Genomic DNA, 55,314 nt, shown 5'->3' with positions numbered 1-55,314 from the left:
AGGTCCTTGAGGCCGACAAGGTGCTCCAGGCCATCGGTTTCCAGCCGAACATCGAGGGTTACGGCCTGGACAAGACCGGCGTCACCGTCACCGAACGCGGCGCGATCGACATCGACGGCCGCTGCCGTACGTCCGTCCCGCACCTCTTCGCCATCGGCGACGTGACGGCGAAGCTGATGCTGGCGCACGCCGCCGAGGCGATGGGCATCGTCGCCGCCGAGACCATCGCGGACGCCGAGACGATGGAGCTCGACTACGTGATGATCCCGCGCGCCACCTACTGTCAGCCGCAGATCGCCAGCTTCGGCTGGACCGAGGCGCAGGCCCGCGAGCGGGGCTTCGACGTGCAGGTGGCGAAGTTCCCGTTCACCGCGAACGGCAAGTCGCACGGCCTCGGTGACGCGACCGGCTTCGTGAAGCTGATCAGCGACGCCAAGTACGGCGAACTGCTCGGCGGTCACCTCATCGGTCCCGACGTGACCGAGCTGCTGCCCGAACTGACCCTGGCCCAGCAGTGGGACCTCACCGTCCACGAGGTCGCCCGCAACGTCCACGCCCACCCCACCCTCGGCGAGGCGGTCAAGGAAGCGGTGCACGGGCTCGCCGGACACATGATCAACTTCTGACGGTGGACGGGGAGTTCGGCGGTCAGCCGTCGAGCAGGTAGCGGGGCGCCGCCCAGGCCAGCGCGTAGCTGAGGCTGTTCACCGACCAGTGCAGGGCCATCGGGGCCAACAGGCTGCCGGAGCGGCGGCGCAGTTCGCACAGGACCACCCCGGCGAGGGCCGTGGCGGCGATCGCCACGGCCACGGTGGGCGCCACGCCCGCCGGGCCGTCGCCGAAGACCGAGCCGACCGCGGCGTTGGAGCGGTTGATGCCCCGCGAGGGCATCAGATGCCACACCCCGAACAGCAGCGACGACAGGCCGGTGGCCCACGCCGTGCCGTGCCGGCGCCGGATCATGGCCCACAGCACACCGCGGAACGCGGTCTCCTCCAGCAGCACGGTCCCGAAGGGCACCCGCACCAGCGCTCCGAACAGCATCCGCTCCAGGGACAGATCCGTGGCCCGCGCGTCCCGGAACGCGTCCCGTCCGGCCGGCAGGGCGAGGAGGACCAGCAGGACCAGCAGGACGATCGCCACCAGGACGGGAGCCCACCGCAGCCCCCGGCGCACCCCCTCGGGGTCCAGCCCCAGATCGGCCCGGGTCAGACCGTCCCAGCGGGCGATCATCAGCAGGACGGCCGTCGCGGTCACGCAGATGAGCACGTACATGGCGGGGCTCCGCGCGAGCCAGTTGTTCAACAGGTTCGCGGCGGCGAGCACGGCGACAGCACAGGTGATCCGCATCCGGGTTCCAGCATCTCCCGGCGCGATCGTCCTGGCTCCCCGGTCCGGGGCCGTCCGTGGGCGTGTCGGCCCGTTCCGGGCGTTCAGCCCAGCTTTCGGCAGTAGAGCGCGTCGGGCGTCCGCGACGACCCCACCCGGCCGGTGTAGGCGATCCCGGCCGCGTACTCGTCCTCCGCGCACTGCCCCTTGTAGCGGCCGTACGCGAAGTCGCCGCCCTTGGCGGCCGTCCCCCGGTTGTCGCCCCGGTCGAACCAGACCGTGCGGCCGCTCGTGCCGAGCCTTCCGGCCGGTGCGGCGGCGCACAGGGCGGCCGAGACGGCCGCGCCGCGGACGCTGTAACCGATGAGGAACTGCCCCTCGGCGCACTGGAGTTTGGTGTATCCGGACGCCCAGTCGCCACCGGGACGGACGTGCCGTTCGTCGGTGACGACCTCGTGTCCGCCGCCCGGCGCCCACAGGGCACCGGCGGTCACGTCCGAGCACAGCCCCCGGTTGCCGGTGTGGGCGAGGCCGAGCAGCCGCTGCCCGTCGGGGCAGACGGACTTGCGGGCGCCGGAGTCCCAGTCGGGCAGGGCGCGCATCCGCCGCGACTGCACGAAGTCGCCGTGGTCGGGGCTGAGCATGGACCACTCGGCGACCGGCGCCACCGGTCCGGTGCGCCCGTCGGCCCGGATCAGCCGCGTCCAGGCCGCGGCGCGCCAGTCGTCACCGTCGTACAGGCCCATGCGTCGGCCCTGGGCGTCCCAGTGCAGCAGCGCCCAGCCGTTGCCCTGACGGTCGTCGTGCCAGCCGACGAGCGGCCAGTAGGCGAAGTCGGCGTCGGCGCGGATGAGTCGGTCCACGAAGTTCTCGAACCAGGCGCGCGGCTTCTCACCGGTCTCGGCGCGGCCGCCGACGCCGAACTCGCTGATCCAGACGGGTGCGGTGAAGTGCTGGTCCTGCTCGCCGGAGACGAAGAACGCCTGACGGTCGAGCACGGCGATCAGGTCGGCGGGGCTCAGGTCGCGGTAACGGGGGTCGCTGGTCTCGCCGGTGCCGGTGGCTCCGCTGTGGTTCGGGCCCGTGTAGTCGTAGAAGTGGGCCGAGTAGACGAGTTTGCCGGAGTCGACGAGCGTGTGCGACAGACGCCGGGCGGGCTCCAGGGTGGGGCGCTCGTGGGGGAAGCCGTCGACGGGGATGCCCGTCCAGTTGATGCCCTCGACGACGATCAGCAGATCCGGGTTGGCCTCGGTCAGGATGCGGTCGCCGACGCGCTGCGAGGCGGCGAACCAGTCGTGGTCGTCGCCGAGGCCCCAGTTGGGGTCGTCCCAGATGTTGCGGCGCACCTCGTTGTACAGGTCGGCGCCGACGACGCGCGGGTTGTCCCGGTAGCGGCGCGCCATGAACAGCCAGTCGTTCTCCCAGGCCGACGCGGACTGGCTCGCGTTCCAGCGCTCGTTGCCGTCGACCCCGCAGCACCAACGAGTGGTGTTCGTGTGGTTGTTGAGGATCACCGCGAGACCGGCCGCCGTGAGCTCGCGGACCACGGTGTCGTACACCTCGAGCGGGGTCTTTCCGCGCAGGGCGGGGTTGGCGGCGACGGAGTCGTCCGTGACGGGCCGGCTGTCACGGATCATCTCGTTGGAGAACGGCAGCCGGATGCTGTTGATCCCGATCTCCCGGAAACCCGCGATGATCTCGGCCATCGGGGCACGGTCCAGGCCGAGCGGCATCCGGCCGGAGTTCTCGCCGGCGTGGTGGGCGGCGTCGTCCTCGGGGTCGCCCGAGCCGCTCCAGGTCCCGCTGGCGCCGTGCCAGTTGCCCGAGCGCAGCTTGAAGCGGTCGCCGTGCGCGTCCACGATCCAGCGGCCACGGGTGCTCAGGGGCGGCGTCCAGTCCTCCGCGGCGAGGGCCGGGGCGGTCGTGGCGGGCGGCTCGGACGCCGCCCGCGCTTCGGCCGCCGCCTCGGGAAGGGACGTCAGGGGGACCAGGAGGAGTACGGCGGCGAGGGTGGCTCTCACCAAGGATCCGCGCACGGTCACCATCCCTGTGGCGTTGTCATGGCTGCGTCATGTGACGCGGGCTACTCCACGGTAATGCACGAACCGCCGCCTGACACCGGGATGTTCGACAGGTCGAAGGCGACACTTCCACCGGGCCGCGCGACGACCGCTCCGCGACTCCCGCTCCGTGACTCCCGCTCCGTCGCCCCGCCCCTGTGGCGCCCCGCCACGCCCGTGCGCATCCTCGTAGGTACCGCGTCCCCAGGGAGGCACGATCACCATGCCGGCCAAGAACCTCACCGCGAACCGCGCGGCCCTCGGCCATCGCCTGGCCTACGTCCTGCGGCACCCCGACCGTGTGCCCCGCCATCTGGCCCGCTCGGCCCGCGACATGTGGCTGCGCCGTCGCCACCCGGACCATGTCTCCTACTACCGCGCCGTGATGCGCTTCGACACCCGGGCCGACCCGGACGCGGCCGTCGGCAGCCACATCCGGGAGCGGTGGCTGGCGCTCGGGCAGCTGCAGTTCGACTACCTCGTCGGCCACGGCCTGCGCCCCGCGCACCGGATGCTGGAGATCGGCTGCGGCAACCTGCGCGGCGGCTGGCGTTTCATCCGCCACCTGGAGCCCGGCCACTACTACGGCATCGACATCTCGCCCGACATCCTCTTCGCCGCGCAGGACACCGTCGTGAGGATGGGCCTCCAGCAGCGGCTGCCCACGCTCACCCCCGTGCGCGACCTGACGCTGGAGTTCCTGCCCGAGGCCCACTTCGACGTCGTGCACGCGCACAGTGTCTTCTCGCACTCCCCGCTGCCGGTCATCGAGGAGTGCCTGGCCAACGTCGGCCGGGTGCTGGCTCCGGGCGGCTGGTTCGACTTCACCTTCGACCGCACCGAGGGCGAGGAGCACCAGGTCCTGCGGGAGGACTTCTACTACCGCACCGAGACCCTCGTGGCGCTGGCCGAGCAGCACGGGCTGCGGGCCCGCTTCATGGCGGACTGGGAGGCGCTCCCGCACGGCCAGTCGAAGATCCGCGTCACGCGCCCGGGGTGAACCGACGCTCCGTCAGCAGCGCACAGGTGACCGGCCAGTAGGTCATTTGTCCCGGACTCTTGACTCGTCATGCGCCAGTGGCCATCCTCGTCGCACATATTGCGAGGTCATGACAATCCGGCCTCGTTCTCCGTCGACCGAGGGACGTGGGCTGTGACCACTGCCGGACGCCCGTACCGCAGACGCAAGAACGTCACCGTGGTGTCGCTCCTCCTGCTCGTGCTGTCCATCGCGCTCGGACCCACCCCGAGTTCGGCGGCCGGCGCCAACTGGTGGGACCCGGCATCGCGGCCCGCGCCGGACTCCCAGATCAACGTCACGGGGGAGCCCTTCACCGGGACCGACGCCAAGGGCGAGGTCCGCGGCTTCGTCGACGCGCACGACCACATCTTCTCCAACGAGGCCTTCGGCGGCCGTCTGATCTGCGGTAAGCCGTTCTCCGAGCAAGGTGTCGCGGATGCCCTCAAGGACTGTCCCGAGCACTACCCCGACGGGTCGCTCGCCATCTTCGACTTCATCACCAACGGCGGCGACGGCAAGCACGACCCGGTCGGCTGGCCCACCTTCAAGGACTGGCCCGCCCACGACTCGCTGACCCACCAGCAGAACTACTACGCCTGGGTCGAGCGGGCCTGGCGCGGCGGCCAGCGCGTCCTGGTCAACGACCTCGTCACCAACGGTGTGATCTGCTCGGTCTACTTCTTCAAGGACCGCAGCTGCGACGAGATGACGTCGATCCGGCTCCAGGCCAAGCTGACGTACGACATGCAGGCCTTCATCGACAAGATGTACGGCGGCACCGGAAAGGGCTGGTTCCGGATCGTCACCGACAGCGCACAGGCCCGCCAGGTCATCGAGCAGGGCAAGCTGGCGGTCATCCTCGGCGTCGAGACCTCCGAGCCCTTCGGCTGCAAGCAGATCCTCGACATCGCGCAGTGCAGCAAGGAGGACATCGACAAGGGCCTCGACGAACTGCACGCGCTGGGCGTGCGCAGCATGTTCCTGTGCCACAAGTTCGACAACGCCCTGTGCGGCGTCCGGTTCGACTCGGGCGGGCTCGGCACGGCCATCAACGTCGGCCAGTTCCTGTCGACCGGCACCTTCTGGAAGACCGAGACCTGCAAGGGTCCCCAGCACGACAACCCGATCGGCAACGCCACGGCGGCCGAGGCCGAGAAGGAACTTCCGGCCGGCGTCGACGTCCCCTCGTACAACGCGGACGCGCAGTGCAACGTCCGAGGGCTCACCGATCTCGGTGAGTACGCCGTACGGGGCATGATGAAACGCAAGATGATGCTGGAGATCGACCACATGAGCGTCAAGGCCACCGGCCGGGTGCTCGACATCTTCGAGTCCGCGTCCTACCCCGGCGTCCTGTCCTCGCACAGCTGGATGGACATGGACTGGACCGAGCGGGTCTACGGCCTCGGCGGCTTCATCGCCCAGTACATGCACGGCTCCGAGGGCTTCATCTCGGAGGCGAAGCGCACCGAGGCCCTGCGCGACAAGTACGGGGTGGGCTACGGCTACGGCACCGACATGAACGGCGTCGGCGGCTGGCCAGGCCCGCGCGGCGCGGACGCCCCGAACAAGGTCACGTACCCGTTCAAGAGCACCGACGGCGGCTCGGTCATCGACCGGCAGACCACCGGGCAGCGCACCTGGGACCTCAACACCGACGGCGCGGCCCACTACGGCCTCGTCCCGGACTGGATCGAGGACATCCGCCGCGTCGGCGGCCAGGACGTGGTCGACGACCTCTTCCGGGGCGCCGAGTCCTACCTCGACACCTGGGCGGCCTCCGAGGGCCACGAGGCGGGCGTGAACCTCGCCCGCGGCGCCGGCACCGCGGCCAGCTCCTCCGAGTGGAGCCTGTTCACGAGCTACCAGCCGGGCCGGGCCGTCGACGGCGACGGCGGCACCCGCTGGGCCAGCGACTGGAGCGACGACCAGTGGTTCCAGGTCGACCTCGGCTCCACCCGCCTGGTCAAACGGGTGACCCTCGACTGGGAGCGCGCGTACGGTAAGGCCTACCGCATCGAGCTCTCCACGGACGGCGTGAACTGGCGGACCGCCTGGTCCACGACCGCCGGTGACGGCGGCCTGGACACGGCCAGGTTCACCGGCACCCCCGCCAGATACGTACGCGTCCACGGCCAGCAGCGCGGCACCGAATGGGGCTACTCCCTCTACGAGGTCGGCGTCCACAGCAGCTGACACCCACGAGAGGGACTCCATGGCACGGTTGCCGTCCGCCGAGCGGCGGCGACAGCTCACCGAAGCGGCGATCAGGGCGATGGCCCGGGACGGCGTCCCCAGGACGACCACCCGGTCCATCGCCGCCGAGGCGGGCGTCTCGCTGAGCGTCTTCCACTACTGCTTCGACTCCAAGCAGGAGCTGATCGAGTCCGTCATCACCACCATCACCGGGCACTACGTGACCCTGGTGAAGGACGCGCTGCGGCCCCGGAGCACCCTCGAGGAGACCGTCCGGGCGGGATTCCAGGCGTACTGGGACCACGTCCGGGCCCACCCGGACGAGCACATGCTCACCTATGAGCTGGCGCAGTACGCCCTGCGCCAGCCCGGATTCGAACACCTGGCGCGCCGGCAGTACGAGCTGTACGCCGAGACCTACGCCGACCTCATCGACCAACTGGGCCGGACGATGGGCCTGCGCCTGCGCGTCCCCGCCCCCGTGCTGGCCCGCTACCTCGCCGCGATGACCGACGGGCTGACCCTGAACTATCTGGTGCTGGGCGACGAGGGGGCCTGGAACGACATCCTCGACACGGTGACCTCGCACATCACGGGACTGGTGAGCGAGCCCTGACAGGCGTCAGGCCCCGCGCGACAGAGGTCAGGCCCATGCGACAGGCTTCAGGCCCGGGCGGCAGCGGTCCGATCCCTGTCCGGTATATCCGTCTTGTCCGGCTTATTCGTCTCGTTCGGCTTGTTCGGGTCGGTGCGGAACAGCCACCGCATCTCCGGCTCCAGCACGCCGCGCAGGGCCCGCCGGACGAGCGGGGTGCACAGCACCGTCACGACCGCCGCCGCCACGAGGGTGACGGCGACCGCGCCGAGCGGCCGGTGGATCCAGGCGGGGTCGTACCAGCCGCCGTACTTGGAGTACTGCGCGACGAAGCCGTGCAGCAGATAGCCGTACAGCGTGCCCGTGCCGAGCACCGTGCACCACATCCGCCGCCCGGGCACCCAGGAGAGGAAGCAGGCCACCAGCGCCAGCGAGCAGACGAACAGGACCGGCGTCATCACCACCCCGTACCACTGCGGCGCGCCCAGCTCCTCCGCGCTGTCGCGGTGGTAGAACCAGCCGCCGGTCATCCGCGGCACCGCCCAGTACGCCACCACGAAGGCGCCGGCGAACACGGGTACGGCAGCGATCCGCACCGCGCGGCGCCGGACCAGCCGGAAGTGCTCCGGCTTCAGATACAGCCCCAGCACGAAGTACGGCAGGAACTGAAGGGCGCGCTGGAGGTCCAGGTCGTTGCCGATGGAGGGCGAGAGCGTGGCCAGCATCGCCACGATCAGCGCGAGTGGCAGCGCCAGGCGCACCCGCTTCCACAGCGGAGTCGTCAGCCGCCACACGAACAGCGCCACCAGGAACCACGTCAGATACAGCGGATCCAGCAGGCTGATCGGGCGGTCCGGCTCCTGATCCGTCCACCGGGTGAACAGGGTGTAGGCGGTCTCGAAGACCACGTACGGCACGATCAAGCCGGTGACCAGGCGTTTCAGCTGGTTCGGACGGGCGTCGAAGCTCCGCGAGAAGTAGCCCGAGATGATGATGAACGCCGGCATGTGAAAGGCGTACACCAGCATGTACGCGGCGGAGACGGTGCGGCTGCCGTCGCGCAGCGGTTCCCACGCGTGTCCCACGGCCACGAGGACGATCGCCGCGTACTTGGCGTTGTCGAAGAACGCGTCCCGGCGCTGCGAAGGCGCAGGTGACGGCCCTGCGGGGCGATCGAGGGCGGCGGCTGTGGCGACGGGATACGACATCCCACGCGTCTCACCGCTTCGGCGCGGGGCAAACCTCCGCGGGTGAAGCCGGTGCCCCGAGCGGCGTGGCGGGTGGACATAGGGCCGTCAGGGTGTGGTCGTAACCCGTGTGATCGCTTCGAATGGTGCGTCCGAAAGACATGACTGACGGTGGATCACGTCAAGGTCTGGCTCCAGTGGTGATGAAGCGTCAGCCGCCCAGGCCGTGACGGAAGGATTTACCTATGCGCTCTGTTCGCATGCTGCTCGCCACCGCGACGGCCACGGCCGCGCTGGCGATCGCGCCCGCCGCCTACGCCGTCACCATGGGTGACTGGGACCCGGAGGAGAGCTCCCACAGCAAGTCCGAGGACCACAGCAAGTCCGAGGACCACACCAAGTCCGAAGAGCACGGAAAGTCCGAGGACCACACCAAGTCGGAAGAGCACGGCAAGTCGGAAGAGCACGGAAAGTCCGAGGACCACGACAAGTCCTACAGCAAGGAGCACGAGGAGGAGAGCGACCACGACGGACCGCGTGGCGCGATCCACACGGGTGGCGGAGCCCTTGCCGCCGTGACCAACGGTGACGACTGGGGCGGTGACAAGGACCCGAAGCACGACCCGGACAGCTACCGCAGCAAGGAGGGCGGCCCCGAGAAGAGCTGGGGCGGTGGCGAGGAGGACCACGGGAAGGACTCGTGGAAGGGCGACGAGGAGGACTCGTGGGGCGGTGACAACGACGAGGAGTCCTGGCGCTCCGGGCACGACAAGCCGCACGGCGGGATGCACACGGGCGGCGGCGGCCTCGCCTCGTCGGGTGTGACCGCCGGTGGGCTGGCCGCGCTCGCGGTCGCCGGTACCGGTATGTACGTCGTGCGCCGCAAGAAGGCCTCCGGAACCACGGCCTGACCATGCCCGATGACATAGCCGCTGTGGCCGCCGCGCGTGCGCCGCGCGTCGCGGCGGCCCCGTCGGTTGTTCCCCCGAATGTGTTCGCTGCCGTGCCCGAGTGAGGTGGTTGCCCGATGCCCGCCGGCCGTCCCCCTTCCCCCGACACCGATCCGGCCCCGCCCGACGCCGCTGGTTCCGCCACTTCGCGGCGGATAAGACGGGTGGCCATGGCGACGTTCTGGAGCGCGGTCGCCGTGACGGTCCTGGCGGTCACCCTGAGCGGCGGCGACGACTCGGCGTCCGAAGGGAACGGCGTCCCGCGCGCCTCCTCGCACGAACGGCAGGCCCCCGGCGCGAACGAGTCGCACGCCCCCTCGCGGGAGAGGGCGACGTCCCCCGACTCACGCCCCGTGGGCAAGCACCTGCCCCGCGCCCGGCCGCTCAGGCTGCTCATCCCCAAGATCTCGGTCAACGCGCCCTTCACCGACCTCGCCATCGGCCGGGCCGGCCGGCTCGAACCCCCGCCGGCCGACAACACCAACCTCGTCGGCTGGTACGCGGGCGGGGCTTCCCCCGGTGAGCCGGGCACGTCGATCATCGCCGGGCACGTCGACACGGCGACGTCGGCCGCCGTCTTCGCCAACCTCAGCGGGCTGGCGAAGGGCGACCGCTTCCAGGTGGTCCGCTCCGACGGACGCAGCGCGTCCTTCGAGGTCGACAGCGTGGAGACCTTCGACAAGGACACCTTCCCCAGCGCCCGCGTCTACGCCGACAGCCCGCGGGCCCAGGTCCGCCTCATCACCTGCGCGGGCGACTACGACCGAGAGGTCAAGGACTACACCGCGAACCTGGTGGTGTTCGCCCACCTCGTGTGACCCACGGGCCGCGACTCAGCACTGCGGAAGCTGCGACTTCCAGGTGCCCGGGCCGCCGGTGTCCAGGTACCAGTCGTTGACGTAGCCCCAGGACCTGGGTGTGGAGACCTGCATCCAGTAGCGGTAGCCGTGGCCGTCGGCGTCCGGGTCGCCCGTGGTCCAGCAGGACAGCTCCAGCCACTGCCCGTTGCCGTAGCGGGCCACCTCCCCCGCGCCGTAGCGCGGTTCGGTGCGCATGACCAGGGCCGAGCCCGGGGCGATGCCGATCACCCGGGCGCAGCGCGCCGGGTCGCCGGGTCCGGCGCCGGGGCAGGGGCGCGGGGCGGCCTGGGCGGGCGCGGCGGTGAACAGCCCGGCTCCGGCGAGCAGGACGGCGGCCGCCCCCGTGACGGCCGCCGTCCTGTGCCGGGTCGGGAGCAGGCGTGAAGTGGGCATCGGCTCCTCCGTTCGATCGTGCCGATCGTCGATGCCCCTCGACCTTGGCAGCGAACGGGGCGGGAGACAGCCTGTGTTGTCTCAGGGTGACGGGGGGCCGGGCGGGCGGGGGCTCTGCCCCGATCGCCGCACTCCGCGCTGACCTCGTGTCTTACAGTGACTGCGACCAGTTCCGGAGTCGACCTGTGAGGTAGTCGCGAACCATGCCGACCGAGACGTTTGAGTTTCAGGTAGAGGCCCGTCAGTTGCTCCAGCTGATGATCCACTCGGTGTACTCGAACAAGGATGTCTTCCTGCGCGAGCTCGTCTCCAACGCCTCCGACGCGCTGGACAAGCTGCGTCTGGAGAAGCTGCGGGACGACACGTTGGACGCCGATGTGTCCGACCTGCACATCGAGATCGACATCGACAAGGAGGAACGGACCCTCACGGTCCGGGACAACGGCATCGGGATGTCGTACGAGGAGGTCGGCCGGCTCATCGGCACCATCGCCAACTCGGGCACCGCCACCTTCCTCCAGGAGCTGAAGGAGGCCAAGGACGAGGGCGGGGCCGAGGGCCTCATCGGCCAGTTCGGGGTCGGCTTCTACTCCGGCTTCATGGCGGCGGACGAGATGACCCTGGTGACCCGGCGCGCCGGCGAGAGCCAGGGCACCCGCTGGACGTCGCGCGGCGAGGCCACGTACACGCTGGAGACCGTCGACGACGTGCCGCAGGGCACCTCGGTCACGCTCCACCTCAAGCCCGCCGACCCGGAGAACCAGCTCCACGACTACACCTCGCCCTGGAAGATCAGGGAGATCGTCAAGAAGTACTCCGACTTCATCACCTGGCCGATCCGGATGGACCAGGAGACGGGCGAGAGCGACGGCGACGGTGCCGAGGCGCCCGGTCCCGAGACGCTGAACTCCATGAAGGCCCTGTGGGCGCGCTCGCGCGAGGAGGTGTCCGACGACGAGTACCACGAGCTGTACAAGCACATCAGCCACGACTGGCGCGAGCCGCTGGAGACGATCCGCCTCCAGGCGGAGGGCACCTTCGAGTACCAGGCCCTGCTCTTCGTGCCCTCGCACGCCCCGCACGACCTGTTCACGCGGGAGTACAAGCGCGGTGTCCAGCTCTATGTGAAGCGCGTCTTCATCATGGACGACTGCGAGGCGCTGCTGCCGCCGTACCTGCGCTTCGTCAAGGGCGTCGTCGACGCGGCCGACCTCTCGCTCAACGTCTCCCGCGAGATCCTCCAGCAGGACCGGCACATCCGGATGATGCAGCGCCGGCTGACCAAGAAGGTCCTGTCCACGGTCAAGGAGATGATGACGAAGGAGGCGGAGCGCTACGGCACGTTCTGGCGGGAGTTCGGCACGGTCCTGAAGGAGGGCCTGGTCACCGACTCCGAGAACAGCGACGCCATCCTCGCCGTCGCCTCCTTCGCGACCACGCACTCCGACGACGAGCCGACCACGCTCGCGCAGTACGTCGAGCGGATGAAGGACGGCCAGGACGACGTCTTCTACATCACCGGCGAGTCCCGGCAGAGCATCGAGAACTCCCCGCACATGGAGGCGTTCCGGGACAAGGGCATCGAGGTCCTGCTGCTGACCGACCCGGTCGACGAGGTGTGGGTCGACACGGTGGGCGAGTACCAGGGCAAGCGGCTGCGGTCCGTCGCCAAGGGCGAGATCGACCTCGACGCCGAGGGCGACGAGAAGGCCGAGGGCGAGCGCGCGAAGCAGGCCGAGGAGTACGCCGGACTGCTCGGCTGGATGGGGGAGCAGCTGGGCGAGGACATCAAGGAAGTGCGTCTGTCCACGCGGCTCACCGTCTCCCCGGCCTGTGTCGTCTCGGACGCGCACGACCTGACGCCCGCCCTGGAGAACATGTACCGGGCGATGGGCCAGGAGGTGCCGGCGACCAAGCGCATCCTGGAGCTCAACCCCGAGCACCTGCTGGTGAAGGGCCTGAACCAGGCGTACAAGGAGCGTGCGGACCGCTCGGCGCTCGTCGAGTCCGCCGAGCTGCTGCACACCCTGGCCGTGCTCGCCGAGGGCGGCCAGCCGAAGGATCCGGCGCGCTTCGTGAAGCTGGTGGCGGACCGTCTGGAGCGCACGCTCTAGCCGGTGCCGGGGACCGTCCGGAGCGCACGCTCCGGACGGGTCCGTGCCCCATGTGGCCGTGAGCGCGGGCCGTTGTCAGTGGCCCGCGCTACTTTCCTTGCAGTCGGCTTCCGGCCCTACGCATGGAGGATCCATGGCCTCGCGTCTCAACCCGTACATCACCTTCGCCGGCGACGCCCGTCAGGCGCTGGAGTTCTACAAGGAGGTCTTCGGCGGCACGCTGAACCTCAACACCTACGCAGAGTTCGGCCAGAAGGACAGCCCGCTGGCCGACAAGATCATGCACGGCATGCTCGAAGCCCCCAACGGCTTCACGCTGATGTGCGCCGACACCCCGACGGACGACCACCGGCCCGGCAACAACATCTCGGTCAGCCTGAGCGGCGACGACGACGCCGAACTGCGCGGCTACTGGGACAAGCTGTCCGCCGGCGCCTCGGTGACCGTACCGCTGGAGAAGCAGATGTGGGGCGACGTCTTCGGGATGTGCACGGACCGCTTCGGCATCACCTGGATGGTCAACATCGCCGGACAGGGCGGCTGAGCGGACCGAGGGCCGCTCACTTCGGCAGCCAGGCGCTCAGGGCGTGGACCAGGCGGTCGAGGGCGGGCTCCTCGGCCGACAGGTCCGTCCTGACGGTACGTCCGCCGAAGCGGAGCGTGTACTGGAACAGGTCCGCGGCCTGCATGTTCTTCGTGAAGTCGGAGACGTCGTCCAGCGCCGGATCGCCGAGCAGCGTGCGCAGCTCGGTGAACTGCGCCGCGCTGGTGCGGTGCACCGCCCGCTCGCCCTTGTCGGTGGTGTGCACGGTGCCGTCGCCGCGCAGGGCGACCTCCTTCTGCACGCCCGCGAAGCCGCCGGTGACCTCCATGGTCACCAGCAGCTGATCCGGTCCGGTGACGGGGACCGGCGATGGATCGGGGGACCCCGAAGGGGGCGTCGAGGCGACCGCCGAGAGGGACGGCGAGGCGGACGTGGCGGTCGGAGCGCCGGCCGGCCCGTCCGTCCGCTCGGCCCCGGCCGCGCCCCGCTCGGAAGCGCAGCCGGCCAGTCCCAGCAGCCCGGCCACCATCACCACCGCCATCCGCCTACCGAACACAGCAACCCCGTCCGTGGATCGTGCCGACTGGAGTGTCCCTATCACGGAACGGGCCGTTCCGGGTCGAGCCGGCATCCGCGCGCCGGGCACCGGTGATTTTCGGCCCACCTGTTGACGTACCGCCCAGCAGTGCAGGTACGGGGCGTAAACCACCGGCCGCCGGGAAAGGAGCTATACGGCAAACCGCGGGGAGTGGTCGTCAGCGCCCGGAGTGTCGGGCCCGTAGCGCTGGGGAGGGCCGGGCATGGGCGGGCAGCCCTTGTATCTCGAACCGCGGCTGGAGTCGCGGCTGCGCTCCTTGGTGAACTCGCCGGAGCTGCTGCACACCCTCACGGACGCCCTCGGCTCACCCCTGAACGTGCTCGTGCCCGACCAACTCGCCGACAACCTGGAGCGGTTCCGCTCGGTGTACGGCAACCACCACCTCTCCGGCCAGGTGTTCCTCGCCCACAAGGCCAACCGCTCCAGCGCCCTGCTGCGCAGGCTCGCCGCCACGGACGCCGGTGTGGACGTCGCCTCGCTGGGGGAGTTGCAGCACGCCCTGGGCGCCGGACTCACCCCCGACCGGATCACGGCGACCGGCCCGAAGAACCCGGAGTTCCTGTGGCTGGCCGCCCGCACCTCGGTCACCGTCAGCCTCGACACGCGAGGCGAACTGGAACAACTCGCCACGCTGGTACGCACACACGCCCTGCCCCGCACTCGCGTGCTGCTGCGGCTGTCGGGGTTCGAGGGCTCCGGTGTGCGGGTGCTGACCCGACCCAGCCGATTCGGCACGGCCGTACGGGAGACGGCCCCGCTGCTGGACGCCGTCGAACGGCACGCCGACGTGCTCGACCTGGTCGGCGTGGCGTACCACCTGGACACGACCGGCCTGACCGAGAAGGCGCTGGCACTGGAGGGCTGTCTGCGGGTCCTGGAGGAGTGCCGCAGCCGTGGGCTCAGGCCGCGGGCCGTCGACATCGGCGGCGGTTTCGGCGTGAACTACCTTGCCGACGGCGGCCAGTGGGAGCGGTACACGACCGCGCTCACCGAGGCCGTCATGGGCATCCGCCCGCCCCTGACCTACGGCGGCCACGGCTACGGACTGCGCAACGAAGCGGGCACTCTGCGAGGCGCGCTCGGCCTCTACCCCGCCCACCGCCCCGTCGCGGCGGCCGGCTACCTCGACGAACTGCTCTCCCAGCCGGCCGCCTCCCTCGGCGGCCGCCCCCTGGCCGCCCTGCTCCTGGAGCACCTCTACGACCTGCACACCGAACCGGGCCGCGCCCTGCTCGACCAGTGCGGGCTGACCCTGGCGAAGGTGCTGGAAGTGCGCGACCAGGAGGCCGGCGGACCTCTGCACATCCGGCTGGCGGCGAAGGCCGACGACGTGGCGCTGGAGGACCACGGGGTGCTGATGGACCCCGTCGTCGTCCCCCGGGACCCGGCGAACGGCGGCGGCACGGCAATCGACGGCGGGCCCGGAACGCGGATCGCCACCGGGACGGCCTCCGGCATCGCCTCCGGGAGCGGTACGGGAATCGGGACCGGCACCGAAGTCCACGCCGTCACCCCGGCCGACTCCGCATCCGCAACCGCATCCGAGCCGATCGCCGCGTATCTCTTCGGCAACCTCTGTCTGGAGTCCGACCTGATCACCCGCCGCACGGTCTTCCTGCCCCGCCGCCCCGCTCCCGGCGACCTCTTGGCCTTCGCCAACACGGCCGGCTACTGCATGGACTTCCACACCACCCGTGCCCAGCACCAGCCCGTCGCGCGCAAGGTCGCCGCCTGGCAGGAGGGCGGCAGATGGCGCTGGTGCCTGGACGACCAGTACTGGCCGACCACACCCGTGGGGGGAGCTCAGTGAGGTACGACAGCATCACCGACGCCATCGGCAACACACCGCTGGTGCGCATCGACCCGGCCGTGCACGGCCTGAGCAACATCGACCTGTACGCCAAGCTGGAACTGCTCAATCCCTTCGGGTCGGTGAAGGACCGGGCCGCCTGGAACATGGCACGACCGCACCTGACAGCCGCCGTGCCCGAAGAGGGCGGCCAGGTCGTGGAGCTGTCGAGCGGGAACACCGCCAAGGCCCTCGCCGTCCTCGCGGGCATGCACGGCCTGACCTTCAAGAGCGTCACCAACCGGATGCGCATCCCGGAGATCAAGGACCTGCTCCTGCTGCTGGGCGCGGAGATCGAGGAACTGCCCGGCCAGAGCGAGTGCCTGGACCCGACCGCCACCGACGACCCGCTCACCCAGTTCCACCGCGCGCTCTCCGAGCCCGGCAGCACCTTTGTGCACACGGACCAGTACTTCAACCCGCGCAACACCGAGGCCCACTTCACCGGCACCGGGCCGGAGATCGTCAAGGACCTCGACGGCCGGGCGCCGGACTGGTTCATCGCCTGCGTGGGCACCGCCGGCTCGTCGACCGGGGTCGCCCGCGCCCTGCGCGAACACGACCCCGCCGTACGGGTCGTCGGTCTGGTCGCCGCCAAGTCGGACTTCGTCCCCGGTATCCGCACCATCGACGAGGCGCACGAGGTCGGCCTGTTCGACCCCGGCACCTACGACACCATCGAGTCGGTCAGCGCCGACGAGGCCATCGAGGGCATGCTGACCCTCAACCGCCGCTGCGGCATCCTCGCCGGACCCACCGGAGGCGCCGCCTACTTCGGTGCGGTACGTCAACTCAAGGACTTCGACGCCGAACTGACGGAGCGGCAGTCCGCCGTGTTCATCGTCTGCGACCGCGTCGAGAGCTATCTGAGCTACGTCCGCCACCGGCGCCCCGACCTCTTCGGCCGTCCGCGCCGCGGCAACTCCCCGGCCGACCTGACCGACACCGAGGTGCGCACGGCGCCCGTCATCGGTGTCAGCGACGCCCGGGCGTGGATCGCCACCGGCGAACCCCTCGTCGTGGACCTGCGGGGCCCGCACGCCTACGCCGCCCTGCACATCGACGGCTCGGTCAACATCGTCGACGAGCTCTTCGAGGAACTCCTGCACGGCGGGCTGCCGTTCAGCCACAACCGCCCGGTCCTGCTGGCCTGCCCGGTCGGTGAGAAGTCCGCCCGCTACGCCGCCCTGCTGACCCGGATGGGACACCCGGACGTGCGCAGCCTGACCGGCGGCATCATCGCCTGGCGCGACGCGGGCGCACCCCTGGTACGGGACTGAGCCCATGACCATGTCCAGGACAGACAGCCAGGTCCCCGCCACCGTCGAGGAGCTGGCCGAGTGGCAGCGCGCCCTGCGCGCCCAGTTCCCGATCATCACCGCACACCCGGAGCTGGTCTATCTGGACAGCGCGGCCACCGCCCAGAAACCGCAGGCGGTGCTGGACGCCGTCCACACCTACCTCACCACGACCAACGCCAACGCCGGACGCGGCACCTACACCTGGGCCAACCGGACCACCGCCCTGGTCGAGGAGGCCCGCGACCGCGTCAAGCTGTTCCTCGACGACCCCGCGCCCGAGCGCTCGGCGGTGCACTTCACCAGTGGGACCACCGCGGGCCTGCGCGGCATCGCCCGCGACTGGCTGCCGCGGCTGCTCACCGACGGGGACGAGATCGTCGTCCCCGTCGCCGACCACGAGGCGAACATCGCCCCCTGGCTGGAGGCCCAGCGGGAACTGGCCGGGCAGGGCGTGCACATCGGCGTGCGGCCGATGCCGTACCAGCTCGGGTCCGGCGACTACGACCACAGCGCGCTCGCCGAACTGGCCGGGCCGCGCACCCGCTTCGTCGCCGTCAGCCACGTCCACCACGTGTACGGCGCCAACATGAACGTGCACCGCATCCGCCGCGCGGTCGGCCCCGACGCGGTCATCTGTCTGGACGCCGCCCAGAGCGTCGGCCATCTGCCGGTGTCGGTGGCGGATCTGGACGTCGACTTCGTCGTCTTCTCCGGCCACAAGGCCATGGCCCTGCCCGGCACCGGCGTCGTCTGGGCCCGCGGGGCCCGCGGGCCGGAGTTCGCTCCGGGCGGCTGGGCGGGCACCCCCAACACCGTCGGTATCGCCTCCCTGACCGCCGCACTGGACTGGCTCGACACCGCGGGCACCGACCGGATCGAACGCTGGACCGTCGCCCTCGCCGCCCGGCTCACCGAGGGCCTGCGCCACCTCGACGCCTACGAGATCCTCGGCTGCCAGGCCAGCCTGGCCGCCGGCTCACCCGTGCAGCGGCGCCAGGGCATCGTCACCCTGCGCCATGACGCCATCGACTCCTCCGACCTCGGCTTCATCCTCTTCAGCCACGGCTTCATGGTCCGCTCCGACCAGCACTGCCAGGGCGGCGCGGGGGAGCGGACGGGATCCGTCCGGGTGAGCCTGCACATCCACAACACCGTCGAGGAGGTGGACCGGCTGCTGACCGTGCTTGCCTCCCTCGGGTGACGCGACCCCGTCCGGCGTAATGGGAACCGTTTCCACCTGTAAGGTCGCGCCGACAGGGTGAGTCGGGTGCGAGACGGCGAGGTGGCACGACCGGATGGGGCTGAGCCTGGCGACGGCGGAGCGATGGGTGCACCGCTGGGAACTCCAGCAACAGCGGTACGCCGTGGACCGCGAGGAGCGTTTCACGGTGATCGCCGATGTCGTCGAGCAGACCGTGGCGGGGCATACCACCAGGCCGCTCGTCGTCGACCTCGGCTGCGGACCCGGCTCGCTGGCGGCCCGGCTGGCGCGCCGGCTGCCGTTCGCGGACATCATGGGCGTCGACAGGGACCCGCTGCTGCTGGAGCTCGCCCGCACCCACCACGCGGACGCCGCCCGCTACGTCGACGCGGTCATCGGTGAGGAGGGCTGGACGCGCGCCCTGAACCTGGAGCGCCCGCTGGACGCCGCCGTGTCGACGACGGCTCTGCACTACCTCGGCCCGGACGCCCTGCACCGCCTCTACCGGCAGCTCGCGGCCCTGCTGCGGCCCGGCGGCGTCCTCGTCAACGGCGACCACTTCCCGCACGACGACACCGCGCTCGCCGCGCTCGCCGGATGCGTCGGCCGCCGGCACGCCGAACGCGGGCGGGTCCTGGCGCACGAGGACTGGGACTCCTGGTGGACGGCCGTGGCGGAGGACCCCGAACTGACCGACCTGCTCACGGAGCGCCGGCGCCGGCAGCCGGCCTCCGGCACCGGCTGCGCGGCGCACCTGCCGGTGTCCGCGCATGAACGACTGCTGCGCCGGGCGGGGTTCCGGCATGTCGGCGCGGTGTGGCAGTACGGCGACAGCCACGTGCTCGTCGCGATCCGCTGACCGGTCGGCGCCCCCCGGTCACCAAAGCACTGCTAAAGGATTCATCAGGCACCTTGACAGCGTGCGTACTGTTTCGCGACGTTTGAGCCTCGCCACAAAGTTCGACATGGGGGACACTGTGGCGACGCGCTGAAAAGCGCGACTTGGGGGGCATTGGGGGGAGCGGTCGCCATGCGGTCCACGAGCGCCATCACGATTCACAGACCCGAGGAGCTGAACGAGCAGCTGCGCCGGGCGTGGCACCGGGCGATGGAGGAATCGCCCGACTACGCCAACCCGTTCCTGGCACCGGAGTTCGCGCTGGGGGTCGGCAGGTACCGCAAAGGGGCGCGCGTGGCGGTCCTGCACGAGGGCGGGGAGGCCGTCGGCTTCTTCCCGTACGAGCGCAACGCCTACGGCGTCGGCCGGGCCATCGGCCTCGGACTGTCCGACTGCCAGGCCCTCGTGCACCGGCCCGGGGTCACCTGGGACACCCGCGAACTGCTGAAGGTGTGCGGGCTGTCCGTCTTCGAGTTCGATCACCTCGTCGAGGAACAGCAGCCGTTCGGCCCGTACGTCACGGGCACGTTCGCCTCACCCGTCCTCGACCTGAAGCCCGGCGAGGACGGCTATCCCGAGTGGCTGCGCGCCACGTACCCGGGGCTGGCCAAGACGACGCTGAAGAAGGAGCGGCGCCTCGGGCGGGACGCGGGCGAGGTGCGCTTCGTGTACGACGAGCGCGACCCGCGGGTGCTGCGTACCCTGATGCGCTGGAAGTCCGCCCAGTACCGCAGGACCGGACGGATGGACCGGTTCTCCAGACCCTGGATCGTCGACCTCGTCGAGCACCTCTTCCAGGTCCGCGAGGAGCACTTCACCGGCATCCTGTCCGTCGTGTACGCCGGTGACCGGCCCGTCGCCGCGCACTTCGGGCCGAGGTCGCGCTCGGTGTTCGCGGCCTGGTTCACCGCGTACGACCCCGAGTTCGGCTACTACTCGCCCGGACTGATGATGCACCTGAGGCTGGCTCAGGCCGCGGGCCGGGACGGCGTGACGCTCATGGACTTCGGGCGCGGCGAGAAGGAGTACAAGGACTGGCTGAAGACCCGTGAGCTGCGGGTGGCGGAGGGGTTCGCGGTGCGTCCGCACCCGGTGGCGGCGGCCCACCGGATGTGGCGCAGACCGGTGCGCGGACTGCGCAACACCGTCCTGGCCCACCCCCGGCTGCGGGAGCCCGCCGACCGGCTGCTGAAGACCGTCGGCACGCTGCGCACCTCCGGCCCGGCCCAGCCGCCGGGCGCGGGAGCCCGCGCCCGCTGAACCCACCCCGCCGCACGTCACGCGCGCCCGTCGGCGTCGTACCCGTGGCTCCGTGCGTTCCCGTACCCCTCGCGCGGCGGCCTCGAACGACGTTCGGGAGTGCGCACGGCCCGCTCCGGGCGACCCTTCGTCGGACCCTTCCACGGAAGAGGTGACCATGCCGTACGGATCGCGGCTCGCCGCGATGATGACACGGCGCATCGGACGCGAATGCGTCTACACGCCCTCGGCCCGACTGGCCCTGTACCTGGCGCTGCGGCGCTGGTGCCGGCCGGGCGGACGGGTGCTGATGTCCCCGGTGAACGACGACGTGATCCTCTTCGTCGTCCTCGCCGCCGGACTGCGCCCGGTACAAGCCCCCGTGTCCCAGTGGGACGGCAACATCGACCCGGCCGCCGTACCGGAGTCCACCTGGCGCGGCATCGACGCGGTCCTGACCACCAACCTGTACGGCCTGCCCGACCGCGTCGTCGAACTGCGGCGCCGCTGCGACCAGTTGGGCATCCCCCTGATCGAGGACGTGGCGCACGCGATCGGCACGCACGTGGACGGGCAGCCGATCGGCACCTTCGGGACGGCCGCGGCGTTCAGCCTGTCCAAGCACGTCGCGGCGATGGCGGGCGGCTTCCTCGCCGTCGACGACGCCCGCGCCCGCCGCGAGCTGGAGTTGCTGCGCGACGACCTGCTCGCCCCGCGCCGGCTGCGCGAGGACCTCGCCACCACGCTGCGCCCGCTGGCACGGTCCGCCGTCCGCACCTTCCGCCTGGTGCGCCCCGTGTGGCGCACCATGCAGCGCCTCGGCCTGCTGGAACGCGACGACTTCCGCATGGCGCTGCACGCGCCCCGCCTCGCCGGCAGCGCCCGCCACGCACCCAGCCTGAGCGCGTACGAACCCTGGGTCCGCGTCGACCTGCACGGCTTCCGCTCCCGCCACGGGGCCCTGGTGCGCGGACAGCTGGAACTGCGGATGGCGCTGCTCGACGGCGACCTGGCCCGCCGCAGGGCCGGTGTCTCGGTGCTGTCCGGCACCACCTGGGCCACGCCGGCGCTGCGCGAGGGGACCGCGCAGGAGGGCCCGCCCTCCCTCTTCCGGGTCCCGCTCCTGGTGCACGACCGCGACGCCCTCGTGGAGCGCCTGGTGAGCCACGGCGTGGTCGCGGGCTACATCTACGACCCGCCGCTCGACGACTACGCCGGAGCCGAGTTCGTCGAACCGTCCCCGTCGCCCGCCGCCGCCCGCTGGTTCGCCTCCCACACCCTGCCGGCCGACCCCCTGGCGGCCCGCAGGATCATCAACGCGCTGACGAAGGAGCGGGCGACCCCGGCCCACCCGCCGATGGCGGCCCAGCTGCCCGAACCCGACTCCACGGCCACTCCGCCCACGCCCCTGGGCCAGTAGCGCGGCGACACGGTCGGCCCGGCCGGGCTCGTCCGGCCGGCCCTCCCGTGCCTACCCTGGAGGCGTGGCACGGTCCAACGACGAGGTCGCCGCACTGCTCCAGGAGTACGCGGACCTGATCTCGATCACCGGCGGAGACGCGTTCAAGGTGCGCGTCTACGAGAAGGCCGCCCGGGCGATCGGCGGTCACCACGCCGATGTCTCCACGCTCGACGTGAAGGGCCTCAAGGAGATCCCCAACGTCGGCAAGTCGATCGCCGAGAAGGTCGTCGAGTACTTCGCCGAAGGCAGCGTGTCCGCCGTCGAGGAACTGCGTTCGAAGATCCCGGCAGGCGTCCGGCAGCTCACCGCGATCCCCACGCTCGGCCCGAAGAAGGCCCTCGTCCTCTACGAGGAACTCGGCATCTCCACCACCGAGGAACTCGCCGACGCCATCCACGAGGAGCGGCTGCGCGACCTGAAGGGCTTCGGGCCGAAGACCGAGGAGAACATCCTGCACGGCATCGGGCTGCTCCGGTCGTCCGGCGACCGGGTCCTGATCGACGTCGCGATGAGCCTCGCCGAGGACATCGTGGCCGAGATGTCGCAGGTGACGGGCTGTGAGCGGTGCGCCTACGCCGGATCGCTGCGCCGCGCCCGCGAGACGATCGGCGACATCGACATCCTGGTCGCGGCGAAGAAGGCGGCGCCCGTCATGCGGGCCTTCACCGAACTGCCGTACGTCTCGGAGGTCATCGCGCACGGGGAGAAGAAGACGTCGGTGCGCACCACCAAGGGACTCCAGGTCGACCTGCGTGTCGTACCGCCGGATTCGTGGGGCGCGGCCATGCAGTACTTCACCGGGTCGAAGGCGCACAACATCCGCACCCGGGAGATGGCCGTCCACCAGAAGCTCAAGCTGTCCGAGTACGGACTCTTCGACACCGAGACCGGAGAGAAGATCGTCTCCAGGACCGAGGAGGACGTCTACGCCCGCCTCGGTCTGCCGTGGATCCCGCCCACGCTGCGTGAGGACCGCGGCGAGATCGACGCCGGGCTGCGCGGGGAGCTGCCCGAGCTGATCCAGGAGAAGGACATCCGCGGCGACCTGCACACCCACACCGACCTCACCGACGGGCTCGCTCCGCTGGAGGAGATGGTCGCCGCGGCCGCCGAACGCGGCTACTCCTACTACGCGGTCACCGACCACGGCCCCGACATGGCCATGCAGCGGATGACCGACGAACGGATCCTCGCCCAGCGCGAACGTGTCCGCGCACTCGACCGGGAGTACGGCAGACGGGGCGGGCGCGGCGGTATGCGCGTGCTGCACGGCGCGGAGCTGAACATCGGCCCCGACGGCGAGGTGGACTGGCCGGCCGACTTCCTCGCCGGCTTCGACCTGTGCGTGGCGTCGGTGCACTCGCACTTCAACCAGGACCGCGAGGCGCTGACCCGGCGCATCGTCAGGGCCTGCGAGAACCCGCACGTGCACATCATCGGCCACCCCACGACCCGCCTCATCGGCAAGCGCCCCGCCATCGACGTCGACCTCGACGCGGTGTTCGCGGCCTGCGCCCGCACCGGCACCGCCCTGGAGATCAACTCCCACCCGGACCGGCTCGACCTGCGCGACGAGGACATCCTGCGGGCCCGTCGGCACGGCGTGAAGTTCGCCGTGGACAGCGACGCCCACGCCGTCGTCCACCTGGCCAACCTGCGCTACGGCGTGGGCACGGCGCAGCGCGGCTGGCTCACCAAGGACGACGTGATCAACGCCTGGCCACTGACCCGGCTGCGGCGCTTCCTCGCCAAGGGCTGACCGCGCCGGCGCACTACACGAAGGGCGTGCCCGGGTCGAGCCCGGACAGGACCCGGCCGTGTATCTCCAGACTGGTGGCGGGATTGACGAACGAGTGCAGGCTCAGCGCGTGCGCGTCCCGCACGGTCCGCTGGATGGGCACGTCCCGGTGCAGCGACGACGCCCCGGAGGCCGAGGCGAGCAGGTCCACCGCCTCCTTGCACAGCCGCGCCGCATAGCCGCTCTGCGCCCGGATCCTGGTCCGCTCCTCGGGCGTGTACGGCTCACCGGACGTCGCCCGTGACTCGATGACGGAGACGAATTCGGCGGTGAGCAGTTCGGCGCAGGAGATCTTCATGGCCGCCTCGGCCGCCTGGAGATGGGTGACCGTCGCCTCGTTCTGCCGCCGGTGGAAGGTGTAGGTGATGCCCCGTCGATGGCTGCGTTCGGTGAACTCCGCCAGGGCCGAGCGGGCCAGACCGAGCGCGTTGGGCGCCGTCCAGACGCAGAACAGCAGCAGGACGGGCATCCGGTAGAAGGGATCGTCGGCGTTGGACTTCGACGGGAACACGCCCGCGAGCAACGGCCCGATGGGCAGCACCCGGTGGGCCGGGACGAAAACATCCCGGGCGAGCACGCTGTCGCTGCCGGTGCCGGCCAGCCCCGACACGTACCAGTCGTCGAGGATCTCCAGCTCGGCCATCGGTACCGCGGTCCACAGCGTCTCGGGCGGTCCCTCGCCGGACTCCGGCTCCACCCGGACCGTCAGCAGATGCCAGTCGGCGTCGTGGCAGCCCGTCGCGAAGCCCGAAGTGCCGTTGACGAGGTAGCCGCCGTCCGTGCGGACCGCCGTCGCGTCGGGGACGAGGGTGCCGCCGACCTTCACGTCGGGGCCGGTGAAGATCTCGTCCTGCGCCTCGTCGGGGAAGAGCGCGGCGATGTAGGAGCAGCCGGCCTGGATCACGGTCTTGAACGCGGTCGAGCCGCACGACTCGGCGATCGCGGCCACCGCGTCGACCTGGGTGCGCAGCCCGCTCTGGTAACCGCCGTACCGCCGGGGGACGTTCATCCGGTGGATCCCGGCGCCCGTCAGCGCCGCGGCGACCTCGGGCACCACCCGCCGCTCCCGCTCGGTGCGCGGCGCCTGCTCACGCAGGAGCGGCCCGAGCGCTCGTACACGTGCGACCAGATCGGTGTCGGTGCCGGCTGCTGCCATGGGTGACCTCCCGGGCGCGACGAGTCATCACGGTGACGCGGATGCCGCACCCTGTCAACGCCGCCTGCCCGAAGCCGAGTTGAAGCGCCACGTGAGGCCCGGCCCTCGACGATCTTCGCCCGTTTGAGTGAGGGTCGGACAGGGGAGCGTGCGGAGCGTGGGCCGCGCCGAACGGGTTCGGCTTCACTCCCGTCGCCGCAGAGGGGTTGTCCTTACATTCCGTCCCTGCCTAGGGTCGCCCTCGAAGTGCAAGCGCTTTCTGAAGCGGGCTGTCCGCCGGCCGTCCGAGGAGATACCGCATGTCCCCAAGCTCCGCCCGCCGCCGCGTCGCCGTGATCGGCACCGGCGCCATCGTCAGCGGCAGTCACCTGCCCGCGCTGAGATCCCATGCCGACCGGGCGGAGCTGGTCGCCGCCGTCGACGTGGACCCGGCGCGGCTGGCCGCCTTCCGGGAGCTCGCGGGCGAGCAGGTCGCCGGGTACACCTCGACCGACGCCATGCTGGACGCCGTACGGCCCGACCTCGTCCTGATCGGCACCCCGCCCTCCCTGCACCGGGAACAGACGATCGCCGCGCTGGAGGCGGGCGCCTGGGTGCTGTGCGAGAAGCCGCTGTGCCTGTCGCTGGCCGAGTACGACGCCATCGCGGCGGCCGAGGAGGCGTCGGGCGCGTACGCGTCGGTGGTGTTCCAGCACCGCTACGGCTCCGGCGCCGTGCACGCACGGGAGCTGATCGCGAGCGGTGAGCTGGGCGCCCCGCTGGTCGCGCACTGCCAGACGACCTGGCACCGCGACGCCGCGTACTACGCGGTGCCGTGGCGCGGACGCTGGGGCAGCGAGGGCGGCGGGCCGACGATGGGGCACGGCATCCACCAGTTCGACCTGCTGCTGCACCTGCTCGGACCCTGGGCGGAGATGCGCGCCATGGCCACGCGCCTGGTCCACGACACCGAGAGCGAGGACGTCTCCACGGCCCTCGTGCGGTTCGAGAACGGCGCCCTCGCCACCGTCGTCAACAGCGTGCTGTCCCCGCACGAGGTCAGCCGCATCCGCATCGACTGCGCGGACGCGACGGTCGAGCTCACCCACCTGTACGGCCACCGCAACGACGACTGGGTCTACACCCCGGCCCCGCACGTGCCCGCCGAGCGGGCCACCGCCTGGCGCACCCCGGCCGCGGACGTGCCCAGTTCGCACACCGCACAGCTCGGCGCCGTCCTCGACGCCCGCGACAACGGTGTCCGGCCGCCCGGCAGCGGTCCGGACGCCCGGGCCACCCTCGACTTCGCCGCCGCCCTCTACAAGGCCGCGTTCACCGGGCACCCGGTGCACGCGGGCGAGATCGCACCCGGCGACCCGTTCTACCCGGCCATGCACGGAGACCACCCCCACTGGGCCCCCAAGGAGCGCGCATGAGCATCCGCGTCACCCACGCGCACGGCGACCACATCGCGGTGACGGCACCGAACGGCACCGAGATCCTCCGCTACGTCTACCGCCCCGACCCGGAGGCCTTCGAGTCCCGCAAGCCCTACGCCCACCCCGTACGGACTCTCGCCGGACACACGGTGACCGGCTACCGGCCGAGCGACCACCGCTGGCACAAGGGCCTGCAGATGACGGCGAGCCATCTGTCCGGCCAGAACTTCTGGGGCGGCAACTGCTATGTGCACGGCGAGGGTTACCTGCGGCTGCCCGAGCGGGTCGGCTCGATGCGCCACGACGGCTTCCCGGTGTTCGCCGTCGAGGACGACCGGCTGACCGTCGCCGAGGAACTCACCTGGGTCGAGCACGGCGGCGAGGAATGGGCGCGCGAGCTGCGCGGGCTGACCGTGCACTCGGTGGACGAGGAGGCCGGCGCCTGGGCCCTGGACTGGTCGATCCGGCTCACCAACACCCGTGCCGAGCCCCTGCGGTTCGGGTCCCCGACCACCGAGGGCCGGGAGCTGGCCGGATACACCGGGCTCCAGTGGCGCGGCCCGCGCGACTTCACCGGCGGGACCGCATTCGCGCCGGAATCCGACGCGGACGCCGACAAACTGATGGGCAGCCAGGGTCCGTGGCTCGCCTTCACCACCGAGCACGACGACGTCGACGGACACTCCACGCTGGTGTTCGCGCACGCTCCGGAGAACCTTCGGGCCCGGCACGAGTCGCACTGGTTCGTGCGCTCCGAACCGATCCCCACGGTCGCGTTCTCCTGGGCGTTCTTCGAGGAGTTCGAGCTGCCACCGGGCGAGTCCTTCGCGTACCGGTACCGGGTGGTGTTCGCCGACGGGGCCTGGGACCGGGAACGGGTGGCCGCACACCTGGAGGGAATGCCGTGGTGAAGCCGCACCTGCCGCATCCACTGCCGGGCGCCGTCGGTCTGTCCCACCTCAGCGCCTACGACTGGGAGGCCGCCGACGGCGTGTGCGGCGGCAGTCCGCATCTGCATCTGGTGTGCACCGAGGCGTACGTCGTCACCGGCGGCCGGGGTGCCGTCCAGACCCTGAGCCCCGACGGCTACCGGGACATCCCCCTGGAGCCGGGCTCGGTCGCCTGGTTCACGCCCGGGACCGTCCACCGTATGGTCCAGGGCGGCGATCTGCGGATCACCGTGCTGATGCAGAACAGCGGCCTGCCCGAGGCCGGGGACGCCGTCTTCACCTTCCCGCCCGAGGTGCTCGCCGACCCCGGGAAGTACGCGGCCGCCGCCGTACTGCCGCCCGGCACGGGCCCGGAGACCGCCGAGGCCGCCCGGCGCCGCAGAGACCTCGCCGTCGAGGGCTACCTGGTCCTGCGCGAGGCGCTCACCGCCGGGGACAACGGCCCGTACCTGGAGTTCCAGCGCTCCGCGGCCCGCCTGGTGCGGGCGAAGGCGGCCGACTGGCGCGAGCTGTGGAAAGCCGGAGCGCGGGCGGCGGCCGAGCGCACCGGCGCCCAGCTCGACGCGCTGGAGGCGGGCGAGCCGGCCTATCTCGGGGACGCCACCGCGCACGAGGCAGGGCCCACCAGGCTCGGCGGGTTCGGGATGTGCGGCCGCCGCGACGAGTACAACCTGCCGGGGACGACGCTGCCGTACCGCGGCGCCTAGCACCACTCGCTCAGGGGGGCAGAGTGGGGCCGTCAAGAAGAGCCCGAGGAGAAGAGAGGTGACCTCGGCATGCCCGGACACAGGACAAAGGGGTTCTGCGCTTCGGCCGCGGCACTGGCGCTCTGCGCCATGCCGGTGGGCTGCTCAGGATCCGGGGAGTCGGTCGGCGGCGGCAAGGTCGTGCTGCGCTACACGTGGTGGGGCAACCCCGACCGCGCGGAGCGCACCGAACAGGCCCTCGCCCTGTTCGAGAAACAGCACCCCGACATCCAGGTGCAGACGTCGTTCTCGGCCTACGACGCCTACAAACAGAAACTCGCCACCCAGGCCGCGGGCGGCGACGCCCCCGACGTGATGCAGCTCGACTACCGGCAGATCGACCAGTACGCCTCCGGCGGCGTCCTGCTCGACCTCGGTGAGCAGAAGGCCGTACTGCGCACCGGCGACATCGACGCGGGCCTCCTCGCCACCGGCCGGCTCGACGGCACGCAGTACGCCGTCCCGCAGGGCCGCGGCACCGAGACGATCGCCTACGACGTCAAGGCGTGGAAGGAGACCGGCGTACCGCTCCCGGACGGGAGCTGGACCTGGAGCGAATGGGCCGACACCATGCGGGCCCTGGCCGAGCGGACCGGCAAGCCCGGTGCCACCGACCCCGGCCAGAGCGAGGACTGCTTCGAGGTCTGGCTGCGCGGCCGGGGGAAGTCCCTCTACACCAAGGAGGGCGGACTCGGCTTCACCGCCGGTGACCTGACCCGCTGGTGGACCTTCACCGACGAGCTCAGGCGCGAGGGCGTCGTCTCGCCCGCCGAGCAGACCACCCAGCTCGACGGTTCCGTCGAGAACACCCCGCTCGGCCGCGGCGAGTCCCTGACCGACGCCAACTGGGACGCGCCGGCGAGCGGTTACCTCGCCCTCATACCGGGCGGCGTCGCGCTGGCGCCGATGCCCTCCGGCGAGGACGGCACCCCCGGCCAGTACTTCAAGCCGTCGATGTTCCTCGGCGTCGGCGCGGGCACCGGCCACCCGAAGGAGGCGGCCCGGCTTGTCGACTTCCTCATCAACGACCCCCGAGCCGCGAAGGTCCTCGGCGCCACCCGGGGCATCCCCGTCAACGACTCCGTCCGCAAGGAGACCGAGCCGCGGCTCAAGGACTTCGACAGGACGATCGCCGCCTACCAGAACTCCCTGGAGGGCACCCTCAAGGCCCCGCCGCAGGCTCCGCCCTCGGGCGACAACGCCCTGCAGACCACCTTCCAGCGCGACTACGACCAGGTGTCGTACGAGCGCATGTCGCCCCGCGAGGCGGCCGAGAACTACGTCACCGAGGCGAAGGCGGAGCTGCGGTCATGACCACCACCACGATGCCCGCGCGCCCCCGGCCCGCCGTCACCTCGAAGCGTCGTCCCCGGCGCGAACGGCAGGGCCCCGCCTGGGTGTTCCTGTCCCCCTGGGTGCTCGGCGCGGTCGTCCTGACCCTGCTGCCGATGGCCGTGTCGCTGTACCTGTCGTTCACCGACTACGACCTGTTCAACCCGCCGCGCTGGGTGGGCCTGCGCAACTACGTCCAGATGTTCACCGAGGACCCCCGCTACTGGCGGTCGGTGGTGACCACCCTGACGTACGTCGTCATCGCCGTGCCGCTGCAGCTCGCGCTCGCTCTCGTCGTCGCGCTCGCCCTGAAGCCCATGAGGCGCGGAAAGGCCTTCTACCGGTCGGCGTTCTACGCCCCCTCGCTGCTCGGCGCGTCGATGTCCATCGCCCTCGTCTGGCGCGCGGTCTTCAACGACGGCGGCACGGTGGACAACCTGTTCGGCACCGGCGGCTGGGTGAACCGGCCCGGCTGGGCGCTCCTGGCCGTCGCACTGCTGACGGTCTGGCAGTTCGGCGCCCCCATGGTCATCTTCCTCGCCGGACTCCAGCAGATCCCGGCCGAGCTGTACGAGGCGGCGGCCGTCGACGGGGCCGGTACATGGCGGCAGTTCCTGTCCGTCACCGTCCCCATGCTGTCCCCGGTGCTGTTCTTCAACCTCGTGCTCCAGACCATCCAGGCCTTCCAGGTCTTCACGCCCGCCTTCGCGATCGGCGCCGGCAAGGGCGGCCCCGCCGACTCGACCCTCGTCTACACGCTCTACCTCTACGACCGCGGCTTCGTCGCCTCCCACATGGGCTACGCCTCCGCCATGGCCTGGGTGCTGCTGATCGTGATCGGCGCCGTCACCGCGGTGCTGTTCCGCACCTCACGCTCCTGGGTCTTCTACGCCTCCGAGGGGGACCGATGACCGCGACCGCCGTCACCCGTAAGCCCGTTCGCCGGGGCCGGATCGCCCTGCACCTCGGCTGTCTGGCCGCCCTGCTGGTGATGCTGTACCCGCTGGCCTGGCTGCTGGCCACCTCGCTCAAGCCCGCCGACGAGGTCATCGCGAGCCTCGACCTGCTGCCCGGCCGTCTGGAGTGGTCGAACTACTCCACGGCCCTGGACGGCGTCAACGAAGTGTCCATCTGGCGGCTGCTGGGCAACTCGCTGCTGATCGCGGGTGGCGCGGTCCTCGGCAACGTCGTCAGCTGCTCCCTCGCCGCCTACGCCTTCGCGCGCCTGCGATTCCGGTTCCGGGGACCGCTGTTCGCGTTCATGATCGCCACGATCATGCTGCCGCACCACGCGGTGCTGATCCCGCAGTACATCATCTTCAACCAGCTCGGCCTGGTGAACACCTACTGGCCGCTGATCCTGCCGAAGTTCCTGGCGACGGAGGCCTTCTTCGTGTTCCTGATCGTGCAGTTCATGCGCGGTCTGCCGCGCGAACTGGAGGAGGCCGCCCGGATCGACGGCTGCGGCCCGTTCCGCAGCTTCTTCCTGGTGGTGCTGCCGCTCACCCGGCCCGCGCTGATCACCACGGCGATCTTCACCTTCATCTGGACGTGGAACGACTTCTTCACCCAGCTCATCTACCTGTTCGACCCGGACAAGTTCACGCTCACCCTCGCCCTGCGGTCGTTCGTCGACGCCTCCAGCACCTCGGCGTTCGGCCCGATGTTCGCGCTGTCCGTGATCGCGCTGCTGCCGATCGTGCTGTTCTTCCTCGCCTTCCAGCGTTTCCTGGTGGAGGGCATGGCCAGCTCCGGACTGAAGGGGTGAGCGGGATGCCGGCACGTGAGGCGGGTGAGGTGTTCGGCCCGCGCATGACGCTGTTCGCCGACGTCCTGAGCGTCGGCCTGGCCACGGCAGTGGCCTGTCTGCCCCTGCTGACCGCCCCCGCCGCACTCTCGACGGCCTGCGCGGTGCTGCGCGGCGCCGGTGAGGGCCGGCCGGCCACCGCCGGGCGGTACTTCGCGCTGCTGCGGCGACGGCTGCGCACCGGCGACCTCGCCGCGGGTGCCCTCGCGCCGATTGGGGTCCTGCTGCTGGCCGCGGATCTGGCGCTGGCGAGGGCGGGACTGCCGGGCGGGCCCGCCTACGCGGTGGTCGCCGCCGCCGTCGGCGCGTGCGCGGTGGTGGCCGGGCTGCGGGCCTGCGCCCGCCCCGAGTCGCTCACCGACTGGCGGAAGGCTCTGCGCCGGGCCGCCCGTGATGCGGTGCGGGACGTGGGCGGCAGCGGCCTGGTGCTGCTCGCGGTGGCCACCGCCGCCCTGTGCGCCTGGATGCTGGTGCCGCTGGCGTTCCTCGCCCCGGGACCGCTGGCCCTGGCGCTCACCGCCGTGGACGCACGGAGGGAGTAGGCGGGATGCCCGCCCGGTCGGCGCCGGGCGGGTCGAGCCGACGCCGAATTCATCCCCTGATCTCCTCGCATGTCCAAGAGTTAATGGCCCATTGGGTCGCATGCGGTGTGAAAGGGCCGTTCAGGTGTCAATCATCTTGTCATGAACCTGCGGCCCGACGGGCGGGCCGCAGCCTCATGGAGGTGTGGAATGCACCGCAGACTCGCCACCGGTCTCGCCGCCTCAGCCCTCTCCCTCGTGACCGTCGTCGCCACCGCGGCGGCCGCCGACGCCGCCCCCGCCGACAAGCCCCAGGTCCTGTCCAGTTGGACCCAGACCAGCGTGTCCAGCTACAACGCCTGGGTCTCCGCTCGCAACAACCAGTCCGCCTGGTCCGCGTACGGGTTCGACTGGTCCACCGACTACTGCTCCTCCTCGCCCGACAACCCCTTCGGCTTCCCCTTCTCCACGTCCTGCGCCCGCCACGACTTCGGCTACCGCAACTACAAGGCCATCGGCGCGTTCGACGCCAACAAGTCGCGTCTGGACAGCGCCTTCTACGAGGACCTCAAGCGTGTGTGCGCGAACTACAGCGGTGCGTCGAAGACCGCGTGCAACAGCACGGCCTGGACGTACTACCAGGCCGTGAAGGCGTTCGGCTGACGGTCGCCCCCTCGGCCGAGGAACGAAAGAGGGCGCCGCTCGTGCGGCGCCCTCCTCCCTTCATGGTGGGTCGTCAGTTCGCGGCCCGGAACGAGCGCAGCCGCAGGGAGTTGCCGACCACGAACACCGACGAGAAGGTCATGGCCGCCCCCGCGATCATCGGGTTCAGCAGGCCGGCCGCGGCGAGCGGCAGAGCGGCGACGTTGTAGGCGAAGGCCCAGAACAGGTTCGACCGGATGGTGCCGAGCGTCCTGCGGGACAGCCGGATCGCGTCGGCCGCCACCCGCAGGTCACCGCGCACCAGGGTGAGATCGCCGGCCTCGATCGCCGCGTCCGTCCCGGTACCCATCGCCAGCCCCAGGTCCGCCTGGGCGAGGGCGGCCGCGTCGTTGACGCCGTCGCCCACCATCGCGACCGAACGGCCCTCGTCCTGGAGGCGCTTGACGACATCGGCCTTGTCCTGCGGGAGCACCTCGGCGATGACGTCCTCGGGTGCGATGCCGACCTCGCGGGCGACGGACCGGGCGACGGTCAGGTTGTCTCCGGTCAGCAGGACGGGCGTGAGGCCGAGGGCGCGCAGCCGGCGGATCGCCTCGGGGCTGGTCTCCTTCACCGCGTCGGCGACCTCCAGCACGGCCCGGGCCGCGCCGTCCCACGCGACCGCGATGGCGGTACGGCCCGCCGACTCGGCGGCGGACCGGGCCTGCCGCAGGGCCTCGGGCAGTTCCATCGCCCACTCCCGCAGCAGGACTTCCCGGCCCACGAGCACCGCGTGTCCGTCGACGATGCCCTGCACCCCGAGGCCGGGCACATTGGCGAAGTCCTCGGGGGCGGGCAGCGAACCCAGCTTCTCCAGTGCCCCGTCGGCCACGGCGCGCGCGATCGGGTGCTCCGAGGAGTGCTCCAACGCGCCCGCGAGGCGCAGCACCTCGGCCTCGTCCGTGTCGTCGGCGGTGTGCACGGCCAGCAGGGTCATCCGTCCGGTGGTCACGGTGCCCGTCTTGTCCAGGACGACGGTGTCGACCGTGCGGGTGGACTCCAGCACCTCCGGGCCCTTGATCAGGATGCCGAGCTGCGCGCCCCGCCCGGTGCCCACCATCAGCGCGGTCGGCGTGGCCAGGCCCAGGGCGCAGGGGCAGGCGATGATGAGGACGGCGACCCCGGCGGTGAACGCCGCGGCCGGTCCGGCGCCGTTGCCGAGCCAGAAGCCCAGCGTGGCCAGCGCGAGGGCGATCACGACCGGTACGAAGACGGCGGAGATCCGGTCGGCGAGCCGCTGCGCCGCGGCCTTCCCGTTCTGCGCGTCCTCCACGAGCTTCGCCATCCTCGCGAGCTGGGTGTCGGCGCCGACCCTGCTCGCCTCGACGACCAGCCGGCCGCCCGCGTTGATCGTCGCCCCGGTGACCGGGTCGCCCTGGGCGACCTCGACCGGCACGGACTCGCCGGTGAGCATCGAGGCGTCCACCGCCGAGGAGCCCTCGACGACCACGCCGTCGGTGGCGATCTTCTCTCCGGGACGCACGAGGAAGCGGTCGCCCACCTTCAACTCCGAGACAGCGACGGTCCGTTCGTGGCCGTCGTCGCCGAGGACCGTGACGTCCTTCGCGCCCAGCTCCAGCAGCGCCTTCAGCGCCGCGCCCGCCTTGCGCTTGGAACGCGCCTCGAAGTAGCGGCCGGCGAGGATGAACGCGACGACTCCGGCCGCCGCCTCCAGATAGATGTTCCCGGAGCCGTCACCGCGGGAGACGGTCAGCTCGAAGGGATGCGTCATGCCCGGCTCGCCCGCCGTGCCGAGGAACAGCGCCCACAGGGACCACAGGAACGCGGCGGAGGTGCCGACCGAGATCAACGTGTCCATGGTGGCCGCGCCATGCCGCAGATTGGTGAACGCCGCCTTGTGGAAGGGCCATCCGGCATACGTGACGACGGGCGCCGCCAGGGTCAGCGACAGCCACTGCCAGTACGTGAACTGGAGGGCCGGGACCATCGCCATCGCGACGACGGGCACGGCGAGCGTCACGGCCGTGATCAACCGCTGCCGCAGCGGCCGCAGCTCGTCGTCACCGGCGGTGTCGTCGGGCGCGTCCGGGACGGGTGGCGACGGCTCCCGCGCGGTGTAGCCGGTCGCCTCGACGGTGGCGATCAGGTCCGGGACGGAGACGTCCCCGCCGTAGCTGACCCTGGCCTTCTCGGTGGCGTAGTTGACCGTGGCCGTCACGCCGTCCATGCGATTGAGCTTCTTCTCGATGCGTGCCGCGCACGAGGCGCAGGTCATGCCGCCGATGGCGAGTTCTACCTCGGTCGTGGGGTCGGACGCGGTGGTGGTCATCGCTGCTCCTCGTGCGGGGTGGGAGCGCAGCCCGGTGCGACGGGGCTCCGCGGACGGGGTGCGGGTCAGGCGGCGCGGCCGGTCAGCTCGTAGCCGGCGTCGTCGACGACCTCGCCCATCAGGGCGTCGTCCGGCTCGGTGGCGCTGGTGACGGTGACCTGTCCGGCCGCGAGATCGACCTCGACCCCGGTGACGCCGTCCAGTTCGCCGATGACCTTGGTGAGCGTGGCCTTGCAGTGGGCGCAGCTCATACCGGAGACGGCGTAGGTGGTGGTGGTCATGGGGTTCCTCCTGGGATACGCGGTCACGGTCGACCTCGATACGGGGTGGGGGTATCCTTGCCGGTGTCCATGTATACCCCTAGGGGGTAGGCGACGCAAGCTCGGATCGGGGTTGACTTGATACCCCCTAGGGGTATGGTGAGGTGCATCGAAGGACCGTAGCGAACGATCCGACCCGTAGGAGACCGCCATGCATGCCGGACTGAGGATCACCGCGTTCGCGGCCGCGCTGGCCGCGACCTTCGGCACCGCCTACGGCGTGGGCAAGGGTGTCGACCCGGTCGCGGAGGACCCCGCGCCCGCCCGTCACGAGAGCCACGGCGAGGCGTCGCCCGACCCGGGAGAGCCGGGAGGCCACGGCGGGCACGAAACGCCGCCGGCGGGCGGGCTCCAGATCTCCGAGGGCGGCTACACCCTCGATCTGCGGACCCCGGCCGTCACCGCGGGGAAGCGCTCCGAGCTGAGCTTCGCCATCCGTGACAGCGCCGGTCGCGCGGTCACCGCCTACCGGCGCGAGCACGAGAAGGAGTTGCACCTCATCGTCGCCTCACGCGACCTGGTCACCTACCGCCATCTGCATCCCACCCGCGCCGCCGACGGCACGTGGAGCATCCCCGTCGAGCTGCCCCGCGCGGGCGGCTACCGCGTCTTCGCCGACTTCACGCCGGCCGAGAAGGGCGCCGAGAACCTCACCCTCGGGGCGGACCTGGCCGCCGCCGGTTCCTTCGAGCCGCGGCGGATGCCGGCGCCGGACACCACCGCGAGGGTCCATGGCTACGAGGTCCGCCTGGACGGCGGCCTGCGCCCGGGCAAGGCCGGCGAACTCGAGCTGAGCGTCTCCCGGGGCGGCCGTCCGGTGACGAACCTCCAGCCCTACCTCGGTGCCTACGGTCACCTGGTCGCCCTGCGCTCCGGCGATCTCGCCTACCTGCACGTCCACCCCAACGGCGAACCCGGCGACGGACGGACGAAGCCCGGCCCGCGGATCTCGTTCACGGCCACGGCGCCGAGCAGCGGCACCTACCGCCTCTTCCTCGACTTCCGGCACGAGGGTCAGGTCCACACCGCGGAGTTCACGGTGCGAGCCGGCGGCGCGGCGGCCGCCCCGGACGCACCCGCGCACGACGAGGAGGCCGGGGCACACGGCCACTGAGGAGTCGGATGTCCCCGGTCCGCCGCTGCCGGCCGTGCGCCGGCGGACCGAGGGCTCGGCCGGGCGGCCGCTCGCCTCGGCGCGGTCGAGGCCGCCGTCGAGCTCGGGCCCCCGCCGTCACCGCCCGCCCGAGGCGTTGCATCCGTCCGAGCCGGTCAGACCGCTTCCGCCGCCGGCGCGGCGAGGCCGAAGACCGCCGCAACCCGGTCCGTGGACGTCACCGCACCACACGTGTCCGCCACCCATTCCAGCGCGAACCCGTGGCTCCCCGCCGACGCGTCGGCGACGGCGTCCGCGACGACGAACGGCTCCAGGTCCCGCACCCAGGCGTCGGCGGCGGTCATCAGCACCCCGACCCGCGCGAACAGCCCCGCTATCACGACCTGATCCCGCCGCATGTCGCGCAACCGACCCTCCAGCCGGGTCCGGGCGAACGCGCTGTGCTTGCGCGCGGTCAGCACCGCGTCCCCGGTGCGCGGCTCGACCTGCTCGGCGAACTCCTCGCCGTCCCGGTCGGCGGGCGCCACGGGCCGCCGTACATAGGTGGCGGGTCCGCGCTCCCCGGCCGGCACCGAGTGGATGACCGGAATGCCCACGGCATGGGCCGCGCCCACCAACCGGGCCGTGTTGGCGAGGAGTTCGCCGACCGGGGCGCCCTCCTCGGCCAGCACGCGTACGAAGCGTCTTTGCAGGTTGAGGACCACCAGGGCCGCGCGTTCCGGGTCGAGGGTCCACCCCGTGGTGTCGTCGGGCAGCATCGCTGGGGTCGGCATCACGTACGGGAAGATCGAGCCAGGCGTCATCTCGGGTTGCCCTCCGGGCGAGTGGGGGAACCCTATTTAGGTTAGCCTCACCTAACTTCGATGTCTTGCCGATAACGGGCGTCAACTCGCCTCATCCCAGGGCGCGGTCCAGGTTGAAGGCGGCACTGATCAGGGACAGATGCGTGAACGCCTGGGGGAAGTTGCCCTGCTGCTCGCCGGTGTGACTGATCTCCTCGGCGTACAGGCCCAGATGGTTGGCGTACGTCAGCATCTTCTCGAAGGCGAGCCGCGCCTCGTCGAGCCGGCCGGCCCGGACCATGGCCTCGACGTACCAGAACGAGCAGATGGAGAACGTGCCCTCGTCGCCGCGCAGTCCGTCGGGGCTCGCCTCCGGGTCGTAGCGGTAGACCAGGGAGTCGGACACCAGGTCCTCGGTGAGGGCGTCGAGGGTGGACAGCCACTTCGGGTCGGTGGGCGCGATGAACTTCGCCATCGGCATCATCAGTACGGCCGCGTCCAGGACGTCGCTGTCCTCGCACTGGACGAAGGCCTTGCGCGTCTCGGACCAGCCCCGGCTCATGATCCGCCGGTAGATCCTGTCCCGGCACTCCTGCCAGCGCGGCAGATCGGCGGGCAGACCGCGCCGGTTCGCCATGCGGATACCGCGCTCGATCGCCACCCAGCACATCAGCCGCGAGTACAGGAAGTTCTTGCGCCCGCCGCGGGTCTCCCAGATGCCCTCGTCGGGCTGGTCCCAGTTCTCGCACACCCACTCCACCAGCGCGCAGACGTTGTCCCACTGGCCGCTGGAGATGGGCTGCGCCCACTTGTCGTACAGGTAGATCGAGTCGATCAGCGCCCCGTAGATGTCGAGCTGGAGCTGGTCGGAGGCGGCGTTGCCGACCCGCACCGGAGCGGAGCCGAGATGGCCCTCCAGGTGGTCGAGTTCACGCTCGGGCAGATCGGTGCGGCCGTCGATGCCGTACATGATCTGCAAGGGTCCTGTGGGTGAGCCGTCGCCCCGGCTGACGTGGTCGGTGAGGAACTTCATGAAGGCTTCGGCCTCCGTCGTGAAGCCGAGCCGCAGCATCGCGTACACGCAGAACGCGGCGTCGCGCACCCACATGTACCGGTAGTCCCAGTTGCGCTCGCCGCCGAGCTGCTCGGGCAGGCTCGTCGTCGGGGCCGCCACGATGGCGCCGGTGGGCGCGTAGGTGAGCAGCTTCAGGGTCAGCGCGGAACGGTGCACCATCTCCCGCCAGCGGCCCCGGTACTTGGAGGCGGACAGCCAGTTCCGCCAGTAGGCCACCGTGCTGTTGAACTGCCTCTCGGCCTCGGAGTGGGCGCACCGCTTCAGCGCGAGAGCGCCGCCGATCTGGTCCAGCGCCAGCACGGCCGACTCGCCCTGGGAGAGCTTGAAGTCGGCGTGCACGTCGGGCCCGTCGATCTCCAGCGGCACGGTGGAGGTCAGCCCGATCGACAGCTCCTCCGACTCGAAGACCGCCACCTCGCCCTCCATACGGACGCTGTGGGTGCGGGTGCCGTAGTCGAACCGGGGCGCGACACGCGTGTGGAACGGGATCGAGCCGCGCACGCACACCACGCGCCGGATCAGCCGGTGCCGCGCCGCCTCGGCCGAATCGGCGTCGACCGGCATGAAGTCCTGCACCTCGCCGACACCGTCCTCGGTGAAGAACCGGGTGATCAGGACGTTCGTGTCGGGGAAGTAGAACTGCTTGGTCCGGGCCGGCACGGCGGCGGCCAGTTCGAAGCAGCCGCCCCGCTCGGCGTCCAGGATCGCCGCGAAGACGCTGGGTGAGTCGAAGGACGGGCAGCAGTACCAGTCGATCGTGCCGTCGATGCCCACCAGGGCCACGCTGCGCAGATCGCCGATCAGGCCGTGATCGGCGATCGGCACGTACCGCGACGCCCCCGGTGTGCCCGTCTCGATCGGAGTAGTGCTCATCGCAGCCTCCCTGGCCCGCCATGCGCCTCGCTCCCAGCGTAGGCGGAATCGGCCGGGGGAGGGCCGGGGCGGCAAAATCAGGGGCCCGGGGCTCAGGCCACGATGACCCGCAGGCCCGCCTCCTCGAAGCGGCGCAGCGTCTCCGGGTCTGCCGCCGTGTCCGTGACCAGCGTGTCCACCGCGTCGGCCGGGCAGATCCGGGCGAAGGCGCGCCGGCCCAGCTTGCTGGAGTCCGCCGCGACGATCACCCGCTCGGCGCGTTCGCACAGCAGCCGGTTGATGGCGGCCTCCGCCTCGTCGTGCGCGGCGGCGCCGTGGGCGCTGTCGAAGGCGACGACACCGAGCACCGCCACGTCGATCGTGATCTGGCCCAGCACTCCGTCCGCGAGCGGCCCGATGAGCTCGTACGACTGCGGGCGCGCCACCCCGCCGGTGACCACGATCTTGAACTGGGGGCGCACGGCCAGCTCGTTGGCGATGTTGAGGGCGTTCGTGACGACGGTCAGCGCGGGCGAGCCCGACGTCAGGTCGCTGCGCACGGCCAGGGCGCGGGCCACTTCCGTGGTGGTCGTGCCGCCGGTCAGCCCGACGGCCTCACCGGGCGCGATCAGGTCGGCCACCGCCTTGGCCACACGCTGCTTCTCGGAGGCGTGCCGGGCGGTCTTGTAGCGCAGCGGCAGTTCGTACGACACTCCGTGTACGACCGCGCCGCCCCGCGTGCGCACGAGCATCTGCTGCTCGGCCAACTGGTCGAAGTCGCGGCGGATCGTGGCGGACGACACCTCCAGCTCGGCGGCCGCCTCCTCGACGTCCAGCCGGCCCCGCTCGACGAGCAGCTCCAGCAGCGCCTTCCAGCGGGCGTCGCGCGACATCGAGCCTCCATTTCTCTGCGTTCCTCGACCTCGCGGCGACCTTATCCCACCCCCGAAACCGTCGAATGCTTGATTCTGCTCGAAAGCTCGCTATATCTTGCAAGAAAAAGCATGAAGGTTCATGGAAGCCAGTTCGTGAAAGCCAGGAGGACGGCGGCATGACGCATGTCGAGGACGAGCTCAACAGCCAGCCCGAGTGCTGGGCACGCGCCGCGAGCGAGGCGACCGGCCTCGGCGGGGCGCTGCCGGTGGCGGGGGAGCGGGTCGCGGTGGTCGGCTGCGGGACGTCGTACTTCATGGCCCAGGCGTTCGCCGCTCTGCGCGAGGGCGCGGGCCAGGGGGAGACCGACGCCTTCGCCGCGTCGGAGTTCCCGGCCGGGCGGACGTACGACCGGGTCCTCGCCCTGACCCGGTCCGGCACCACCACCGAGGTCCTCGACCTGCTGGCCCGGTCGAAGGGGCGCACGCCCACCACGGCGATCACCGCGGACCCGGACACCCCCGTGATGGCCGCCGCCGACGACGTCGTCGTCCTCGACTACGCCGACGAACGCTCCGTCGTGCAGACCCGCTTCGCGACCACCGCCCTCACCCTGCTCCGCGCCCACCTCGGCCTGCACGCGGACACCGCCGTCGCCGACGCGCGCACCGCGCTCGCCGCCGAGCTGCCCGAAGGGCTCGTGGAGTGCGGGCAGTTCACCTTCCTCGGCCGCGGCTGGACCGTCGGGCTGGCGAACGAGGCCGGGCTGAAGATGCGCGAGGCGTCCCTGTCCTGGACCGAGGCGTACCCGGCCATGGAGTACCGCCACGGCCCGATCAGCATCACCACCGGCGGCACCGCCACCTGGATGTTCGGCGAGGCACCCGAAGGGCTGGCCGAGCAGGTGCGCGCGACCGGCGGGCTGTGGATCGAGGGGCGCCTGGACCCCCTCGCCGAACTGGTCCGCGCCCAGCGGCTCGCGGTCGCCGTCGCCGCGGCCCGGGGTCTCGACCCGGATCGGCCGCGTCATCTCACCCGGTCGGTGATCCTCGCCCCCTGACCTGCCCCGCCGAGAAAGGAACAGGAGAAAGGACAGGCCGTGCCCCTCGTGACCACCGGCGAGCTCATCACCCGTGCCGCCGCAGCCCGTTCAGCCGTCGCCGCGTTCAACGTCATCACCCTGGAGCATGTCGAGGCCGTCATCGCCGGTGCGGAGACGGCGAGTTCGCCCGTCGTCCTCCAGGTCAGCGAGAACGCCGTCAAGTTCCGCTACGGACGGCTGCTGCCGCTGGCCCGCGCGGCCGTCGCCGCCGCCGAACGCGCCGGCGTCCCCGTCGCCCTGCACCTCGACCACGTCCAGAGCGACGACCTGCTGCGCCAGGCCCCGGACGCCGGGTTCAGCTCGGTGATGTACGACGGGGCCCGCCTGCCGTACCTGGACAACCTGGCCGCGACGAAGGCGGCCGTCGACTGGGCGCACGCCCAAGGGCTGTGGATCGAGGCCGAGTTGGGCCGCCTGGGCGGCAAGAACGGCGAGCCGCCGCTGGACGCCCACGCGCCCGGCGCCCGTACCGACCCCACCGAGGCCCACGCCTTCGTCGCGGACTCCGGCGTCGACGCCCTGGCGGTCGCCATCGGCAGCTCGCACGCCATGACCACCCGCACCGCCACCCTCGACCACGAACTCCTCAAACGCCTCGCCGCGGCCCTCGACGTCCCCCTCGTCCTGCACGGCTCCTCCGGCGTCCCCGACGAGGAGCTGACCGCGGCCGTCGCCGGCGGCATCGCCAAGGTCAACGTCGGCACGGCCCTCAACATCGCCATGACGGGCGCGATCCGCGCATTCCTCGCCGCCCACCCCGAGGCGGTCGACTCACGCAAGTACCTGAGCGTGGGCCGGGAGGCGATGGTGCGCGCGGTGGCCGACATCATCGGGGTTCTCGGGAGGCGCTGACCGGACCCGCGGCGGCTAGCGCTTGACGGCTCGCAGCACCACGAACTTCGGGTCCCCGGCGACCAGTTCACTGTTCCCGAACAGCCGCCGCAGCTTCACGTGGTACCCGAGGTGCCGGTTGCCGATCACCCACAGCTCGCCGCCCGGCCGCAGCGCGCGCTTGGCACCCGTGAACATGCGCCAGGCCGTCGCGTCGGTCGTCGCCTGGTGCGAGTGGAACGGCGGGTTGTTCAGGACGAGGTCGACACTGCCGGCCGGCACACCCGCCATGCCGTCCCCGACCCGGAACTCGGCGTGCCCCGGCACCCCGTTGGCCCGGTACGTCGCCTCCGCCGAGGCCACGGCCTGGAACGACTCGTCCACGAACAGCACTTCGACCCCGGGGTCGGCCAGCGCGACCGCCGTACCGACGATCCCGTTGCCGCACCCGAGGTCCACCACCCGCCGGGCGCCCTTGCCGTCCGGCAGGTGCCCGAGGAAGAACCGTGTCCCGATGTCGAGCCGGTCGGCGCAGAAGACGCCCGCGTGATTGACGACCGTGCCCTGCGAGACGGCACCGATGCCGTCGGGGAGCGTGTACGTGTACGGCCACGGGTTGGCGGGCCGCTCCGGCGACGGCTCGGGCGTGCAGAAGATCAGCCGGGCCTTCTTCTCCGCCAGCGAGGTACGGGTCGGACCGAGGATCCGCTCGAACAGCTGGAGCGTCGAGGTGTGGATCTCCTTCACCATGCCCGTGCCGACCACCACCGTGCCCTCGTGCACCGCGGGCGCCAGCCCGATCAGCTGGTCCTCCAGCAGCGCCAGGCTCTTCGGCACGCGCACCAGCAGGACGTCCACCCGCTCCGGCGGGGCGTCCTGCGTGGTGAGCAGCCGGACCGTGCCGGGCTCGACGCCGTGCCGGGCGAGGTTGGCACGGGTCGCCTCCTGCGTCAGGTACGAGTCCGTGATCTGCGTGGGCCGGTGCGCGGCGAGCGCCGTGACCAGGGCGCCCCAGCGGTCACCGACCACCACGACCGTGCCCGTCAGCGGGATCGCCCGCTCCGCCAGGTGCCTCAGGAGGTACTCGTCGGCGGCGTCCCAGGCGCGCAGCCGCTCACGCGGGTCCTCGGGGAATCTCGTCAGCGCCAGGTCGCCCCACGGCGTCGTCATACGGTCGTTCATCGTGCGACCAGGCTAGCCGAGCCGCAGCTCACGACCGGTGGGGGAGGATGGAACGCATGGACGCCGAGCTGTTTCCCCGGGAACGTACGGAGGTGACGCCGGGCGCGGTGCATCTGCCGGACTGGCTGGACCCGCGGGCCCAGCGCGAGCTGCTCGACGCCTGCCGCGACTGGGCCCGTCCGCCGGCCGGCCTGCGCACGGTCCGCACCCCCGGCGGCGGCACCATGACCGCCCGGCAGGTCTGCCTGGGCCTGCACTGGTACCCGTACGCCTACGCCCGCACGGTCGTGGACGGCGACGGCAGCCCGGTGAAGCCGTTCCCCGAATGGCTCGGCGAGCTGGGCCGCCGCGCGGTGCGGGACACCCTGGGCGAGCCGCACGCGGCGTACGCGGCGGCCGCCTACGACATCGCGCTGATCAACTTCTACGACGCCGACGCCCGCATGGGCATGCACCGCGACAGCGACGAGAAGTCGCCCGCGCCGGTCGTGTCCCTGAGCCTCGGCGACACCTGCGTCTTCCGCTTCGGCAACACCGAGACCCGGACCCGGCCCTACACGGACGTCGAGCTGCGCAGCGGCGACCTGTTCGTGTTCGGCGGCCCCTCGCGGCTCGCCTACCACGGCGTGCCCAAGGTGTATCCGGGCACGGCACCGCCGGAGTTGGGGCTGACCGGGCGGCTGAACGTCACGCTGAGGGTGAGCGGCCTGTAGAGCCGGTCCGGCCATCGGGCCGCCGCCGGTCCGAACCGTCTCTCCCGGACGGGCCCAGGGCCGCCACATGCGCGGATCATGGGAGACTCGCCCTCATGAGCGGCAAGGCGGACCCCCGGTCGGCGGGGGAAGGGACCCCCTCGAGGACGCGGCTGGACCGGGGGCGCGGTGCGCTCGGGCCCGCGTTGGAGCTCGTGCACACCGGGCGCGCGCCCACGCGTGCCGTCCTCACCGCCGAGCTCGGGGTGACCCGGGCCACGGCCGGCGCGGTCGCCGCCGAGCTGGAGGCGCTGGGGCTGATCCGGGTCGACGCCCGGCCCGGCGCGGCGGCCGGTTCGCAGGGGCGCCCCTCGCACCGGCTGGCCGTCGCCGAGGACGGACCGGTCGTCCTCGCCGCCCAGGTCCACGCCGACGGGTTCCGGGCGGCGCTGGTCGGCCTCGGCGGCCGTATCGTCGCCACCGCTCCCGGCTGCGAGACCGTGGACGCCGATCCGGCCAAGGTGCTCGGATCGGTCGTCGAGGCGGGCGCCGACCTGCTGCGCACGACCGGACGGCGCTGTGTCGGCGCCGGGCTGGCGGTGCCGTCCGCCGTCGCCGAACCCGACGGACTCGCCCTCAACCCCCTGCACCTGGCCTGGCCCGTGGGCGCGCCGGTACGCCGGATCTTCACGGAGTGCGTGCGCGCGGCCGGTATCACCGGTCCGGCGTTCACCGGCAACGACGTCAACCTCGCCGCGCTCGCCGAGCACCGGCACGGCGCGGGGCGCGGCGCCCGCGATCTGCTGTGCGTGGCCACCGGGCACCGGGGCGTCGGCGGGGCGCTCGTGCTGGACGGCCGGCTGCACACCGGCAGTGCGGGCCTGGCCCTGGAGGTCGGCCACCTCACGGTGAACCCCGAGGGCAGACCCTGCCACTGCGGCAGCCGCGGCTGTCTCGACGTCGAGGCCGATCCACTGGCCTTCCTGACGGCGGCGGGTCGCGAGCCGGGCCCGGAGGTCTCGCTGCTCCAGCAGTCCAAGGACCTGATCGGCAACCACTACGACGACCCGACCGTCCGTACGGCCACCGAGGCCCTCATCGACCGCCTCGGCCTGGGCCTGGCCGGTCTGGTGAACATCCTCAACCCGGACCGCATCATCCTCGGCGGCCTGCACCGCACCCTCCTCGACGCCGACCCCGAACGCCTGCGGGCCGTCGTCGCCGACCGCAGCCTGTGGGGCCAGAGCGGCAGCGTCCCGATTCTCGCGTGCACCCTCGACCACAACAGCCTCGTCGGAGCGGCGGAGTTGGCATGGCAGCCGGTGCTGGACGATCCGCTGGGGGCGCTGGCCTAGCCGGCCGGTGGCAGGCCCAGCTCGTGTCGCGCGGCGGGCGTGTCCTCGTGCACCCGCCACTCGGCGACCAGCGAGCCCGTGACGCGCGCGCTCCACAGCGCCGGCCCCCCCAGCTCGGGCCGCGCACATGTGGAGTGGCCCGAGACCGCGACGACGTCGTCCCGCGCGATCAGACCGGTGAAGATGTTGCGGTAGTCCGGGAAGGCGGCGAAGAAACCCCGCCAAGCCCGCACACACGCCTGCTTCCCGTGGACCGTGCCGCCCGCGGCGTCCGTGAAGGTGTGGTCGTCCGACATCAGTGAGGCCAGGCGGTCCGGATCCCGGTCGTTGATCGCGGTGTTGAAACGACGGACGACGTCGATGGGATCCATCGGGCGCTCCTTTCGTCGTTCGCCTCCCGCACCGACCCTACGGACGGCTGCCGCGCCCCGCCCGCCCGTGGCCGGCGGGCCTTGCCGAGTACGCTCGTGCCATGCGGATCTCCGTTTCCTCGGACATGGACGAACCGGTGGCGCGCTCCCTCGTCACCGAGCTGCGCGAACGCGGCCACGAGGTGGTGACGTACGGCGCGCTGAGCCCGGGCGCCGACCCGCAGTGGGCCGCCTGCTCCGAGGCGGCCGCCCGCGAGGTCGCCGCCGGTACCGCCGACCAGGCGGTCGTGTGCTGCTGGACCGGCACCGGCGCCTCCATCGCGGCGAACAAGGTGCCGGGCGTACGGGCCGCCCTGTGCACGGACGCCTACACCGCGGACGGCGCCCGCCGCTGGAACGACGCCAATGTGCTGGCCCTCGGCCTGCGTCTGACGTCCGAGCCGCTGCTCAAGGAGATCCTCGACGCCTGGTTCGCCGCCGAGGCCGGCACGGACCCCGAAGACCGGGAGAACGTGGCCCGCATCGAGCGACTGGACCTCGGCCGGGCCCGGACGCCCGATGCCGCTCACCCGGCCGCCCGCACCTCCGGCACCCCGAGGTCCTCGTACAGCCGGTGACGCTGGTCGCCGCTGAGCGTGCCGCACACCGCGGCGAGCGTGCGGTCCGCCCGGCCGGGCGCGGCGTCCTCCAGGACACCGCGCACGATCGCGGCCCTGGGCGCGGGCGGCAGGGCGGGCAGCATCCTGCGGAGATCCGTGAGGGCCTGCTCCGGGGTGCGCGAGGCGCGGAAGGCGGCCATCACGGCGGCCAGTTCGTCGGCGCCGGCGTAACTCCACAGCGCCGGCATCGCGACCGTCTCCTCCGCGTGCAGGTGTGCGAGATAGGCGCTGATCACTTCGTTCAGTGCCAGGTACAGGGCGTGCTGGGCCTCCGGCAGGTCCTCGGGCGGGGTACCGGCCAGGGTGCGTGCGCGTTCGTCCAGTGCGACGAAGGCGGCGTCGAGGCGGACATGCTCGGCTTCGAGCGCGTCCGCCGCCTCCGGGGCCCGCTCCCGAAGCAGCTGGTGGATGAAGGTGTCCTCGTGGTCCGCGTGCTCACGCAGTTCGTGCGTCATGGCGAGGCAGCGCGCGGCCTGCTCGGCGGCGGAGCCGCTGTGGGACACGTCCGCGGCGCCGAGCTCGGTGGCGAGGGTGAACAGTCGCGCGCGCTGCCCCATGTGAACATTCCGGTAGAGGTCGATCTTGGGCATGGCCTGTCCTCGGGGTGGCTGTTCCGCAATATGACAACACGTTGCTAGACTAGCAATGTGTTGTCAAGAGGGGAGTGGTGATGTCGGACGAGACAGCCCTGCTGATCGCGGATGTGCTCGAGGCGGCCGGGGCGTTGCGCCGTCTGGGCGACGAAACAGCCGGCGCGGAGGGGCTCACCCAGGCCCGATGGCAGGTCCTCAGCGTCGTTTCCGAGGAGCCGCTCACCATCCCGCAGGCCGCGCGCCGCCTCGGCGTCAGCCGCCAGAACATCCAGCGGGTCGCCAACGATCTCGTCTCGCTCGGACTCGCCGCCTACACGGCCAACCCGGACCACCGCAGCTCGCCGCTGCTGACGGTGACATCGCCCGGCGAGGAGTCACTGGCCCGCCTCACCGACAGGGCCGCGAAGATCCACCGCACCCTCTTCGCGGCGATTCCCGAGGAGGAGATCCGCGCCACCCGCGCCTCACTGCGCCGTCTGCTGACCGAACTGGACCGGCACGAGGGAGCACCCGGCAAGCGATAGCCGGCGCCGCTCAGGAGCGCCGCGGCCTCGGCACGAGCTCGCCGCCGCAGTTGGGGCAGCTGCCCCGCATCGCCTCGGTGCAGGGGACGCAGAAGGTGCACTCGTAGGAGCAGATACGGGCAGGGGCGTCCGGTGGCAGGTGCGCGGTCTCGCAGCGTTCGCATCGGTCGCGCATCTCCAGCGCCATGATCCCGCCCTTCGTCGTCCGTGTCGGCGCCGGTCGGAGCCGTCACGTCCCAGTCTCCGCACGCCACGCGCCGGCGAAAGCGCGGGAAGGGCCAAGGAACGACGCGATCGGGTCAGGGTCGGCCAGACGTCTGCTCCGGACGGCGGCGAAGGCTCGAACCGTGGGTTGACGTGATCGGGCCAGGGTCGGGCGTACGTCTGTGCCGGTCGGAGGCGAAGGGTGGACGGGGGTTGTCGCGATGATCGGGTCAGGGTCGGGCGTACGTCTGCGCCGGTCGGCTGCGAAGGGCGGACGGGGGTTGTCGCGATGATCGGGTCAAGGTCGGCCGTGCGTCAGCGCCGGTCGGCGCGAAGGCCGGGCCGGGGCTGTCGCGATCGTCGGGGTCGGCCGGACGTCAGCGCCAGTCGGCGGCGAACGCCCGGCCGGGGTTGTCGACGAGGACGCGTTCCACCAGCTCCTCGCCCAGTTCGAGCGCGAGCCGCGGCCGTACCCGGCGCAGCAGATACGGCATTCCGGGGCCGCCGTCGACCGACCGCGCCCCGGCGACGACGGTGTCCCCGCCCAGCAGCAGCCGGTGTCCGAACCCGGCCTCGGCCAGTGCCCGCACCGCGTCCGGCATCCGCCAGTCGGTGGCGTGATGGGCGCGCGAGGGCCCGTCGAAGGCGAGCCAGCAGCCCGATGCGGCGGCCCGGCGGTGAACCGCGAGGTCGGGGGAGCGGTTGAGATGGCCGAGGATCACACGGTGCGGCGGAACGCCCGACTCGCCGCACAGCAGGTCCAGTACGTCGAGCGCGCCCGTACCCGCCTCCAGATGCACCGCGATCGGCGCGTCCGTCGCGTGGTGGGCCTCGGCCGCGGCGGTCATCGTCCAGCGGGCGTGCGCGTCGAGGGCGTGGAAGCCGCCCGCGACCTTCACGAGCCCGGCGCGTACGCCCGACGTGCCGATGCCCACGGTGAGTTCGGAGACGAAGACGTCGGCGAGCCTCCCGCGCAGTGCGTCGAGCGCCTCCGGGGCGTAGTGCGCCGCCTGGTGCAGCCCCGTGGCGCAGACCAGGTGCACTCCTGCGGCCCGGGACAGCGGCGGCAGATCGGCTGCCCGGCGGCCCATGCCGTACGGCGTCCACTGCACCACCGCCGAACCGCCGGCCGCGCGGAACGCGTCCAGCTCGGCCCGCGCGGCGGACGCGCTGTTCAGCTCCTGGCCGGGCAGTTGCGGGCTGCTCAGGAAGAGGTGGTCGTGGGCGTCGCACACGCCGAGTTCCCCGGACCGCACGTCACCGAGCACCGTACGGACCGCGCTCACCACTGCCGCCCCCGCGGCAGCGCGCCGCGCCCGGGCGACGACAGGTGCAGCACCTGGTACACGTCGCCCTCGGCCTCGGGCATGTCGGCCTCCCAGAGCGAGAAGTGGACGACCTCCCACGCGCGCGTGTCGACGGCCGCCGCCGCCAGCACGGCGCCGTCGCGTTGCGCCAGCCGCGTGGTCTCGCCCGCGGCCTCCGCCATGAACACGGCCAACTCCACACCCTCCGGCACCGGTTGCCGCCGCCGCACGGCGAACGCGGCGCAGGAGCGGGCCGCGGCGCCCTCCTCGTACGCGAGCCCCGTCCACTGCCGCACCCGCGGCCGCCCGAAGTCGTTCACCGGCCCCTGGAACGGGCCGCCCCACAGAAAGGCGTTCATGCCCTCCACGGTGTTCCAGAGGTAGAACGGCCCGTACTGGTTCACCGCCGACCCGCGCACTCCGCGCTCGCGCAGCAGGTACGCCTTGACGCCGAGGCCGCCCCAGTCGTCCAGCAGATGCCCGACGCGGGCGACCCGGGAGCGGATGACGTCCATGTCGTAGTCGGCGGGCAGGGTGAACTCGTACTGCATGGCGTGCATGCCAAGTCCCTTCTGGGGCCGGGTGGTCGGTGAAAGCGCCCGAGGGGCCCTGCGTTCACGCCGAACCGCGGGCGCCCTCCCGTGGCGCGAGCAGCGAAAGAAGTCCCCTCACGCCCGCGTCGAACGCCTCGGGCGAACCGGACGCGCGAGCCAGGACATAGCCGCCCTGGACGGTCGCCACGATCGTCGCCGCGATCCACTCGCCGTCGAGCCCCGCCGCGAACTGGCCCTGCTCCTTGCCCTCCTCGACGATTCCCGCGAGCCGCTCCCGCAGCCAGTCCAGCGTCTCGTCGACGGGCGCCCGCAGTTCGTCGCTGGCGATCACGTCCGGGTCCATCGTCAGCCGCCCGACCGGGCAGCCGCGCAGCACATCCCGCTCGCGCCGCAGATACGCCTCGACGCGCTCGTACGGCGTGCCCGGCCCGTCGAGTACTCCCGCGGCGGTAGCCCGCATCTCCTCGGCGGTCCGCCGGATCGCGGCGAGCGCGAGATCGGGCTTGCCCGTGAAGTGGTGGTACATGCTGCCCTGCCCGGCACCCGCGCGTTCCAGGATGGCCTTGGGGCTGGTGCCCACATAGCCGCGCTCCCACAACAGCTCACGAGTGGACTCGATCAGTCGGTCCGAGGTGCTCATACCGTGACTGTACATACTAGTAGTTACAGAAGTCGAGCGGGTGTACCGCCCCGCACGCGCGTCCCCGGAGCAGCCGAACCGGCCCTCAGTACTCCCCGCGAGGTACACGCACTGCCGCTGGCCGTACGACGACCCGGAGCCCCTGTCGGCGCGAGTCTCGAAGCATCACCGAACGATCCCAACGAACCGACTCGGGAGATGACTCGAGATGCAGACCCTGGCTCACTTCGCGGACGGCGGCCCCGGGCCGTGGATCCTGTTCTTCCCGCTGATCTGGGCGGCCGTCGTCGTCGGCGGCATCACCCTGCTGCGCCGCACGGTGTGGCGCGGACGCCGCGGCCCCTGGCGGGCCCCGGAGGCCGACGACAACTCGCCCATCACCGTGCTCGGCCACCGCTTCGCCTCCGGCGAGATCGACGAGGACGAGTACTGGCGCCGGCTGTCCGTCCTGGACGAGCAGTTCGGCCGCAAGGGCAAGGGCGGTGCCGCATGACCGCCACGACCGCCACCACGATCACGCCGACGGCCGCCCGTGTCGTCGACGCCGTGAAGGTGTACGGCAGCGGCGACACCAGCGTGCGGGCCCTGGACGGGGTGAGCGTCGACTTCCCGGTCGGCCGCTTCACCGCGATCATGGGGCCCTCCGGCTCCGGCAAGTCCACGCTGATGCACTGCGCGGCCGGCCTCGACACGCTCACCTCGGGCACCGCCCACATCGGCGACACCGAGCTGAGCAGCCTCGACGACCGCCGCCTCACCCTTCTTCGCCGGGACCGCGTCGGCTTCGTCTTCCAGTCCTTCAACCTGGTGCCGACGCTGACCGTCGCGGAGAACATCACCCTGCCCCTCGACCTCGCGGGCGGCGACGGCGACCCCGAGTGGATCAGCGCCCTGATCGACGTCGTCGGCCTGCGCGACCGGCTGCACCACCGCCCCTCCGAGCTCTCCGGCGGCCAGCAGCAACGCGTCGCCGTCGCCCGCGCCTTCGCCGGCCGGCCGGACGTCGTCTTCGCCGACGAGCCGACCGGCAACCTCGACTCCCGCTCCGGCGGCGAGGTCCTCGGCCTGCTCGGCCGCGCGGTGCGCCAGACCGCCCGCACGGTCGTCATGGTCACCCACGACCCGGTGGCCGCCGCCCACGCCGACGAGGTCGTCTTCCTCGCCGACGGGCGCCTGGTCGACCGGATGGAAGCCCCGACCGCCGACAAGGTCCTGGACCGCATGAAAGCCTTCGAGGTGCCGTCATGAACGCCTCCGTCCGCCTCAGCGCGTCCTCCCTGCGCGCCCACAAGCGGCGCTTCGCGGGGACCTTCCTCGCCGTGTTCCTCGGCGTCGCGTTCCTCGCCGGCACCCTCGTCATGGGCGACACACTGCGCGCCAGCTTCGACACCATGTTCGGCAACGCCACCAGCGGCACCGACGCCGTCGTGCGCAGCGCCGACGCCATCACCACACCCGGTGAGAGCGAGGGCGTACGCGAGCCGGTCGGCACCGACCTCGTCGGCACCATCGAGAAGGTCCCCGGCGTCGCGGCGGCGGCGCCCAACATCCAGGGCGCGGGCCAGCTCATCGGCAAGAACGGCGATCCCATCGGCGGTCAGGGCCCTCCCACCCTCGCCGGCAACTGGATCACCGACCCGGAGCTCAACGCCTACCAGCTCGCCGAGGGCCACGCCCCGCGCGGGTCCGGCGAGGTCGTCATCGACCGCGGCACCGCGGAGCGCGGCGACCTGAAGATCGGCGACACGACCACCCTGCGTACGCCCGACCCCGTCAAGGTGACCGTCGTCGGCCTCGCGACCTTCGGCGGCGAGGACGGCATGGCCCAGGTGACCTACACCGGCATGACCCGGGCCGACGCGGAGAAGTACCTCACGGCCGGGCCCGGCGAGGCCGCGACCATCCAGGTGCGGGCCGGCCCCGGCGTCAGCCAGCAGGAGCTGGTCGACTCGCTGACCCCCGTCCTCCCCGAGGGGGTCGAGGCCATCACCGGCCAGGAGTCGGCCGAGGAGAACACCGACATGATCTCCAGTCAGTTCCTGTCGGTCTTCACCACCTTGCTGCTGGTGTTCTCCGGCGTCGCGCTGCTCGTCGCGACCTTCTCCATCCACAACACCTTCGCGATCGTCGTCGCCCAGCGCACCCGCGAGAACGCGCTGCTGCGAGCCCTCGGCGCCTCACGCCGCCAGGTCACCGCCTCCACCCTCGTCGAGGCGAGCGCCGTGGCCGTCATCGCGTCGGCGGCCGGCCTCGCGGGCGGCATCGGCATCGCGGCCGGACTCCAGGCGCTGTTCCCGGCCATCGGATTCCCCTTCCCCGAAGGCGACTTGGTCATCAGCGCCCTCTCCATGGCCCTGCCGCTCGCCGTCGGCGTCGTCGTGTGCCTCGGCTCCGCCCTGCTCCCCGCGGTACGCGCCGGCCGCACCGCGCCGCTGGCCGCCCTGCGCGAGACGGCCGTCGACACCTCCGGCGCCTCCCGCACCCGTGCGGTCACCGGCCTGGCGCTCATCGCCCTCGCGCTCGGCGTGACGCTCACCGGCGTCCTGGCGTCACCGTCCATCTGGCTGGCGGCCACCGGCGCGGTCCTCGCCCTGATCGCCTTCGTGGTCCTCGGCCCGGTCGCCTCCACCACGGCCGTACGGGTCCTCGGCGGCCCCCTGGACCGGCTGCGCGGCGTCACCGGCGGCCTCGCCCGGCGCAACGCCCTGCGCAGCCCGAAGCGCACCGCCGCCACCGCCAGCGCCCTGATGATCGGCGTGGCCGTGGTGTCCCTGTTCACCGTGTTCGGCGCCTCGCTGAAGGCGACCATGGACCAGACCGTGGCCCGTTCCTTCGCCGGTGACGTGGCCATCAGCACGCCGTCGTTCGGCGCGGGCGGCAGCGGCCTGAGCCCGCGCCTCGCCGACGCGGTCCAGCGGCTGCCCGAGGTGGACACCGCCGTCGGACTCGGCCGCGGCGTCGCCGAAGTCGACGGCAGGGGACGGGCCCTGACGGTCACCGACCCGGTCGCCCTGGAGCGCACCTTCGACCTCGGCGAGATCCGGGGCTCGATGGAGGGCCTCGGCACCGACGGCATCGCCATCACCGAGAACGAGGCCGACAAGCAGCACCTGGCGACCGGCGACACGGCCCGGCTCACCTTCACCGACGGACGGACGCAGACCTTCACGGTCCGCGCGGTCTACGGCCAGTCCGAACTCGCCGGCGACTACGTCATCACCCGCGACGCCTGGGCCCCGCACCGCACCCAGGACGCCGACACCCTCCTCGCCGTCTCCTTCAAGGACGGCGTCGGCACCGACGACGGCAAGGCGGCGGTCGAGAAGGTGGCCGCCCGGTACGGCGACCCCGAGGTGCAGACCCGCGACGAGTACGCGCAGTCCGCGGCCGGCGGCATCGACATGATGCTCACCCTCGTCTACGCGCTGCTCGCCCTCGCGGTGCTCATCGCCCTCCTCGGCATCGCCAACACCCTGACCCTGGCGATCCACGAGCGCACCCGTGAACTCGGCCTGCTGCGGGCCGTCGGGCAGACCCGCTCGCAACTGCGCGCCATGGTCCGCTGGGAGTCGATCCTGGTCGCGGCGTTCGGCACGGTCGGCGGCCTGGCCCTCGGCGCCTTCCTCGGCTGGGTCCTGGTCGAGGCGTCCGACGGCGCGTCGGACAGCGCCTTCGCCTTCGCGATGCCGCCCCTGCAACTCACGGTGGTGGCCCTCGTCGGCCTCGCCGCGGGAGCCCTTGCGGGCCTGCGCCCGGCGCGCCGCGCGGCACGGCTGGACGTACTGCGGGCCATCGCCACGGAGTGACGCGCGAGGACACCACGCCCACCGACGGCGTCAGGGCCCTCAGCGCCCAGGGCCCTGACGGCGACAGGGCCCTCAGCGCCTACGGCCCGTCCACGACCGTATGTGCCGAAGGCCCACTCGTCGAAGACCCCTCACCGCCCGGTCAGCCGACAACGGCCGACCGGGCGGGAGCGTGTTCGGGCCTGCGCAGGTCGACGCGCTGTCCGACCTCGGCGAACCGCCGCGCGGGCGTCTCCACGGCCACGGTCGTCGTCCGCTGCGGCGGCCGCGTGGGCGTGGCCCGTACCGCCGCCACGGGTGCCGGCAGCGAGAACCACACGACCTTGCCCGACTCGCCGTCCGGCCGCACGCCCCAGCTCTCGCTGACCGCGGCCACCATCGCCAGCCCGCGCCCGCAGGTGGCGAGCACGTCGATACCGGCGGTGTCCGCCACGACCGGCATGCGCGGGTCGGTGTCGTGCACCGAGACCGTGAGCCGGTCGAGAAGCAGCTCGATCTCGACGGTGCACGTCTTGTCGGGCTGTGCGTGCTGGTGGACGTTGGTCAGCAACTCGGTCACGCCGAGCGCGGCGCGGTCTATCAAGGCGTCCAGATGCCAGTAGCGCAACTGCGCAGAGACGATTCTGCGGACCTGGCCGATCCGCGACGGCAGGGCTTGGAGCTCCACCGTGCAGTGCCTGCTTGGGTAACTGATCACGGCTGCGACTCCCCGACTGAAGAGGTCCGGAAGAACACGGAGTACGGATCCAGCAGGGTGCTTGAGGAAAACGGCCGCCTGCTGTCATGGCCGGCGGGCTGGTTCGCAGCGTTGTCGCCGGTAAACCCAGAGTGACGTGAGACCAGAGTGACGCAGGGGGTGCGGTACCGCAACTCGCGGTGACTCAGCCCTTACGCCCCGCGGCCTTCCGTACGGCCTCGATGAACCGGCGCGCCGCGGGTGGACCGGGTTCGCCCGGAGCGGGGTCGTGGTCGCCCAACGTCAGTGAGTAGCGGTTGCCGTTGAGGTCCGCGAGCGCCCGGTCGTCCGGCGCGAACCAGGGCTTGGACGCCCGTACCGCCTGCACCGGCGCGCTGTCGATCTCGCTGCCGTAGCTGGTGAGCAGTTGCAGCCTGCCGTCGGTTATCCGCACCTGCCCGGCCCGGGTCAGGGAGCGCAGCCGCTTCCCGATCCGCACGCCCGTGGCCCTGAACTCCGGCTCAGCCATGCCCCGCCCCTTAGCGCGTGTCGGTGTGCCGGTCCGCCTGCGTGGGCCGTGGCCGGCTCTGGTCGTGATCCAGTGTGCCCCCCGTCCGGGAACGCTGTCCCGTCCGGTGCAGTCTGCCCGCGGACCGCGTCGAGCACCAGTACGCACGTCGTGCCTGGACGGGGGCGCTCGGAAGCACTCGCGCGAATGCGCCCCCGAGGGCTCGGTGAGATACCGGTCCAGGGATGCCTTTGGGACTCTCAAAGGTGTGTTTATGCAGGTGAGAAGCGTGCGGAAGATGTTTATGCTCGAAGCGACGGCGGCGCGAGCCGGTGCTGCCGCACAGTCCGAGGAGCACCGCCGTGAGCACCCTTCAGCAGACCCCGTCCGGCGTGACCCTCGACGTCGACCACAGCGACGCCGCCTACCGCGGCTGGCTGAAAGAAGCCGTCCGCAAGGTCCAGGCCGACGCCAACCGCTCGGCCGACACGCACCTGTTGCGCTTCCCGCTGCCCGAGCAGTGGGGCATCGACCTGTACCTCAAGGACGAGTCGACGCACCCGACCGGCAGCCTCAAACACCGGCTCGCCCGCTCGCTGTTCCTCTACGGCCTGTGCAATGGCTGGATCCGGCCGGGCCGCCCGGTCATCGAGGCGTCCAGCGGCTCGACGGCCGTCTCCGAGGCGTACTTCGCGAAGCTGATCGGCGTGCCCTTCATCGCGGTCATGCCCCGCACGACCAGCGCCGAGAAGTGCCGCCTCATCGAGTTCCACGGCG

At 71.7% G+C, this 55,314-nt stretch carries 54 protein-coding genes (2 of these 54 running past the window's edge); 34 read left to right on the top strand and 20 right to left on the bottom strand.

The features are described 5' to 3' along the window. Positions 1-626 carry the end of a dihydrolipoyl dehydrogenase gene (gene lpdA, locus ACGFW6_RS36085; protein WP_393519796.1) on the top strand. Its footprint begins 787 nt before the window's first position, so the window shows 626 of its 1,413 coding nt (coding positions 788-1,413); the start codon falls outside the window, past its left edge; its stop codon occupies positions 624-626. Between the two features lie 22 nt (positions 627-648). Here lpdA and ACGFW6_RS36080 read toward each other — a convergent pair whose 3' ends face one another. Further along, entirely contained in the window at positions 649-1,350 is a 702-nt protein-coding gene (locus tag ACGFW6_RS36080) for a CPBP family intramembrane glutamic endopeptidase (RefSeq protein ID WP_393519793.1), read from the bottom strand. Positions 1,351-1,433: 83 nt separating this feature from the next. After that, entirely contained in the window at positions 1,434-3,374 is a 1,941-nt protein-coding gene (locus ACGFW6_RS36075) for a glycoside hydrolase family 5 protein (protein WP_393519790.1), read from the bottom strand. A gap of 238 nt (positions 3,375-3,612) precedes the next feature. On the opposite strand from ACGFW6_RS36075, the gene ACGFW6_RS36070 reads away from it, so the two are divergent. The 3 genes from ACGFW6_RS36070 to ACGFW6_RS36060 all read left to right on the top strand — a co-directional run bounded on the left by ACGFW6_RS36070 (position 3,613) and on the right by ACGFW6_RS36060 (position 7,222). Then, positions 3,613-4,389 carry a class I SAM-dependent methyltransferase gene (locus ACGFW6_RS36070; protein WP_393519787.1) on the top strand — a complete coding sequence of 259 codons (777 nt, stop codon included), beginning with the start codon at positions 3,613-3,615 and terminating at the stop codon, positions 4,387-4,389. Between the two features lie 153 nt (positions 4,390-4,542). Next, positions 4,543-6,606, top strand: coding sequence for a discoidin domain-containing protein (locus ACGFW6_RS36065; protein ID WP_393519784.1), 2,064 nt, complete (start codon positions 4,543-4,545; stop codon positions 6,604-6,606). 19 nt (positions 6,607-6,625) lie between these two features. Beyond that, on the top strand, positions 6,626-7,222 hold the full coding sequence (locus ACGFW6_RS36060) for a TetR/AcrR family transcriptional regulator (protein ID WP_359097860.1): 597 nt from the start codon (positions 6,626-6,628) through the stop codon (positions 7,220-7,222). Between the two features lie 47 nt (positions 7,223-7,269). Here the strand turns inward: ACGFW6_RS36060 and ACGFW6_RS36055 are convergent, their stop codons facing one another. Continuing rightward, positions 7,270-8,409: an acyltransferase family protein gene (locus ACGFW6_RS36055; RefSeq protein ID WP_393519781.1), complete on the bottom strand. Its 1,140-nt coding sequence runs from the start codon at positions 8,407-8,409 to the stop codon at positions 7,270-7,272. 224 nt (positions 8,410-8,633) lie between these two features. On the opposite strand from ACGFW6_RS36055, the gene ACGFW6_RS36050 reads away from it, so the two are divergent. Together ACGFW6_RS36050 and ACGFW6_RS36045 are read left to right on the top strand one after the other, a co-directional pair. Beyond that, complete coding sequence (locus tag ACGFW6_RS36050; protein ID WP_393519778.1) at positions 8,634-9,299, top strand: hypothetical protein; 666 nt, start codon at positions 8,634-8,636, stop codon at positions 9,297-9,299. A gap of 209 nt (positions 9,300-9,508) precedes the next feature. Then, complete coding sequence (locus ACGFW6_RS36045; protein WP_393519775.1) at positions 9,509-10,156, top strand: class F sortase; 648 nt, start codon at positions 9,509-9,511, stop codon at positions 10,154-10,156. A 15-nt stretch (positions 10,157-10,171) separates the two neighbouring features. On the opposite strand, the gene ACGFW6_RS36040 is transcribed toward ACGFW6_RS36045, so the two are convergent. Further along, positions 10,172-10,591 (bottom strand): hypothetical protein, encoded by a 420-nt coding sequence (locus tag ACGFW6_RS36040; protein WP_393519772.1) that lies wholly within the window; start codon positions 10,589-10,591, stop codon positions 10,172-10,174. A gap of 203 nt (positions 10,592-10,794) precedes the next feature. Between ACGFW6_RS36040 and htpG the strand changes: the two genes are divergently transcribed. Together htpG and ACGFW6_RS36030 are read left to right on the top strand one after the other, a co-directional pair. Next, positions 10,795-12,705, top strand: a complete 1,911-nt coding sequence (htpG, locus tag ACGFW6_RS36035) for a molecular chaperone HtpG (protein WP_393519769.1) — start codon at positions 10,795-10,797, stop codon at positions 12,703-12,705. Between the two features lie 133 nt (positions 12,706-12,838). Next, entirely contained in the window at positions 12,839-13,249 is a 411-nt protein-coding gene (locus tag ACGFW6_RS36030) for a VOC family protein (RefSeq protein WP_393519766.1), read from the top strand. Positions 13,250-13,265: 16 nt separating this feature from the next. Here ACGFW6_RS36030 and ACGFW6_RS36025 read toward each other — a convergent pair whose 3' ends face one another. Continuing rightward, entirely contained in the window at positions 13,266-13,790 is a 525-nt protein-coding gene (locus ACGFW6_RS36025; RefSeq protein ID WP_393519763.1) for a hypothetical protein, read from the bottom strand. A gap of 259 nt (positions 13,791-14,049) precedes the next feature. On the opposite strand from ACGFW6_RS36025, the gene ACGFW6_RS36020 reads away from it, so the two are divergent. The 7 genes from ACGFW6_RS36020 to polX all read left to right on the top strand — a co-directional run bounded on the left by ACGFW6_RS36020 (position 14,050) and on the right by polX (position 23,556). Further along, positions 14,050-15,657 carry a Y4yA family PLP-dependent enzyme gene (locus tag ACGFW6_RS36020; protein WP_393519760.1) on the top strand — a complete coding sequence of 536 codons (1,608 nt, stop codon included), beginning with the start codon at positions 14,050-14,052 and terminating at the stop codon, positions 15,655-15,657. Continuing rightward, entirely contained in the window at positions 15,654-16,976 is a 1,323-nt protein-coding gene (locus tag ACGFW6_RS36015) for a pyridoxal-phosphate dependent enzyme (protein ID WP_393519758.1), read from the top strand. Before ACGFW6_RS36020 ends, ACGFW6_RS36015 begins: the two co-directional genes overlap by 4 nt. A 4-nt stretch (positions 16,977-16,980) precedes the next feature. After that, positions 16,981-18,198 carry an aminotransferase class V-fold PLP-dependent enzyme gene (locus tag ACGFW6_RS36010; RefSeq protein ID WP_393519755.1) on the top strand — a complete coding sequence of 406 codons (1,218 nt, stop codon included), beginning with the start codon at positions 16,981-16,983 and terminating at the stop codon, positions 18,196-18,198. Between the two features lie 94 nt (positions 18,199-18,292). Then, positions 18,293-19,057 carry a class I SAM-dependent methyltransferase gene (locus ACGFW6_RS36005; RefSeq protein WP_393519752.1) on the top strand — a complete coding sequence of 255 codons (765 nt, stop codon included), beginning with the start codon at positions 18,293-18,295 and terminating at the stop codon, positions 19,055-19,057. 171 nt (positions 19,058-19,228) lie between these two features. Then, positions 19,229-20,356 (top strand): GNAT family N-acetyltransferase, encoded by a 1,128-nt coding sequence (locus ACGFW6_RS36000; protein ID WP_393519750.1) that lies wholly within the window; start codon positions 19,229-19,231, stop codon positions 20,354-20,356. A gap of 157 nt (positions 20,357-20,513) precedes the next feature. Then, positions 20,514-21,755 carry a DegT/DnrJ/EryC1/StrS family aminotransferase gene (locus tag ACGFW6_RS35995; protein WP_393519748.1) on the top strand — a complete coding sequence of 414 codons (1,242 nt, stop codon included), beginning with the start codon at positions 20,514-20,516 and terminating at the stop codon, positions 21,753-21,755. A gap of 64 nt (positions 21,756-21,819) precedes the next feature. After that, a complete protein-coding gene (gene polX / locus ACGFW6_RS35990; RefSeq protein ID WP_393519746.1) occupies positions 21,820-23,556 on the top strand; it encodes a DNA polymerase/3'-5' exonuclease PolX in 1,737 nt (578 codons plus the stop codon). Between the two features lie 13 nt (positions 23,557-23,569). Here polX and ACGFW6_RS35985 read toward each other — a convergent pair whose 3' ends face one another. Beyond that, a complete protein-coding gene (locus ACGFW6_RS35985) occupies positions 23,570-24,751 on the bottom strand; it encodes a flavin-dependent monooxygenase (protein WP_393519743.1) in 1,182 nt (393 codons plus the stop codon). Positions 24,752-25,050: 299 nt separating this feature from the next. On the opposite strand from ACGFW6_RS35985, the gene ACGFW6_RS35980 reads away from it, so the two are divergent. The 8 genes from ACGFW6_RS35980 to ACGFW6_RS35945 all read left to right on the top strand — a co-directional run bounded on the left by ACGFW6_RS35980 (position 25,051) and on the right by ACGFW6_RS35945 (position 32,188). After that, positions 25,051-26,166 (top strand): Gfo/Idh/MocA family protein, encoded by a 1,116-nt coding sequence (locus ACGFW6_RS35980; RefSeq protein WP_393519740.1) that lies wholly within the window; start codon positions 25,051-25,053, stop codon positions 26,164-26,166. After that, complete coding sequence (locus ACGFW6_RS35975; RefSeq protein WP_393519737.1) at positions 26,163-27,080, top strand: PmoA family protein; 918 nt, start codon at positions 26,163-26,165, stop codon at positions 27,078-27,080. Before ACGFW6_RS35980 ends, ACGFW6_RS35975 begins: the two co-directional genes overlap by 4 nt. Continuing rightward, on the top strand, positions 27,074-27,826 hold the full coding sequence (locus ACGFW6_RS35970) for a cupin (protein WP_393519734.1): 753 nt from the start codon (positions 27,074-27,076) through the stop codon (positions 27,824-27,826). The genes ACGFW6_RS35975 and ACGFW6_RS35970 overlap by 7 nt, the downstream gene beginning before the upstream one ends. A 69-nt stretch (positions 27,827-27,895) precedes the next feature. Next, complete coding sequence (locus ACGFW6_RS35965; RefSeq protein WP_393519731.1) at positions 27,896-29,179, top strand: ABC transporter substrate-binding protein; 1,284 nt, start codon at positions 27,896-27,898, stop codon at positions 29,177-29,179. Continuing rightward, on the top strand, positions 29,176-30,108 hold the full coding sequence (locus tag ACGFW6_RS35960; RefSeq protein WP_393519728.1) for a carbohydrate ABC transporter permease: 933 nt from the start codon (positions 29,176-29,178) through the stop codon (positions 30,106-30,108). The genes ACGFW6_RS35965 and ACGFW6_RS35960 overlap by 4 nt, the downstream gene beginning before the upstream one ends. Then, entirely contained in the window at positions 30,105-30,965 is an 861-nt protein-coding gene (locus tag ACGFW6_RS35955; RefSeq protein WP_393519725.1) for a carbohydrate ABC transporter permease, read from the top strand. The genes ACGFW6_RS35960 and ACGFW6_RS35955 overlap by 4 nt, the downstream gene beginning before the upstream one ends. A 5-nt stretch (positions 30,966-30,970) precedes the next feature. Then, positions 30,971-31,546, top strand: coding sequence for a hypothetical protein (locus ACGFW6_RS35950; protein WP_393519722.1), 576 nt, complete (start codon positions 30,971-30,973; stop codon positions 31,544-31,546). Positions 31,547-31,735: 189 nt separating this feature from the next. Further along, positions 31,736-32,188 carry a phospholipase gene (locus tag ACGFW6_RS35945; protein ID WP_393519719.1) on the top strand — a complete coding sequence of 151 codons (453 nt, stop codon included), beginning with the start codon at positions 31,736-31,738 and terminating at the stop codon, positions 32,186-32,188. A gap of 73 nt (positions 32,189-32,261) precedes the next feature. Here ACGFW6_RS35945 and ACGFW6_RS35940 read toward each other — a convergent pair whose 3' ends face one another. Both ACGFW6_RS35940 and ACGFW6_RS35935 read right to left on the bottom strand, forming a co-directional pair. After that, complete coding sequence (locus ACGFW6_RS35940; RefSeq protein ID WP_393519716.1) at positions 32,262-34,517, bottom strand: heavy metal translocating P-type ATPase; 2,256 nt, start codon at positions 34,515-34,517, stop codon at positions 32,262-32,264. Positions 34,518-34,582: 65 nt separating this feature from the next. After that, positions 34,583-34,798, bottom strand: coding sequence for a heavy-metal-associated domain-containing protein (locus tag ACGFW6_RS35935; protein ID WP_393519713.1), 216 nt, complete (start codon positions 34,796-34,798; stop codon positions 34,583-34,585). Between the two features lie 190 nt (positions 34,799-34,988). On the opposite strand from ACGFW6_RS35935, the gene ACGFW6_RS35930 reads away from it, so the two are divergent. Beyond that, positions 34,989-35,951 (top strand): hypothetical protein, encoded by a 963-nt coding sequence (locus ACGFW6_RS35930; protein ID WP_393519710.1) that lies wholly within the window; start codon positions 34,989-34,991, stop codon positions 35,949-35,951. Between the two features lie 155 nt (positions 35,952-36,106). On the opposite strand, the gene ACGFW6_RS35925 is transcribed toward ACGFW6_RS35930, so the two are convergent. The 3 genes from ACGFW6_RS35925 to ACGFW6_RS35915 all read right to left on the bottom strand — a co-directional run bounded on the left by ACGFW6_RS35925 (position 36,107) and on the right by ACGFW6_RS35915 (position 39,553). After that, positions 36,107-36,754 (bottom strand): isochorismatase family protein, encoded by a 648-nt coding sequence (locus ACGFW6_RS35925; RefSeq protein WP_393519707.1) that lies wholly within the window; start codon positions 36,752-36,754, stop codon positions 36,107-36,109. Positions 36,755-36,845: 91 nt separating this feature from the next. After that, a complete protein-coding gene (locus ACGFW6_RS35920) occupies positions 36,846-38,681 on the bottom strand; it encodes a glycoside hydrolase family 15 protein (protein ID WP_393519704.1) in 1,836 nt (611 codons plus the stop codon). Positions 38,682-38,773: 92 nt separating this feature from the next. Next, positions 38,774-39,553, bottom strand: a complete 780-nt coding sequence (locus ACGFW6_RS35915) for a DeoR/GlpR family DNA-binding transcription regulator (protein ID WP_393519701.1) — start codon at positions 39,551-39,553, stop codon at positions 38,774-38,776. Positions 39,554-39,711: 158 nt separating this feature from the next. On the opposite strand from ACGFW6_RS35915, the gene ACGFW6_RS35910 reads away from it, so the two are divergent. Both ACGFW6_RS35910 and ACGFW6_RS35905 read left to right on the top strand, forming a co-directional pair. After that, positions 39,712-40,593 (top strand): SIS domain-containing protein, encoded by an 882-nt coding sequence (locus tag ACGFW6_RS35910; RefSeq protein WP_393519698.1) that lies wholly within the window; start codon positions 39,712-39,714, stop codon positions 40,591-40,593. Between the two features lie 39 nt (positions 40,594-40,632). Beyond that, a complete protein-coding gene (locus ACGFW6_RS35905) occupies positions 40,633-41,487 on the top strand; it encodes a ketose-bisphosphate aldolase (RefSeq protein ID WP_393519695.1) in 855 nt (284 codons plus the stop codon). 15 nt (positions 41,488-41,502) lie between these two features. Here ACGFW6_RS35905 and ACGFW6_RS35900 read toward each other — a convergent pair whose 3' ends face one another. Beyond that, entirely contained in the window at positions 41,503-42,636 is a 1,134-nt protein-coding gene (locus tag ACGFW6_RS35900; RefSeq protein WP_393519867.1) for a methyltransferase, read from the bottom strand. 68 nt (positions 42,637-42,704) lie between these two features. Between ACGFW6_RS35900 and ACGFW6_RS35895 the strand changes: the two genes are divergently transcribed. Together ACGFW6_RS35895 and ACGFW6_RS35890 are read left to right on the top strand one after the other, a co-directional pair. Next, a complete protein-coding gene (locus ACGFW6_RS35895) occupies positions 42,705-43,361 on the top strand; it encodes an alpha-ketoglutarate-dependent dioxygenase AlkB (RefSeq protein ID WP_393519692.1) in 657 nt (218 codons plus the stop codon). Positions 43,362-43,456: 95 nt separating this feature from the next. Beyond that, positions 43,457-44,695 (top strand): ROK family protein, encoded by a 1,239-nt coding sequence (locus ACGFW6_RS35890; RefSeq protein ID WP_393519689.1) that lies wholly within the window; start codon positions 43,457-43,459, stop codon positions 44,693-44,695. On the opposite strand, the gene ACGFW6_RS35885 is transcribed toward ACGFW6_RS35890, so the two are convergent. Then, positions 44,692-45,066, bottom strand: a complete 375-nt coding sequence (locus tag ACGFW6_RS35885; protein ID WP_393519686.1) for a nuclear transport factor 2 family protein — start codon at positions 45,064-45,066, stop codon at positions 44,692-44,694. The two genes, ACGFW6_RS35890 and ACGFW6_RS35885, sit on opposite strands and share 4 nt — an antisense overlap. Before the next feature lie 101 nt (positions 45,067-45,167). On the opposite strand from ACGFW6_RS35885, the gene ACGFW6_RS35880 reads away from it, so the two are divergent. Further along, positions 45,168-45,683 carry an RpiB/LacA/LacB family sugar-phosphate isomerase gene (locus ACGFW6_RS35880; RefSeq protein WP_393519683.1) on the top strand — a complete coding sequence of 172 codons (516 nt, stop codon included), beginning with the start codon at positions 45,168-45,170 and terminating at the stop codon, positions 45,681-45,683. Here the strand turns inward: ACGFW6_RS35880 and ACGFW6_RS35875 are convergent. Next, positions 45,632-46,315, bottom strand: coding sequence for a hemerythrin domain-containing protein (locus ACGFW6_RS35875; RefSeq protein ID WP_393519680.1), 684 nt, complete (start codon positions 46,313-46,315; stop codon positions 45,632-45,634). The genes ACGFW6_RS35880 and ACGFW6_RS35875 overlap by 52 nt on opposite strands. Positions 46,316-46,395: 80 nt before the next feature. Here ACGFW6_RS35875 and ACGFW6_RS35870 point away from each other — a divergent pair, with 80 nt between their 5' ends. Next, positions 46,396-46,842, top strand: coding sequence for a MarR family winged helix-turn-helix transcriptional regulator (locus ACGFW6_RS35870; RefSeq protein WP_393519677.1), 447 nt, complete (start codon positions 46,396-46,398; stop codon positions 46,840-46,842). A 10-nt stretch (positions 46,843-46,852) separates the two neighbouring features. On the opposite strand, the gene ACGFW6_RS35865 is transcribed toward ACGFW6_RS35870, so the two are convergent. The 4 genes from ACGFW6_RS35865 to ACGFW6_RS35850 form a co-directional block, all read right to left on the bottom strand. Then, on the bottom strand, positions 46,853-47,029 hold the full coding sequence (locus ACGFW6_RS35865; RefSeq protein ID WP_393519674.1) for a DUF1272 domain-containing protein: 177 nt from the start codon (positions 47,027-47,029) through the stop codon (positions 46,853-46,855). A 394-nt stretch (positions 47,030-47,423) separates the two neighbouring features. Beyond that, positions 47,424-48,332, bottom strand: a complete 909-nt coding sequence (locus ACGFW6_RS35860; protein ID WP_393519671.1) for a phosphotriesterase — start codon at positions 48,330-48,332, stop codon at positions 47,424-47,426. Beyond that, a complete protein-coding gene (locus tag ACGFW6_RS35855; protein WP_393519668.1) occupies positions 48,329-48,913 on the bottom strand; it encodes a DUF4865 family protein in 585 nt (194 codons plus the stop codon). The genes ACGFW6_RS35860 and ACGFW6_RS35855 overlap by 4 nt, the downstream gene beginning before the upstream one ends. A gap of 55 nt (positions 48,914-48,968) precedes the next feature. Beyond that, positions 48,969-49,547 carry a TetR/AcrR family transcriptional regulator gene (locus tag ACGFW6_RS35850; protein WP_393519665.1) on the bottom strand — a complete coding sequence of 193 codons (579 nt, stop codon included), beginning with the start codon at positions 49,545-49,547 and terminating at the stop codon, positions 48,969-48,971. 208 nt (positions 49,548-49,755) lie between these two features. Here ACGFW6_RS35850 and ACGFW6_RS35845 point away from each other — a divergent pair, with 208 nt between their 5' ends. Genes ACGFW6_RS35845 through ACGFW6_RS35835 form a run of 3 tightly spaced genes read left to right on the top strand, consistent with a single transcriptional unit; the run spans position 49,756 to position 53,353 of the window. Next, on the top strand, positions 49,756-50,040 hold the full coding sequence (locus tag ACGFW6_RS35845; protein WP_393519662.1) for an SHOCT domain-containing protein: 285 nt from the start codon (positions 49,756-49,758) through the stop codon (positions 50,038-50,040). Next, a complete protein-coding gene (locus ACGFW6_RS35840) occupies positions 50,037-50,795 on the top strand; it encodes an ABC transporter ATP-binding protein (RefSeq protein WP_330352763.1) in 759 nt (252 codons plus the stop codon). The genes ACGFW6_RS35845 and ACGFW6_RS35840 overlap by 4 nt, the downstream gene beginning before the upstream one ends. Then, on the top strand, positions 50,792-53,353 hold the full coding sequence (locus tag ACGFW6_RS35835; RefSeq protein WP_393519658.1) for an ABC transporter permease: 2,562 nt from the start codon (positions 50,792-50,794) through the stop codon (positions 53,351-53,353). Before ACGFW6_RS35840 ends, ACGFW6_RS35835 begins: the two co-directional genes overlap by 4 nt. Before the next feature lie 142 nt (positions 53,354-53,495). On the opposite strand, the gene ACGFW6_RS35830 is transcribed toward ACGFW6_RS35835, so the two are convergent. Together ACGFW6_RS35830 and ACGFW6_RS35825 are read right to left on the bottom strand one after the other, a co-directional pair. Then, entirely contained in the window at positions 53,496-54,050 is a 555-nt protein-coding gene (locus tag ACGFW6_RS35830) for an ATP-binding protein (RefSeq protein ID WP_393519655.1), read from the bottom strand. 184 nt (positions 54,051-54,234) lie between these two features. Continuing rightward, the gene (locus ACGFW6_RS35825; protein ID WP_393519652.1) at positions 54,235-54,558 is read right to left on the bottom strand and encodes a hypothetical protein; all 324 of its coding nucleotides are present in this window, start codon (positions 54,556-54,558) and stop codon (positions 54,235-54,237) included. Between the two features lie 341 nt (positions 54,559-54,899). On the opposite strand from ACGFW6_RS35825, the gene ACGFW6_RS35820 reads away from it, so the two are divergent. After that, positions 54,900-55,314, top strand: the 5' portion of a protein-coding gene (locus ACGFW6_RS35820) for a PLP-dependent cysteine synthase family protein (RefSeq protein ID WP_393519649.1). 710 nt of this gene lie beyond the right edge of the window; only the first 415 of its 1,125 coding nucleotides appear in the window; the start codon lies at positions 54,900-54,902; its stop codon lies off the right edge, out of view.

The organism is Streptomyces sp. Y7 (genome assembly GCF_043195415.1).
Classification (GTDB): domain Bacteria; phylum Actinomycetota; class Actinomycetes; order Streptomycetales; family Streptomycetaceae; genus Streptomyces.
Note: the sequence above shows the minus strand (reverse complement) of the source record. Positions and strands in the feature narration are given on the sequence as shown.

Coding starts and splice junctions, on each gene's coding strand:
- ACGFW6_RS36080 (WP_393519793.1), bottom strand. CDS start 1,350: ATGCGGATCACCTGTGCTGTCGCCGTGCTCGCCGCCGCGAACCTGTTG.
- ACGFW6_RS36075 (WP_393519790.1), bottom strand. CDS start 3,374: ATGGTGACCGTGCGCGGATCCTTGGTGAGAGCCACCCTCGCCGCCGTA.
- ACGFW6_RS36070 (WP_393519787.1), top strand. CDS start 3,613: ATGCCGGCCAAGAACCTCACCGCGAACCGCGCGGCCCTCGGCCATCGC.
- ACGFW6_RS36060 (WP_359097860.1), top strand. CDS start 6,626: ATGGCACGGTTGCCGTCCGCCGAGCGGCGGCGACAGCTCACCGAAGCG.
- ACGFW6_RS36055 (WP_393519781.1), bottom strand. CDS start 8,409: ATGTCGTATCCCGTCGCCACAGCCGCCGCCCTCGATCGCCCCGCAGGG.
- ACGFW6_RS36050 (WP_393519778.1), top strand. CDS start 8,634: ATGCGCTCTGTTCGCATGCTGCTCGCCACCGCGACGGCCACGGCCGCG.
- ACGFW6_RS36045 (WP_393519775.1), top strand. CDS start 9,509: ATGGCGACGTTCTGGAGCGCGGTCGCCGTGACGGTCCTGGCGGTCACC.
- ACGFW6_RS36040 (WP_393519772.1), bottom strand. CDS start 10,591: ATGCCCACTTCACGCCTGCTCCCGACCCGGCACAGGACGGCGGCCGTC.
- htpG (WP_393519769.1), top strand. CDS start 10,795: ATGCCGACCGAGACGTTTGAGTTTCAGGTAGAGGCCCGTCAGTTGCTC.
- ACGFW6_RS36030 (WP_393519766.1), top strand. CDS start 12,839: ATGGCCTCGCGTCTCAACCCGTACATCACCTTCGCCGGCGACGCCCGT.
- ACGFW6_RS36025 (WP_393519763.1), bottom strand. CDS start 13,790: ATGGCGGTGGTGATGGTGGCCGGGCTGCTGGGACTGGCCGGCTGCGCT.
- ACGFW6_RS36020 (WP_393519760.1), top strand. CDS start 14,050: ATGGGCGGGCAGCCCTTGTATCTCGAACCGCGGCTGGAGTCGCGGCTG.
- ACGFW6_RS36010 (WP_393519755.1), top strand. CDS start 16,981: ATGACCATGTCCAGGACAGACAGCCAGGTCCCCGCCACCGTCGAGGAG.
- ACGFW6_RS36005 (WP_393519752.1), top strand. CDS start 18,293: ATGGGGCTGAGCCTGGCGACGGCGGAGCGATGGGTGCACCGCTGGGAA.
- ACGFW6_RS36000 (WP_393519750.1), top strand. CDS start 19,229: ATGCGGTCCACGAGCGCCATCACGATTCACAGACCCGAGGAGCTGAAC.
- ACGFW6_RS35995 (WP_393519748.1), top strand. CDS start 20,514: ATGCCGTACGGATCGCGGCTCGCCGCGATGATGACACGGCGCATCGGA.
- ACGFW6_RS35985 (WP_393519743.1), bottom strand. CDS start 24,751: ATGGCAGCAGCCGGCACCGACACCGATCTGGTCGCACGTGTACGAGCG.
- ACGFW6_RS35980 (WP_393519740.1), top strand. CDS start 25,051: ATGTCCCCAAGCTCCGCCCGCCGCCGCGTCGCCGTGATCGGCACCGGC.
- ACGFW6_RS35975 (WP_393519737.1), top strand. CDS start 26,163: ATGAGCATCCGCGTCACCCACGCGCACGGCGACCACATCGCGGTGACG.
- ACGFW6_RS35965 (WP_393519731.1), top strand. CDS start 27,896: ATGCCCGGACACAGGACAAAGGGGTTCTGCGCTTCGGCCGCGGCACTG.
- ACGFW6_RS35960 (WP_393519728.1), top strand. CDS start 29,176: ATGACCACCACCACGATGCCCGCGCGCCCCCGGCCCGCCGTCACCTCG.
- ACGFW6_RS35955 (WP_393519725.1), top strand. CDS start 30,105: ATGACCGCGACCGCCGTCACCCGTAAGCCCGTTCGCCGGGGCCGGATC.
- ACGFW6_RS35950 (WP_393519722.1), top strand. CDS start 30,971: ATGCCGGCACGTGAGGCGGGTGAGGTGTTCGGCCCGCGCATGACGCTG.
- ACGFW6_RS35945 (WP_393519719.1), top strand. CDS start 31,736: ATGCACCGCAGACTCGCCACCGGTCTCGCCGCCTCAGCCCTCTCCCTC.
- ACGFW6_RS35940 (WP_393519716.1), bottom strand. CDS start 34,517: ATGACCACCACCGCGTCCGACCCCACGACCGAGGTAGAACTCGCCATC.
- ACGFW6_RS35935 (WP_393519713.1), bottom strand. CDS start 34,798: ATGACCACCACCACCTACGCCGTCTCCGGTATGAGCTGCGCCCACTGC.
- ACGFW6_RS35930 (WP_393519710.1), top strand. CDS start 34,989: ATGCATGCCGGACTGAGGATCACCGCGTTCGCGGCCGCGCTGGCCGCG.
- ACGFW6_RS35925 (WP_393519707.1), bottom strand. CDS start 36,754: ATGACGCCTGGCTCGATCTTCCCGTACGTGATGCCGACCCCAGCGATG.
- ACGFW6_RS35920 (WP_393519704.1), bottom strand. CDS start 38,681: ATGAGCACTACTCCGATCGAGACGGGCACACCGGGGGCGTCGCGGTAC.
- ACGFW6_RS35915 (WP_393519701.1), bottom strand. CDS start 39,553: ATGTCGCGCGACGCCCGCTGGAAGGCGCTGCTGGAGCTGCTCGTCGAG.
- ACGFW6_RS35910 (WP_393519698.1), top strand. CDS start 39,712: ATGACGCATGTCGAGGACGAGCTCAACAGCCAGCCCGAGTGCTGGGCA.
- ACGFW6_RS35900 (WP_393519867.1), bottom strand. CDS start 42,636: ATGACGACGCCGTGGGGCGACCTGGCGCTGACGAGATTCCCCGAGGAC.
- ACGFW6_RS35895 (WP_393519692.1), top strand. CDS start 42,705: ATGGACGCCGAGCTGTTTCCCCGGGAACGTACGGAGGTGACGCCGGGC.
- ACGFW6_RS35890 (WP_393519689.1), top strand. CDS start 43,457: ATGAGCGGCAAGGCGGACCCCCGGTCGGCGGGGGAAGGGACCCCCTCG.
- ACGFW6_RS35885 (WP_393519686.1), bottom strand. CDS start 45,066: ATGGATCCCATCGACGTCGTCCGTCGTTTCAACACCGCGATCAACGAC.
- ACGFW6_RS35880 (WP_393519683.1), top strand. CDS start 45,168: ATGCGGATCTCCGTTTCCTCGGACATGGACGAACCGGTGGCGCGCTCC.
- ACGFW6_RS35875 (WP_393519680.1), bottom strand. CDS start 46,315: ATGCCCAAGATCGACCTCTACCGGAATGTTCACATGGGGCAGCGCGCG.
- ACGFW6_RS35870 (WP_393519677.1), top strand. CDS start 46,396: ATGTCGGACGAGACAGCCCTGCTGATCGCGGATGTGCTCGAGGCGGCC.
- ACGFW6_RS35865 (WP_393519674.1), bottom strand. CDS start 47,029: ATGGCGCTGGAGATGCGCGACCGATGCGAACGCTGCGAGACCGCGCAC.
- ACGFW6_RS35855 (WP_393519668.1), bottom strand. CDS start 48,913: ATGCACGCCATGCAGTACGAGTTCACCCTGCCCGCCGACTACGACATG.
- ACGFW6_RS35850 (WP_393519665.1), bottom strand. CDS start 49,547: ATGAGCACCTCGGACCGACTGATCGAGTCCACTCGTGAGCTGTTGTGG.
- ACGFW6_RS35845 (WP_393519662.1), top strand. CDS start 49,756: ATGCAGACCCTGGCTCACTTCGCGGACGGCGGCCCCGGGCCGTGGATC.
- ACGFW6_RS35840 (WP_330352763.1), top strand. CDS start 50,037: ATGACCGCCACGACCGCCACCACGATCACGCCGACGGCCGCCCGTGTC.
- ACGFW6_RS35835 (WP_393519658.1), top strand. CDS start 50,792: ATGAACGCCTCCGTCCGCCTCAGCGCGTCCTCCCTGCGCGCCCACAAG.
- ACGFW6_RS35825 (WP_393519652.1), bottom strand. CDS start 54,558: ATGGCTGAGCCGGAGTTCAGGGCCACGGGCGTGCGGATCGGGAAGCGG.